The organism is Bradyrhizobium sp. URHA0013 (assembly GCF_000518345.1).
Classification (GTDB): Bacteria; Pseudomonadota; Alphaproteobacteria; order Rhizobiales; family Xanthobacteraceae; genus Bradyrhizobium.
This window is the reverse complement of sequence record NZ_JADK01000016.1, coordinates 1-57,671: the sequence shown is the minus strand read 5'-3', so window position 1 is coordinate 57,671 and position 57,671 is coordinate 1. Positions and strand designations below refer to the sequence as shown.

Sequence of the window (57,671 nt, the reverse complement as noted above, 5' to 3'; positions counted from 1 at the left end):
GAGAAGGCCGAGCAGGCCACCACCAACGTCTACCGCATCGCCAAGGACGGCAAGATCAGCGCTGTGCTCACCGACCTCGTCAATCCAAACGGCCTCGCCTTCTCGCCGGACGAGAAGAAGCTCTACGTCGTCGAGTGGAAAGGTACGCCCAACCGCAGCATCTGGAGCTACAATGTCGGTGACGACGGTTCGCTCAGCGGCAAGACCAAGCTGATCGACGCCGCCGACCAGGCCTCGCTCGACGGCTTTCGCGTCGACCGCGACGGCAATCTCTGGTGCGGCTGGGGCTCCAACGGTGCGCTGCAATCCGAGCCGACCGAAATCGCCGGCCGCAAGGTGTTTCAGCTCAAGGGCAAGTCGGAGGATCTCGATGGCGTGATGGTGTTCAACGCGGACGCCAAGCCGCTAGCCTTTATCAAGCTGCCCGAACGCTGCGCCAATCTCTGCTTCGGCGGACCGAAGAACAATCGCTTGTATATGGCCAGCAGCCACTCGGTGTATGCGCTGTATGTGGAAGCGCACGGGGCGGTATAGGTTTTGTGGGGCGATAGTTGGCGCCTCAATTTCGATGTCGTCCCGGCGAAGGCCGGGACCCATAACCACAGGGCGGAGTTTCGCGAAGATTCGTAATTAAGAGATTCCACGGTACGAATGCCGTGCTTCATCGATCAATCACGCGGTATGGGTCCCGGCCTTCGCCGGGACGACGCTGGGCCTACACCCCGGCCTCCGCCATCCCCGCCGCCCACAGCGCGAACGCATAGACGATCGCGACTTCATCGAGCCGATTGAAGCGTCCCGAGGCGCCGCCATGGCCGGCGCCCATGTTGGTGCGGAGCAGGACCGGGCCGCCGCCGTTCATGGTCGCGCGCAGGCGCGCGATCCATTTGGCGGGCTCCCAATAGGTGACACGCGGATCGGTCAACCCGCCCATCGCCAGGATCGCCGGATAGTCTTTCGCCGCGACATTGTCGTAGGGCGAATAGGACAGGATGGTGCGGAAATCCTTCTCGCTCTCGATCGGGTTGCCCCATTCCGGCCATTCCGGCGGCGTCAGCGGCAGCGTGTCGTCGAGCATGGTGTTGAGCACATCGACGAACGGCACTTCGGCGACGATGCCGGCGAACAATTCGCCGGCGCGGTTCGCCACCGCGCCCATCAGCATGCCGCCGGCCGAGCCGCCGTGGCCGATGATGCGCTTTGCGCTGGTGTACTTCGTATCGATCAGTGCGCGGGCGCTGGCAGAGAAGTCGTCGAACGAATTCGTCTTCTTCTCGCGCTTGCCGTCGAGGTACCAGCCCCAGCCCTTATCGGCGCCGCCGCGGATATGGGCGATGGCATAGACGAAGCCGCGATCGACCAGCGACAGCCGGTTGGCGCTGAACGAGGCCGGCATCGCCATGCCGTAGGAGCCGTAGCCGTAGAGCAGCAGCGGCGCCGCGCCGTCGAGCGTGAGCCCGCGGCGATGGAGGATCGAGACCGGCACCTCGGCGCCGTCCTGCGCCTTCGCCATGATGCGCGTCGTAACGTAGTCGGCCGCATCGTGGCCGGACGGAATCTCCTGCCGCTTGCGCAGGGTGCGCGTGCGCTTGACCATGTCGTAATCGTAGACTTCCGACGGCGTCGTCATCGACGAATAGGCGAAACGCAAATTCGTCGTCTCGAACTCGTAGGAGCCCATCGTGTCGAGCGAATAGGCCGCCTCGTCGAACGCGATGGCGTGCTCGTCCTTGGTCGCGAGGTCGCGGATCACGATCGACGGCAACGCATTGGCGCGCTCCAGCCGCACCATGTGGCCGGCATAGAGATCGAGGTCGATGATGTAGATGCCGGGACGATACGGGATCAGATCGCGCCAGTTCTTGCGCTCGGGTGATGCGAGCGGCGCGGTGACGATCTTGAAGTCGATGGCGTCGTCGGCGTTGGTGAGGATGAAGAGTTCGTCGCCCCGGTCGGCGAGCGAGTATTGCACGCCTTCCTCGCGAGCCGCGACGAGGCGCGGCGGTGCGTCGGGATGGGCGAGGTCGATCAGCCGCTGCTCGGAGGTCTCGTGGTCGCCGCCCGCGATCACGCAGAAGCGGCCGCTGGTGCTCTCCTGCAGATGGGTGAACCAGCCTGAATCTTGCTCTTCGTAGACCAGCGTGTCGTCGGCCTGCCCAGTGCCGAGCTTGTGCCGCCACACCTGCATCGGGCGGTGATTGTCGTCGAGCTTCACGTAGAAGAACGACGTGGCGTCCTTGCTCCAGACCACGCCGCCGTCGGTCTCCTCGACGACGTCGTCGAAGTCCTTGCCGGTCGCCCAGTCGCGCACGCGGATGGAGAAATATTCCGAGCCCTTGGTGTCGGCGCTCCAGGCCTGCAGCCTGTGGTCGTTCGAGTGCCGGCTGCCGCCGAATTTGAAATAGGTGTGGTCCTTGGCGAGCGCATCGCCGTCGAGCACGATGTGGCCCTCGCCGCCATCGCGCGGCATGCGGCCGAACAGCTCGTGCTGGCCGCCTTCGCGGAACTTGCGGAAATAGGCGAAGGGACCATCCGGCGACGGCACGCTGGAATCGTCCTCCTTGATCCGCCCCCGCATCTCGCGCACCAGCGTCTTCTGGAGGGCTGCGGTATGGCCGAGCAGGCTCTCGGTGTAGCTATTTTCTGCGTCGAGATATTTGCGGATGTCGGGATCGAGCACCGCGGGGTCACGCAGCACCTCCTGCCATTTCTCGTCCTTCAGCCAGGCATAGTCGTCGGTCACGGTGACCCCGTGCCGCGTGAAGGAATGCGGCCGGCGCGGGGCGACGGGGGGCTGGGAAGGTGTTTTGGCCTGTGTCACTCGATCCTCACTCAGATGCGTGTTTCACCTTATATCGCCCCGATTCCTCGAATTGCCAGCGCCACTGCGGCAAGGACTGCGCCAGTCGCCGGGTTGTTGATCGGTCCCTTCTATGCTTTAGGCTTCCTAATCCCCGCCGCCGGTCCAGCCTGATGCTGTTCAATTCCTACCCGTTCATCCTGCTGTTCCTGCCGGCCGCGCTGGCTGGCTATTTCTGGCTCGGGCGGCGCAGCAATCTGGCCCCGGTGATCTGGCTGGCGGTGGCCTCGCTCACCTTCTACGCCATCGGCAATTGGCAGTTCGTGGCCCTGTTGTTGATATCGATCGCCTTCAACTATGGCATAGGCCACCTCCTCATCGTGGCGAAGCTTGCTCCGTCGCAACGAAAGGCGGCACTTGCTCTCGGCGTCGCCGGCGATCTCCTGGTGCTTGGCATCTTCAAATATGCCGGCTTCGTCGTCGAGAACATCAATGTGCTGGCCGGCACGCATTTTGCGGTCCACATCCTGCTGCCGGTCGGCATCTCCTTCTACACCTTTACTCAGATCGCGTTCCTGGTCGACGCCTGGCGCGGGCAGGTCGCGGCCTATGCGTTGCCGCATTACGCGCTGTTCGTGACCTACTTTCCGCATCTGATCGCGGGACCGATCCTCCACCACAAGGACATGATCCCGCAATTCGAACGGGAGGAAACCAAGCAGCCGCACGCGCATCTGATCCTGTGCGGAATCATCATCTTCGCCATCGGGCTGTTCAAGAAAACGTGCCTCGCCGACGGCATCCAGCCGCTGGTCGCACTCGCCTTCGATGCGCGCGCGCCGAGCTTCGACCAGGCCTGGCTTGGCGCGCTCGCCTACACCTTCCAGCTCTATTTCGACTTTTCCGGCTATTCCGACATGGCGATCGGGATATCGCTGATGTTCGGCATCTTCCTGCCGGTCAATTTCAACTCGCCCTACAAGGCCACCAGCATCGTCGAGTTCTGGCGGCGCTGGCACATGACGCTGTCGCACTTCCTGCGCGACTATCTTTACATCCCGCTCGGCGGCAACAGGCGCGGCCGCGTGCTGCGCTACGTCAACTTGCTGCTGACGATGCTGCTCGGCGGGCTCTGGCATGGCGCGGCCTGGACGTTTGTCATTTGGGGCGCGCTGCATGGCGCCTATCTCTGCGTCAATCACGCTTTCAATGCGCTGGTGCCGGATGTTCCAAAATTGCTCGCGCGCCCAGTTCGCGTTGCCGGGGCCGTGCTGACATTCCTCGCCGTCGTTGTCGCCTGGGTCTTCTTCCGCGCCGAACGGGTCGATTGGGCCATGCGGATTCTGAATGCGATGGCCGATCCCTCGAACATCGTGTTCGGGCGCGAGGAGATTGCGGCGTCGGTGATGGTCGCAATTTATGCCACGCTGGTGTGGCTGGCACCGAACACGCAAGGAATCATGGGGTACGACCACGCCAATCGCAGGGTCGGTGACGGCCTGATGGCCGGACGGATGCGCCCGCTGGTCCTGTATGGTGCGTCGCTGGTGCTTGCGTTCGGGATTTTGGGCATCCAGAGCCACAGCGAATTCATCTATTTCCGGTTCTGATGCAAGGCGCGTTCACACATCCAGGGCGTCTTCTCCTCGCGAGCATCGCGTGTGTGCTGGGGGCGGCTGCGCTCACCTATGTCATCGATCCCCTGCAACTGTTTCGCCCCTCGCGCCTCGTCGCGCCGTTCTATTCCGATGACACGCGCGTGCAGAATGCCGGGCTGATCCGCAGCCAGCCATTCGACACCGCCTTCATGGGCACCTCGCTCGCGATCCATTTCCGCCAGAGCGATATCGACCATGCGCTGGGCGTGCACTCGCTCAAGCTGGCGATGACCGGCTCCAATTCGCGCCAGCAGGGGTTTGTGCTGGAGCAGGCAATCGACCGCGGCGCAAAGCGCGTGATCTGGGCGATGGACGATTTCATCTTTGTCGATGCGGCCGACATCGAGACCGATCCTTATCTCTCCGCCGATCTCTATCGCGGGACGGCAAAAGGCATCGCGTCCTACCTGTTCAGCGCGGCTATGGCGAAGGAATCCCTGTTTGCGCTGCTGCGGTCGGTTCCGCCGCTGCGGCAGCCGCTGACCCGGGCCGCGCCTTATCTGCCGATCAAGTTCGCGCTGCCTGATGTCGATGACATCTATGCGTTGCCGCGCGATATCGACGTGGCGCGCGCCTACAATGCGAAAAGGACGCTCGCGGCCTTCGCCTATATCACCGATCCCGTACGCAGCCGCTTTCTCGGCGAAGGCTATCGTTACGACGCGATGGTGCGGCATTTCGAGCATGACGCCGTCGGCCTGATCGCGCGCCATCCGGACGTGACCTTCGACATCTACTTCCCGCCCTATTCGATCCTGCAATTCGTCGCGATGCGCGACGCTTCGCCCGCGACGCTGAAGATCGTCACCGATCTCACGGCCGTCATTGCGCAGCGCCTGACGCAGCTCCCCAATGTGCGCCTGTACGATTTCCGGGCGATCAAGGACGTGACGCACGATTTCGACAATTACGGCGACGTCATCCACCATTCGCCGGTCATCGATGCGAAGGTGCTGTCGTGGCTGGCGCGTGGGGAATATCGGGTCGATCCGGAGGCGCCGCTTGCGTCGCTGGAGGCGTTGAAGGCGCAGGTCGAGGCGTATCGCTTGCCGCGGTGAAGCGTTGGCCTCTGCCAATATGAGGCCACAGCGTAGCCAAACAGTCCGCCGTCGTCCCGGCGAAGGCCGGGACCCATAACCCCAGGGAGGAGTTTGGCGAAGATTCGCAGTTAAAGCTCTTTCCGCGGTACGGACACCGTGCGTCACGGATGGATCACGCGGTATGGGTCCCGGCCTTCGCCGGGACGACAGCGGAGTTTCCGGCTTGCGCCTACACCGCCACCTCTTCGCCGAGATAGGCAACCGCTGCCTCGAGCCCGCCTTTGCCGTGCGGGATCTTCAGCGCGTTCAGCCCGACCTCGATCACCCCCAACGTGCCGAGCAGCATCGGGGCGTTGACGTGGCCCATATGGGCGATGCGGAAGGCTTGTCCCGAGAGATCGCCGATGCCGGTGCCGAGCACCACACCGCACTTCTCCTTGCAATAGCGTTGCAGGATTGCCGGATCGTGGCCGTTGCTCATGGTCACCGTGGTCACGGTGTTGGAGCGTTCGCTGGCTTCCGCGACGTTGAAGCCGAGCACCTGGCCTTCAGACCACGCGCCGACGGCGCGGCGTGCGGCTTCGCCGAGCAGGCTGTGGCGGCGGAAGGCGTTCTCCAGTCCCTCCTCGTGCAGCAGGTCGATCGCCTGGCGCAGCGCGAACAGCAGATGGACCGGCGCGGTGCCGGCATATTTGCGATAATGCTCGCTGCCCTCGCGCTCGCTCCAGCTCCAATAGGGCGTGCTCATGTTGGCGGTCTTCTGGACCTCGAGCGCACGCGCGTTGGCCGCGACGAAGCCGAGGCCGGGCGGCGTCATCAGGCCCTTTTGCGAGCCCGACATCGCAACGTCGATGCCCCATTTGTCCATCTCGAATGGCATGCAGCCGAGCGAGGCCACAGTGTCGACCATGTACAGCGCCGGATGGCCGCTCGCCTTGATCGCCTTGCCGATCGCCTCGATGTCGTTCTGCACGCCGGACGCCGTGTCGACCTGGACGACGACGACGGCCTTGATGGTGTGATCCTTGTCGCGGCGCAGGCGCTCCTCGACTTCGTGCGGCCGCACCGCGCGGCGCCAGTCGCCCTTGAGCACCTCGACCTCGGCACCCATCAGCGCTGCGGCATGGCCCCAGCCGATTGCAAACCGTCCGCTTTCGAGCACCAGCACCTTGTCGCCGCGCGACAGCACGTTGCTCAATGCTGCTTCCCAGGCGCCGTGACCGTTGGCGATGTAGATGTAGGACTTGCCCTTGGTCGCAAACAGTTTCGAGATGTCGCTGAGCAGGCTCTCGGTCAGATCGGTCATCTGTTTGGAGTAGATGTCGATCGCCGGACGATGCATCGCCCGCAGCACCTCGTCGGGCATATTGGTGGGCCCGGGGATGGCCAGAAATTCCCGGCCCGCGCGAACGGTCATTGCTGTTGGTCCTTGTTGCCTGAGAACAGGATGGTGGGTCGCTGATTCACACTTTTACGCGGCGCTGCGGTGCAAGAAAAGGCCGGAAAACGCAGGTCTGACGTGGGTTATCTCTTAGTCTCGCGGCAGCCCGCATCTTCAGCTTCCTCCACCGAGCAGAACCAGCGCGTGCCCTTGCTGATCTTCATCTTGATCTGCGCATACCAGCGGCTGGTCGGCCGGTGATAGATGCACTCGCCGGCGGAGTTGACATTGCCCTTGATGGTGCAGTCCGGCGAGGGCGCGACCGGGCCCGAAGCCGAAGCGAGCAGGATCGCATGCGCGCCGTCGGGCGGCTTGGTGGCGCCGAGGATGGTGGTCTTCTTGTTGCGCTCGCGCCAGTCCCAGGGCGCGATGAAGGCGCCCTGCCACATCCCGGCCTTGGCCTCCCGCGCGGCCTTCTCGTCCACCTCGTAGTCGTGCGACATGCGGGTATAGGCCAGCGCCCAGCCTGCGCGCACCAGCCATTTCTGGATATCCTCGCCGCCGACATCGCAGCGCGCCACGGTGCGGCCGCGCCGGTCGATCGACCTCGCATGGCAGACCCAGTTCTTGCCGTCGGCGTATTTGGCAAGCTCGTCGCGGGCCGCGATGCCGCAGGTCCAGCGCTCGCCCTTGTTGTTGAGGCAGAGCTGGTCCACCGCAGGCGCGTCGATGCCGCCGAGCCTGATCCGCGTGTTGCCGATCATCACGGCGTCGCCGGCGCGAACCTTAGCGGTGCCGGTGATGTCGGCGGCCTCAGCCGGCGACGGCAAGCCGGGCAAGGAGAAGCCAAGCAATGACAGCGCAATCAGGAATTTTCGCAACATGCCGGTCCGCGTGTGATGAAAATTGCGATAGACCTCGCAATTGTGGTCGGCTTTTGTCCGCCCGGCCAGCATATGCCTGGCAGTTGGGCTTTCAACTTACTGTCATCGGGCGAAGTTTTGTAGGGCGGGTTAGCCGAAGGCGTAACCCACCTCTTTCGTCTCCACGGCGGCAGAAGTGGTGGGTTACGCTTCGCTAACCCGCCCTGCGAAACCTAGCCCCGCGCCATCGCCCGCTTGGCCACCGCCAGCCCCATCAGCACGAACGCCGACGTGACCTCAGGCCCGCCGACCAAAATCCGCGTCGGCGTCTTCATCTTGTTCCATTCATAAGCGCGGAACGGGCCACGGCGACCGCCTTCGCCGAGGCTCGCGACGATCACGTTCAGCGCCGGCGCAAAGGCGCGCGGGTCGGCGCCGAGATGGCCGAGCGCGATCAGGGCGAGCGCTGCGTCGAACACGTTCATCTCGGCGGCCATCAGCTCGCCCTTGACGTAGGAGAGCACGCGGTGGCGGATGAAATCGAAATCGCCGTCGGGATCGATGATCGCCTGCGCCCCCAGCGGCAGCGCCAGGAAGGCGGCGTAGCAGCGGCCGAAATAGGCGCTGTAGAGCTCCGGTAAATAATAGATGTGCGAGCGCGGATTGGCGAAGGCGCCGCTCGCCGCCAGCCGCTTCTGGAAGCCGATGATGCGATGAACGGTGGCAAGCCGCGCCGGCGTTTCCAATACTTTCCAGCGCGCGAGATTGCGGAAGCTGACCTCGAGAATGTCGAGATTGAGCGTCGGATCGAGATCATTGCCATAGGGCCGCTCGCCCTTGAGATTGTCGATCCAGGTCGCAACCCCGCCCTCATAGTCGATATTGTCGTTGATCGGCACGGTCACGCGCGGCTCGTTGACGCCCGCCTGTACCTGATAGCCCGCGTAGAAATCCAGCAGCGGCTGGTCGAGGATCGGATCAGTGCAGCCGGCTTGCGTCGCCGCGGAGATCGAGCACGCCGTGGTGTCGCAATCCGGCACGTAGACGCCGAAACCGAGGTCCTGCTTGATCTGGGCGAAGTAGCGCGAGAAGCGCGGATGCGGCGCGGGCGCGAGCGCGGTGATGACGTTGAACCGCGCGCCGTCGATGCCCTCGACCTCTTCGCGGCTGATGTTGACGCAGAAATCGACCATGTCGGCGACCGCGCGCTCCGCCGACATCTTGTCGGCGGACGAGGCCAAACCGGTCTCGACGTAGCTCAACAGCGCCTCGATGAAGAACGCGTCGTAATAGGCCGAGCGGTGGCGGATCTGCACCGGCTCCCACATCGGTTCGGCAACCCCTCGCCAGGGCGGATTGACGACAGCGCGCGCCGGTGACCGCGCGATGAAGACCCGGGCGAGGTTGAACAGCAGCGAGGAGTTCTTGTAGCCGCGCGCGTTGAGGCCCGTGAGCGCCATGGTCAGCTCGCGCCCGCGGAAATCGGGATCGCCGATCAGGTTGAACGCGGCGTAGGTCGGCAGAAAGCCATTTTTGCGGTACGAGCCCAGCAGATGCTGCGCGCAATCGCGGATCACGCCGTCGATCTGCGATGGTTGCGGCATGGCGCCGGTGAACATGGCCGGCGGCGGCTTGGGATGAGCCAGCGCGATGCTGTCGACGAGATCGGCAACGGGCTGGCCGACCGCCGTCCAATCAGGCTCGGCCTCGTCGCGGGCGCGCACCAGCGCCTCGCGCAGCCGGGCCAGTTTGCCTTCGTCGCGCAGCTCGGGCAGTCCGGCCCGGCGGAGCAGCACCCGCAGTGCGGGATTGCCAAGCGCCGTCTTGTAGAACTTGGCCAGATGCGGATCGCCGCTGGCCGCAACAGACAGTACGGGATCGCAGACGTCGTAAAGCGAGGGGCCGTCCTTCCGCGCCGTCAGCGCCCGGCAGGCGGCGCCGGCAAAATATTGAAAGCTCATGAAATAACCTGGTCGCGGGAATTGGCCGGGGGGCCGGCCGGCACGCTCCCAGCCGCGTGCCACCCCCTGCAAGTCGTTGAAAAAGCTACCCGGATTCGCAGGAAATACAAATGTGATGACAGTCACAGAAAAAGCCGGCACGAAGCCTGCATAATCGGGCTCCGGAAGGCTACGGGGACGCAAAAAAATCACATATTGGGCGATGCAAATTATCGCACGTTTCCAGAGACTTAGGTCAAATTTTCGGCGATCTATTGCGGGGGAGGCGATATCCGGTTAAGGCTTTGTTTGGTGCGGCGCCGCAAATTGCGCGCAATTCGGGGGCACACCCCCGGCCAATCCCTCAAACCCAAAGACGCTATCGCGCTACTCAAACAGTGTGCGCGTGCTTGGCTGGTCTTTGGCACTGACAGGAATGACGCGAGATGAATGTAACGCAGCTCGACATTTCCCGACGCACGATTGCGGTGGCCGCAGCCCTCATCGGCACGGTCTCGCTCGTGATCGGCGCCCATGCTGCCCTCAACATGCGGGCGTTCGATGCCGCCAAGGCCGTTTCGACCGACCAGGTCACCGGCTCGATCGGCCAGGCCTCGCGTCTCGCCCTCGTCATCGGCAATGGGCACTACCCCGACGCCAACGCGCCGCTGACGCAGTCGATCAACGACGCCCGCGCGCTGTCCTCGTCGCTGCGCAAGAACGGTTTTGACGTCGACATGGTGGAAGACGCGACCAAGGACGACATGGTCCGCGCCGTCAATCGCCTGAAGTCCCGGATCAAGCGCGACACCGTCGTCATGCTGTTCTTCGGCGGCTACGGCGTGCAGGCCGGCCGCGAGAGCTACATGCTGCCGGTCGATGCCGTGATCTGGAAGGAAAGCGATGTCCGCCGTCATGGCGTTTCCATCGAGGGCGTGCTCGACATGATGAAGGAGCAGGGCGCCAAGGCCAAGCTTGTCGTGGTCGACGCCTCCCGCCGCAATCCCTATGAGCGCCGCTTCCGCTCCTACAGCCACGGCCTCGCGCCGATCAGCGCGACCGACAATGCGCTGATCCTCTCCTCGGCTTCGCCCGGCAAGGTCGTCGACGACGGCAAGGGCGAGCACAGCGTGCTGGTCAGCGAGTTCCTCAACAACCTCAATGCCCAGGGCAGCGCCGAGAGCGTCTTCAACAAGACCCGCCTTGCGATCTCCCGCGCCAGCGAAGGCGACCAGGTCCCGACCGTCTCCTCCTCGCTGCTCGAGGACGTCCATTTCGGCGAAGCCGGCGGCTAGTTTTTCTTAGGTCTTGTAGGGTGGGCAAAGGCGCAACGCGCCGTGCCCACCATCTTTCCAACATTTCGATAGAAGACGCGGTCGATAGAAGACGTGGGCACGCTTCGCTTTGCACACCCTACGATCTGCGTGTTTAACGTACATCTGCCTCTCCACCGTCATTGCGAGCGCAGCGAAGCAATCCAGAATCTCCGCTGAAAGATTCTGGATCGCTTCGTCGCTTTGCTCCTCGCAATGACGATCGTGGCGATTACTTTGCCGCTTCCGTGGCCATCACCGTGCGCACCGGGTCGCCTTCGCGCAGCAGCGCGCCGGCGCGGGCGACGACGATATCGCCTTCGTTGAGGCCGTCGCGAATCTCGATATTGCCGCCCGACATCAGTCCGACCTCGACGCGCTTGGTCTCGACGCGGTTGCGGCGGATCACCTGCACGACGGTGCCGGCAGAGGAATACTGCACCGAGGTCAGCGGCACCGCGACGTTGCAGCTCTGGCCCGACTTGATCAGCGCGCGACCGCTCGCATTCAGCAACAGCCGCTTTTGCGCGGAGATGCCGATATAGACCATGCCCTGCTGGATGTTCGGCTCGACCGTCGGGCCGATGCGGCGCACCTTGCCGTCGATATCGCCGGCGCCGGCGATGCGCACGGTCGCCACCTGGTTGACCGCGAGCTTGCGCATATCGCTGGTCGCGACGAGAGCGACGAGATCGTACTCGCTGCGCGCCACGATCGTGAACAGCGCCTCGCCCTTGGCGGAGGCGAGGTTGCCGATCTGCGCGGTCGACGTCGCGATCACGCCTGCCACGGGGGCGGTGACCTGAAGCGTGCCGCCCTCGGGCAGTGCGAGCCGCGCCAGCACCTGGCCTGCGGTGGTGGTGTCGCCGGCTTCCGCCAGCACCTCCGTCACCTTCAGGCCGGGCCGCTCCGGCCGCACCGAGCTTGCCTCGCGCGCGATGATCGTGCCGGTGCCCTCGACGATGTCGGAGAAACAGGATTTTGCGACCTTCAACACCGTGACCGCCGGCCCCTTGGGCGCGTCGTCATCGGCGGCGGCAGCGGGCTGGGCCGACAGCAACAGCAGTCCGGCGAGCGCAACGAGATGTCTGGAAACAGAACGCGCAGGCAATGAACGCATGGGTCATTCCGGTTGGGGCCTTGACGGCCTCATCGTTAGCAGAAGCGATCGCTGCGAGCCAATGGCACATCAGGGCCGGCCGGATGAGAATGCCGCCGCAGCACGGGCGCCGCGATGCCGCCCGTTGATTTAGTCTTCGGGACCGGCGCCAAGGTTCGCTGTCTTCCACCGTCCCGGCGGCCATCCTTCGAGACGCCCGCCTGCGGCGCGCCCTCGGGATGAGGTCGTGCTTCGCGGCGCGATGTCAGGCCCTCATGGTGAGGAGCCCGCCAAAGCGGGCGTCTCGAACCATGCAGGCCGAACTCGTCCCGCAGAGGAGCGGTCTCACGGCAGGCTCAAGAACTCCACCCAGTTCGGCTTCTTGCCGGTGGCGTAGGATTTCAGCTTGGCGAGTGCCCCGCTGCTCTGGTCGATGGCATAGACCGTCATGCTGTCGGAGAGCTCGCCCACTGCGGCAAGGTAGCGCCCGCCGGGATCGATGTGGAAGCCGCGCGGCTGCTTCTCGGTCGGCACGCTGCCGATCGTGGTCAGCTTGCCACTTGTCGCATCGACCTTGTAGGCGGTGAGCGTGCTGGTGGTGCGCTCGGAGGCGTAGAGGAAGCGGCCGTCGGGGGTGATGTGGATGTCGGCGGCCCAGGGCTTTCCGGTAAATCCTTCCGGCAGCGCGCTGGTGCGCTGGATCTCGTCCCATGCGCCGCCCTTGGCCTCATAAGCGAACGCCGCGACGTCGCCGTTCAGCTCGTGGAGGAGATAGACGAACTTGCCGTTGGGGTGGAACACGAAATGCCGCGGCCCCGATTTCTCCGGCACCTTGTGAGCCGGCGGATCGCTCGGCGTGAGCGTGCCGGTCGTGGCGTCGAATGTGAAGGCCAGGATCTGGTCGGAGCCGAGATTGGTCGCGAACGCGAAGCGGTTGTCGGGCGAGGGCAGGAAAGCATGCGCGTTCAGCCCGGTCGGGATCACCTGCTTCGGCTCGCCTGCGACGCCGTTGGCGAGTAGCGGATTCAGCGCGACCTTGTTGCCGCCATAGGAGGCGCTGAACAGGAATTTGCCGCCGCGGTCGATGGCGATATTGGCCATGCTGTCGGCGAGTGGGCCGTTGCCGATATGGCTGAGCTGGCCCGTCTTGGGATCGATCGCAAAGCTCACCGCAACGAACGGTTGCGAGCGGACACCGGCGATCAGCACGCGATGATCGGGCGTGATCGCGAGCGGCGTCGAGGAGCCGGGCTTTTCGACGCCGGTGAAGGCGGCCGTCTGCACGGGCGTCATCTCGCCGTTCTCGGCCATCTTGAACACGCTGATGTCGTTACTGTCGGCGTTGCCGACATAGGCGAAGGTCTCGGCCATGCCGGCGCGGACTCCAGAAATGAGAGTGAGGAAAGCGAGCGTGGTGGCGATCGCGGCACGGGGTACGCCGGATCTGCTGCGTCGGGTCGATCTCACCATGGGGGTCCTCCTGGGATGCCGGTGCGGCATTTGTCCTTTTGCCGGCGAGGATAGCGGCAGCCGCCCCGCCGCACCAAACTCCAATTGGGATCGATCGATGCCGAAATGGTATCGGTGGGAGATCTACCGTATCGCCGCTGTGCGGGAGGGCAGATGGGGCCCGGGCGGGACGTGGGGCGGCCCGAGCACGGTCCACACGGTGACCGCGAGCAGCGCGCAGGTCAGGATCGTCCAGGCGACGAGTGGCTTCCGCATCAGGCCGTATCCGTCAGTCATATGAATGAGAATGCTCCCGGGGGCGGGCCTGGCTATCGTGCACTGCAAATCGCGGCGATCCTATGAACTCGTTCACAGCCGAACCGAACCAATGCCGCGCGAGCGCATTGAACCGGCATGCCCCGTGAAAACGATCTCGAAGGTAAGCCCGACATGGGCGGCAAGCATGGCGGTCAGGCCGGCCAGCCCAAGCTGCCGCCGCGCCCGCGTCAGGGCGAGCGCGACGAGGACGTCGTGGCAAAGCGCCACACCGGCCAAACCGATCCCAACTCCGCGCCGACCAAACCAAAATAGCACCTCGCCCGCGCCGCCCGCGCACTGGGAACGGCAGCCTCGCCTTGCCGTTACCCTGATCCCGCGGGCGGAGCAGATCGAAACGGAGGCTGGCACGTGTTTTGGATTTATTGGGACACCGCCTGGTCGCTCATCATCAGCGGCATCATGTTCGCGACCATCGTCGCGCATCCCGATGCCGAGTTCGTCGAGATCCACGCGGCCAAGCAGGTCAAGTGAGCCCGCGCCGGCCGGTTCAGCGGCGCATCATCGTATGCTGGGCCGAGCCGGGACATCAGAACTCAAAATCTCAAATCATGCTGCCCGGCATGAAGCAGCGGATCTTGGCGCGGCCGTTGACGTAATACGGCCAGACCATGGTGCGGCCGGCGCGGTTCGGCTCGGTGATGACGGTGTCGTCGGGCACCTCGATCCAGTCGCCCAGGAGTCGCACGCGATAATGTCCGTTGCTCGTGTCCCAGTCGACATCGTCCAGCGCGGTGCCGTCGGCGTCGGCGCAGCAGGGACCGCCGCCCTTGCTGTGCAGGCTCTCGAACCAGCCCTTGAGGGGAGAGTTTGCGTAGCGACCGTCGTCGCGGGCCTGCACGGATGGGCCGATCATGGCAGTAACCGCTACGAGAGTGACCATCCTGAATGCCGCGATCGCCATATCGCCTCGCTCGATTCGCGCGCGCACGAGCGCAGACGAGGAGCCGCCTGCGCGGCACGTGACGCAATGCTGGCTGGCGCCGCCGACCGGTTCCAGCCGTCTCAGCGGGGCGATAACCGCGAGGGTCGATGTTTGATCCTATTTTCAAGGGCGCGGACCTATCGAGTCCGCGCCCTGCTTCGGCTCTAACCCGGCAAGCGGTCAGTAGTCCCAGAACACCGGCACCCATCGGAAGGCCTCGCCGTCGGCAGCCACCCGGCCCACGGACGGGAACGGCAGGTGCGTGGCCACCAGCATTTCGCCGGTCTCGGCAAGCTGTCGCAACAGACGAACGCGAACGCGCGCGGCCTCCTCGGGGTCGTGCTCGAAACCGTTGTGCCAGTCGGGTTGCTCGAACCCGACGGCAAACACGGCGTCGCCGGCGAATGTCAGCGCGTCGTCGCCGGCCGCCATGCGAACCACGCTGTGTCCGGGGGTGTGACCGCCGGTGCGACGGGCGACGACGCCAGGCGCAATCTCTTGCTCGTCATCGAACAGCCGCAGCTGAGGGCCGTACTCCTTCAGGAACCGCTTGGCGGTCGATCGCAGCGCGTCCGGGAACCCTTCCGGCATGGCAGTGCGGGAGAAATCAGGCGCTTCCCAGAACTTGACCTCTGCGGCCGCGACGTGAATCCGCAGGTCCTTGCGCAGCTGCTGCTTCACGCCGTCGACCAGCAGCCCGCCAATGTGGTCCATGTGCAGATGGGTGAGCACCAGATCGGTCACCGCCGAAAGATCGATGCCCGCGGCCGCCAGTCGCCTGATCAACTGCCCGGCGCGCGGCAAGTTCAAGTTCGGGTCCGAGCCCAGCCCGGCGTCGATGAGGATGGTCTTGCCGCCGCTGCGGACCATGACGGCGTTCAGCGCCCAGTCGAAAGCATCCTGCGGCAGGAACATGTCGTGCAGCCAGGTCGCCCGCACCGCCGGGTCGGCGTTGTGCGCAAGCATCGTGGTCGGCAGCGGCAGCACGCCGTCGCTCACCACCAGCACGTCGATCTCGCCGATCTTCAGCGCGTAGCGCGACGGAACGAGCTCTTCGGGTCCCGATGACACGGGATACGAGGTGTTGTGCAGATTCATGTTGGTCTCCTGTTTCAAAGATAGGGGCTTCCGGCTGGTGGTTGAGCAGGCAGCGCCGCCGGGGGAGTGCGCAGCCGTGATCGCTTGGTGCGCTAGAGGCTGGTCACTCGTTCCGGATCGGCCGACGCGAGCGCCAGGGCGCGCTCCGCCTTCGGCGGATAGATCCAGACGGTGTTGATCTCACGCTTGGTCTTCTTGGCGACGTCGCCGACCAGCTCGATCTTGCGCTCCCATCCGCGTGTGAACAGCGCGCCGGCTTCGCCGAGGTCCAGGCAGGTGACGTAGGCCTTCTGGTGGTAGGGCCTGGTCGGAACGCCAAGCAATTCGGCCGCGGCATTGTTGCCGGCAAAGGCGCCCATTCGCGTGGCGTGCTGGCACGACATCAGTGCGTAATTGCCCTCGTCGTCGCAGGCGGCGCGTGCTGCGTCGCCGGCCGCGAAGACACCCTGAACGCCTGGCAGCTGCAAGCAGCGATCGACTAGCAACCGTCCGAAATTGTCGCGCTCGGCGGGAATCTGCCCGGTCAGCGGCGCTGCACGCATGCCCGCCGCCCAGATCACCGTCTCGGTTTCGATGTGCTCACCGCTGGACAAGGTGACGCCGGTCTCGTCGAGCGCGGCGACGCCGGCACCGAGCCGTGTCTCGACGCCAACCTTGCGCAAGGCTTCCTCGATGACGGGGCGGGCGCTTGCACCCATGTCGGGTGCGATCGCAGTGTTGCGATCGACGATGACGACGCGCGTCCTGGCATTGGGGCCCAGGATTTCGCGCAGCCGCACCGGTATTTCGGTGGCCGCCTCGATCCCGGTGAAGCCGCCGCCGGCGACGACGACCGTGTCGCGTCCGTTCACGGCAGGCCGCGCCGCGAGGCCATGCAGATGCTTGTCGAGCGCAACGGCATCGTTGAGCGAATCGACGCTGAAGCCGTGCTCGGCGAGGCCCGGAATGTTCGGACGGAATAGCCGGCTGCCGGTGGTCACAACCAGGCGGTCGTAGGACAGTGTCTTTCGCGGGCCCTTCGCGGGCGTGATCTGCACCGTTCGGGCCTCGGTGTTGATCGTCTCGGCGCTGCCCTGGATGTAGTCGACGTCGATCGCCTCGAGGACCTCGAGCAGCGGGGCCGTCAGGGTTTCCGGCTTCGGCTCGTAGAGCCGCGGACGGACCACCAGCGTCGGCTCCGGGGAGACGATCGCGATCTGCAGATCTTGCGGCGAGACGCCCCGGATGTCGCGCAGTCGCGCTGCGGAAAGGGCGGCGTACATGCCGGCGAAGCCGGCGCCGATGATGACGAGTCGCATGGATTTTCTCCTTGGTTGCTGTTCGAAAGACCGCGCGCGACCGCGCTGCTGCGTTCAGGGCAGCGGCCGGCGTCGGCGCGTGGGTGGGTTGGGTCGCTGGCTTAGGGCCCGATGCAGCGTGCCATCACCGATCTCGGCGGCTGGCCGTAGCCCAAGACGACGGGCTGAAGCTCACCTCGACTCCAGTCCTGATAGGGAAGCCCGGGGCCATTTCGGATCATGATGGAAACGGGCGGCTGTGCCGGGTGCATGTTGTAAGCCGGAATTTCCACTTCCTCGCCCGTCGCCGACGTGAAGCGAACGGCCAGCGAGAGTCCGTACAAGGTCGCGGTTGCGAGGCTCCGGCGGCGTGATGAGATCAACCGTCGACTGACGAAGTTTTTCCAGGTCATCTTTGGTCTCCCTCGATTGGTCTGGACATGGAGATGATGTAGCCGACCCGATTTGCCGTTGCCCCAGCGCGATTGCCGTCGCTGTCGAGAGATTGCTGCTAACGCACGCGCCGGCGCCAATCGCTCGGCGTCTCGCCCGTCAGCTTCTTGAATGCCGCGGCGAAGGCGGTCTGCGAGGAATAACCAAGCGCCGTGGCGACCGAGACGATCGATTCGTCGCTCTCCCGCAGCATATTCATGGCCTGCTCGAGCCGGTGCTGGCGAAGCCAGGCATGCGGCGACAGCCCGGTGCTCTCCTTGAAGGACCGGCAGAAATGAAAGCGCGACAAACCTGCATCGGACGCCAGCGCATCGAGCGAGACGTCCGCTTCGCTGTCGGAGCGCAATCGTTCGATCGCACGGAGCAGGACCTTCGGCGCCAGTCCGCCCATGGTCGGCTGGAACGTGGTTGGCGACCCTGCATGCGCAGCCAGAAGGCGCGTGGCCAGAAGATCCGTGAGCTGATGCCGGAATAGCGTATCAAGGACGCCATGGCTCTCTAGCGAATCCGCCGCGCTCAGGAGCAGTCGGGACGTGATCGTGTCGGGATGCGCCGTTCGCTCAATCAATTCGGCGGGCCCGGCGGTCCCGGCCTCGCCGGCGATGCGCTGCAGCGTTGCGTCGGGAAGGTAAAGCTGCACGACGTCGACGGGCTTCGGAATGTCCCATCGGGAGCTCGACCCTTCCGGAACGATGTTCACGACCCCCGGACGAAACGTGCCGATCGCGATCGATCTTCCCGAGCGCCGCTCCATGCGCTGCATCACGCCTTTATGCGCCATGATCACGTGGTGGCGCATGGGCTCGACGACGTCGTGCAGCGGATCATGCTTCCAGTGCGCGATACCGGCACCGGAGGAGTGCAGCGCCATGCGAAACGGCTGGGTCCTGAGCACGCGCGCCATCTCCCCGTCGGCGGCGCGCCGCTCGGACGTCGAGCGGTCGTCAGGCTGTGCGTCGGGTGCGGGCGGCAAGCCCTTGTGCGAGGGATTGCGCATGAGTGCAGTGTTCCCGGTCATGGTGTGGCTCCTGCTGATCAGCTCGGGCTTTCGATCAGTCGTCCGTATTTGTACGGAACGGCGCGTGTTCTATGCGCCGCGGTTGCGGTGCGTATTTCCTGAACCCGCCATGCTTTGCCCGATCCTGCTCCAAGCCGGCCCGCGCTTTCGCGAACGCACGGTGAGCGGCCGGGGAGGAGAAGTGCTTGTGAGAAAAGGGCGCAGGCCGCCACACGACCGCCACATCGATGTCGCGATCGGGCACGCTCGTGGCGTGGAACGGTTGGATTTCAAGACGGACAAGCCTTGCCCGGCTCGGCGACAAATCCTCCAAACGGAGGCGACGGCGATGACCGGGGCGCGCTAGGCCGCGGCCGCCTGTGCCGACAACAGCTGCTTCAGTTTCGCCGCCGGCACGGCCGGGCTGAACAGCCAGCCCTGCATCTGGCTGCATCCGAGCTGGAGCAGCACCGCGCGCTGCGCTTCCGTCTCGACGCCTTCGGCGGTCGTCGCCATGTGGCGGGCGGCGGCCATGTGCACCACCGCCTGCACGATCGGCGAGGAATCTTCAGACTGGCCGATGTCGCAGATGAAGCTGCGGTCGATCTTGATCTTGTCGAACGGGAAGCGATGCAAATAGCTCAGCGACGAATAGCCGGTGCCGAAATCGTCGAGCGCAATGCGCACGCCGAGCTCGCGCAGCTGCTGCAGGATCGTCAGCGCCTCCTGGTCGTCGCGGATCAGGACCGTCTCGGTGATCTCGAGCTCGAGCCGTCCGGGTGCGAGACCGGACTCGGCGAGCGCGGCTGCGACCTTCAGCGCCAGCGTCCGCGAGCGGAACTGCACCGGTGAAACATTGACCGCGATGTGGATGTCGCCGGGCCAGGAGGCGGCCTCGGTGCAGGCCTGCCTCAGCACCCATTCGCCGATCTCGCCGATCAATCCGGTTTCTTCCGCAACCGGGATGAAGTCGGCGGGCGAGACCATGCCGCGCTCCGGATGGTGCCAGCGCAGCAGCGCTTCGCAGCCGGTGACCACGTTGGCCGCAAGATCGACCAGCGGCTGGTAGTGCACCTCGAACTCGCCGCGGGCCAGCGCCTGGCGCAGATCGAACTCGAGCTGGCGGCGCAGCCGCGCCTTGGCGTCGTATGCGGGCGCGAAAACGCGGAAGGTGCGGCGGCCCTCGGATTTCGCCGCATACATCGCGAGATCCGCGCGCTTGAGCAAATCGTCGAGATTGTCGCCGTGGTCGGGCGCGATCGCGATGCCGATGCTGGCATCGGTCGGGATTTCCTGGCCATTGTAGTTTACGGGCGCGCGCAGCGCCTTCAGGATCTGCTCGGCCAGCGCCGTCAGCTCGGCCACGTCGCGGGTGCCGGCCTTGACGATTGCGAATTCGTCGCCACCCAACCGTGCCACCATGTCGTTGCCGCTGATGCAGGCGCGCAGGCGGTTCGCGACCTGGCGCAGCAGCTCGTCGCCGACCTCGTGTCCCAGCGAATCGTTGACGCCCTTGAACTCGTCGACGTCGATATAGAGGATCGCGAACGGCTTGCCCTGGGCAAGCTCCGCGACACGCCGCTCCAGATGGCCGCGCATCAGCACGCGGTTGGGCAGGTCGGTCAGCGCGTCGTAATGCGCCATATGCGCGATGCGCTCGTCGGCGCGAATGCGCTCGGTGACGTCGTCATGGGTCGCGAGCCAGCCGCCGGCGGCGCCGGGCTGGTTCTTGATCTCGATCAGGCGGCCATCGGAGGTCTCGACGATCGTGCTCTGCGTCTGCCCGGCATTGCCCAAAATGCCGTCGCAATAGGAATCGACGTCGCCGTGGAACGAACCCGTGTCGTGGCGGTGCTGGATCACCTGGCGGAAATACGCGCCGGGCTTCACCACGTCGGCCGATAGGCCATACATCTCGATGTAGCGCCGGTTGCAGACGATCAGCCGCTCGTCCTGGTCAAACATCAGGAGACCCTGCGTCATCGTGTTCATCGCGGTGTCGAGCTGGTGCTTCTCCACGGCGAGCCGGCGGGTCATCTGGCGGAAGATGAAATAGAGCGTGAGCACGAGTAGGCCGATCGACAGCACGGCTACGGCCACGAAGAATTTGGTTTGCGTGTGCCATGTCGCCAGCGTCGCATCCAGCGACCTGGTCGCAACCACGACCAGCGGCTCGCCGGTCAGGAGGCGTGCGGCGACGATGCGATCCTTGCCGTCGATCGGACTTGCGAGCTGGGTCGTGACGAAGGTGCGCTCGAACACCGCCATCTGCTCGGACGTTCCATTGCGGAAATTCTGCCCGATCATCGCGTCCACATGCGGAACGCGCGCGAGCAACTGGCCGTTCTGGTGGTGCATCGCGATCGAGGATTCCTCGCCGAGCCCGCTCGAGGCGAAGAAGGATTCGAGTTGGTCCGGCGCGATCGCGCGCGACACCAGCCCAAGGAATTCGCCGTGAGGACCGGAGACGCGGCGCGCGAACACGATCGCCGGTCCGCTGCCCAACCGTCCGGGCACGACCTCGACCTCCTCCTGCGAAGCCGGGTCGTTCTTGAGGCGATTGAAATAGCCGCGGTCGGCGACCGAGACATCGGCGACCGGCCAGCGCCGCGACGAGTTGATCAGCACGCCCTTGGCGTCGAACAAATTGGCGCCGGCAACGTCCGACCAGCCGCTGGCTCTGGCGCGCAGCACTTCGTGCACGGCGAGCGTGCCCATCTCGCTGCGGAAGACATCAGCGGACTCGATGCCGTGGCTTTCGAGCTCGGCGATGATGCTCTTCTGCAGCACCGCGAAGTCCTCGAACTCGCGGTCGAAATGGCGGGCAAGCAACCGGACCGCGCTCTCAAGGCTGTCGCGGCCGCTTTCGATTGCATTCTGCCGGAAGCGGTCGACGGTAAGCGCGGTGCCGATCGCCATTGCGGCCATCAGCACGAAGCCGCCTGCGATCAGCCATGTCAGCGGCGCGCCGCGCCAACGGCGCAGCAACGCGCGCATGCGCGCGCTCCATCGGATCGATGTGCCCATGCAGCCCTCCCGTGGGATGCAAGATGCGGCAAAACCGACAAGACCGCGTTACCAGTAAGGGTTAGGAAAACATGAATCGGAGCGTAATCAGAGGGTTGGTTCCATCGCTGTCTGAAGGCGCGGTGGGCCATGGTTCCCTCAGCGTCGGATTTCCCATCTCAACGCTTCCGCATTGGTCCTGGCGAACATCGCCGGCACGTCGAAGGTCCCGGTCTTGAGATCATAGCGGCAGCGCCAGTCGGCCAACCCCTTCACGGCGACGTTCTTCGGGTGCTTGTCCATTTCACCCGACAGCGAGATGACGAGGTAACGGTTGTCCGGCCAGTGCACGCCGAGGCCGCGATAAGCCTCTTCGGTGCCTTTCACGAGATTGGCCGAAATGTGGTAGTCGAGCTTCATCTTCCCGGTGTTCGGGCGGCTGTGGAAATAGGCCCAGGCCAAGTCGCTGAACGGCGTCTTCGTCGCGCTGACGAAGGCGCCTTTCTCGACATGGTAGAGATAGAGGTCCTGCTCGCCGGAGCCGGTCTTCTGCATCCGCACCAGCCATTGCGAGTCGGGCGTGAAGCGGAAGCCGGCGCCGTAACCCTGCTCGGGCTTCAGCTCCGTCATCTGTTCGCCACGCCTCGCCCAGGCCTGCCATTTGACGTCGAAATCGCCGCTATCCTTCATGTACTGCTCGATCCCAGTGGCGCCGTCGGGCGAGGTGAAGGCGAGATCGGCATTTCCGGTGAGGATGTAATCCGGCGGCGGGCCGGACGCGGCGAGCCCCGGAGTTGCGGCCAGCGTCGGGGCAAGCGCGAGCCCCACCACCAGCCCAAGTACCGGCAATTGTGCGGGACGGCAAAATGCGTTCACGGTGAAAATTCCTCGAGAAAAATACCGCGATGCGGCCTCGATCATTTGACGTCGGCGGGGGTGCGCCGGTTCATCCCCGGCGCCGGCTCATCATCCTATCGACCGTCTTGCTGCCGTGGCTAAAACGGCGCACCTTGCCGGCTCGATTGATTTGCAAGGTTCTTCCTGATCAAGGTTCGTTTCCGATGGTGACCGCATCCAAGGCCTTCATTGCATTCTGTCTGCTCGCGGTGGGCGGTACCGTGCTGGTGATCGGCCCCACCGAGCTGCGTCGCCTGCTGCCGATAGGGGCGAAGACCGACATCGCCGCCAAGCCGGAACCCAAGGTCGAGCCCAAGGTCGAGCCCAAGGTCGAATCCAAGCCGGAACTCAAGCCGGAAGAGCCCAAGCTCGCCGCGGTCGCGCCGCCGGCGCCAGCTGCATCTCCGGCGCCGGCCCCCGAACCGAAGGCGGGTGCATTGGCTGAAACCCAGAAGCAGGTCACGGCCGCGCTTGCCGATCTTGCACCGGTCAAGCCGCCGCCGGCGGTTGCCGATACCGGCCCCCGTTTCGACGTCGCGCGCGTCGATGACCACGGCGAGGCGGCGGTGATCGCGGGCCAGGCGACGCCGGGCGCCAAGGTCGAGCTGCTGCGCGACGGCAAGCCGATCGACACGGTGGTGGCGGATGCGTCGGGCCAATTCGTGATGACGCCGCCGCAGCTTCCCGCCGGTTCCTATGAGCTCACCCTGCGGGCGAAATCGCCTGACGGCACCGTCACGCAATCCGGCCGCAGCATGCCGGTGGTGATCGCCGAAGCCGCGCCGCCGCCCGCGCGCCCTGCACCGGCCGCGAGGCAAGAGACGAAGCAGGAAGCGAAGGCCGAGAAGCCCGACGACAAGTCGGATGTGGTGGCATCTTTATCGGACAGGCCTGCGGCCCGGCCGAGATTGATGGGCGCACCGAAACCAAAGGGCGGGTCGGGGGTCATGGCGCGGGCGCCCGCGGCCACGACCGTTGCATCGGCCTCGCCGGCGGAAATCGTCAGTGGTGCACCGGCGGAAACAGGCGGCAGCCGGGTGATCTCCCGCGGCGACAGCCTGTGGGCGCTCAGCCGGCTCGCTTACGGCGACGGCGCCCGCTTTGCCGTGATCTACAACGCCAACCGCGCCAAGATCCACAATCCCAATCTGATCTATCCCGGCCAGACCTTCGTGCTGCCGCAGAAGGCGGAGTGACGGCGCATCGGCTCTGCCCGGTGCGCGTTGCGACGCTTTGCCCTGTGCGCTTCCGGAACATTTGGTTCCCTCGCGCGTCGTTGTGATGTGACGCGATGCGCGCTTGGCGCCGGAGGAGGGCCAAGGTGGACAGGTCAGTGGTCATGTCGAGATCACGCTTGGCGCTCAGGCCAAGGCTGGGGCTGGCGCTATCAGGCGCAACCCTCGTGATTCTGGCGGTGCTGTTGCCAAGTCGCGCCGAGGCGCAGTTCGGCTTCCGCGGCGGCCCGCTCGGTGTTGCGCGCTTTGCCGTCGGCCACATGATCGGTATGTCTCGCTTGCGCCATGCCCGCATGGCGGTGCGGGGCAGCCGATACCGCTCCGCAGCGTTGAGGTCGCAAGATCCTCGCGGCGCAGAGCGCGGCCAGCCTGCGAATCCTTACGTCCTCCGTGCCGCAATGACGGCGCAAGCCGCGCTGTCGGGCTGGCACGGCGGCCGCCGTCCGCAAGGCTGGTGGCGCCACCCCGACGGCAGCTACGGCTGGGTCGGCCCGGTGTTCTGGCCGTTCGCGCATGACGACCTCACCACCGCGATCATCCTCGGCGATGCGACCAGCCTCTCGCCCTATGGCTATGGCGACATCTATGCCGCGATCTTCGCACCCTATGCGGCCACCGAGCTTGCCGCCTACACCGCGCCGCAAGGACGGCGCGGACGGCGAGTCCCGACCGCGGAGACTGTCTGCGATGCCAGCGACACCGGCGGCCTGCCGGTCGATCGCATTGCCGCTATCGTGCAGCCGAATGAATTGCAGCGCACTGCGCTCGACGAGCTCGCGACCGCGTGGGCATCCGCGCGCGACACCATCCGCGCCGCCTGTCCGGCGCAGGTCCCCGCGAGGGCGATGGAGCGCCTCGGCCTGATGCGCGAGCGCATCGAGGCCATGATCAAGGCGACGGACGCGGTCGCACCTTCGCTGGCAAAATTCGTCGATCTCCTCGACGACGACCAGAGAGCCAAGCTCGACGGCCTGGCCAAGGACCGCCGCGCCGCGCTTGCAGCGATGCAGCAAAAGAATCCCCAGGCGGCATCGGCCTGCCAGGCGGACAGCGATCCCCGCTACGACGAGAAGCTGCAGCGCCAATACGAGCAGCTCATTCAGCAGCAATGGCCCGCGGCCGAGATCGCCTCCACGCTCAAGCTCGACGACACCGCCCGCGCCCGCCTCGACGTGCTCCAGGACACCACGCTGCGCACCATGGAAACGCTGAGCGCCTGTCCGTCACAGGCCGCACCGACACCACAGGCCCGCCTCACCGCCGCGAAGGCGCGGCTGGAGACTATGCTGCAGGCGGTGAACGGCGTTAGTGACGCGCTCGACGATTTCGAGGCCGACTTAAGCGACGAGCAGAAGGCGGGGTTCGAGGCGATCGGGCCGAAGCGCGGCGTGTGATCACCCGCAGGCCCACTCGAACTTCATGTCCTTGAAGTCGAGCTGCGCGTTGCCGCTGCCGAAATTGTAGCCGCCGAAATATTCCTCGAACTCGATGTAGAACGGGCTCATCTCAGGCACCGCCTGGCAGGGCCGCATGGTGCCGCCGAGATGGTTGTGGGCGTGGTCCTTGCCCCAGTCGTGCGAGCGGAAATTCTCGGTGGTCGGGACGCCGCCGATAAAGTAGTAGTAGGACTGATAGTCGCTCGGCGGATTGCGCGGGAGGTGCGGGTCCTGCGGGGCCTTGCCGGCATTGGGATCGGTCGCGCGCGGCATCAAGGCGATCGCGAGGTTCTCCGCCAGGTCACCCCGCGGAGGGCCGGCGAACATCTTCTGCGCGAAGGGCGGGGCGGATTCGAAGAAAGCGCTGGCGCCGCCGACATCGAGCCAGCGCGGCCGCTCCGCCGTCGCAAGCGGAAGCGGCGCGGGCGGCGTCGCGAACGGGCCCTCGTACTCATACTTCGTCAGCAGCAGCGCGGCATATTCGTAATCAAGGATGTCGGTCATGCGCGAAAGCCGCGGATGCGCTGGTCGCGCCAGCACGGCCTCGCGAATCTCGGGATCGTCGGGTGTCCCGCCGTCATTGTGATCTGGTGCGGTAGCGAAGAACGACACCGCGACGATATCCTCGCCGTGTACGCGATAATCCTTCGGCAGCAGAAGTGTAAAACCGTGCATCAGCGGAAACCCGGTGACGGGATCAAGCGGCCATTGCTCGCTGCTGATGCCCGGCGGCAGGCCGTAGACCCAACCATGATCGCGTTCGCGATCGGCGGGCCGGTCCAGCATATGCAAATCATACGCACGCGACGGCAAGGCAAGCGCCACAGGTCGGCTCCATCCGGACTTTCGCCTCGACGCGGAGGCGATCGTTAGTCGCGAGGACGAGAGATGTGGTTCGTGGGATGATGCCATCCTGCCGGTGTTTTGCCCGACGAGTCAAACGGCTTCCGGCCAATTCCGTGCCCGCGTAACCCATTGATCTTGCAGGCCCCGGCTACTGTGCATGGGGTTGTTTTCGCAGTTTTTTGTTTGGGCTACCCGCGCCGCCTTGCCGCGGCGGCATCCAACACGTTCTCGACCTCCTCGCGCCACGACAGGATCTCCATCGCAAGCACCGGGTGGTTGAAGCCCTTGAGCACGAGATCGTCGAGTGCGCGGGCTTCGACCCAGGGCTCGACCATGCCGTAGACGCGGCGGCTGACGACGACCTGGCCGGCCTTGGCTTCGTCGCAGAGGCGGGAGGAGAGATTGGTGACGCTGCCGATCGCGGCATATTCGAGCCGCTGCTCGAAGCCGATCTGGCCGAGCGTGGCGTAGCCCATGGCGACGCCGACGCCGAAGCCGAGCGAGTGGCCGCGGTTCTTCCACTTCTCGGTCAATTGGCCAATCACATCGCGCATCTCGACCGCCATCTTCACCGCGCGCTTGGTATGGTCGGCAAATTGAATCGGCGCGTTGAACAGGATCATCACGCCATCGCCGGCAAAGCGGTCGAGCGTGCCTTCATAGCGGTGGATCAGCTCACCGAGCGCGGCGTGATATTCGCGCAGCACGTTCATCGCCTCTTCCGGCTCGGTCGCCTCCGTGAACGAGGTGAAGCCGCGCAAATCGCAGAACACGACGGTGACCTCGCGGCGGTGGCTGTCGAGCAGTGCGTCGTGGCCGTCGGACGAGGCGATCAGCTGCGCGACTTGCGGGGCGAGGAAACGTTCGAGCCGCTTGATGCGGCCGATCTCGCCGAGTTGTTTCTCGACCCGCTCTTCCAACGAGCGATTCCAGTTGCGCAGCTGCTCGGTCTGCTCCTGGAGCTTGGCGGCCTGCTGCTGCACGGTTTCGTGCGCCGCCGCGAGCTCGCGGCCCTTGTGGTCGACCTCGGTGAACAGCCGCGCATTGCGCATCGCCAGCACGGCCTGGTTGGCGAAGGTGCGCATCAGGCCGATGATGCTTGGAGCGAACTCGCCGCCGGCGCGGCGCAGCACCACCAGCGAGCCGAGCGTGCCCTGCTGATCCACCAGCGGCACCACCAGCACCGAATGGAAGCCGGCCGCGATCGCGACGTCGCGCAGCGGCTGCTCGGAGGCCTGGTCGAGATCTGAAATCGCGATCGGTTCGCCGCTCCCGGCCGCATCGCTCAGGATATCCTGGCCTTCGTCGATGGTGACATGGGCGCCGTCGGCGGATTTGTCGATGCCGTTGGCCTCGACCAGATTGAAGCGGCGCGCCTCGGCGTCATAGCCATAGATCAGCACGGCGTCGGCATGGGTGATCTCGATCGCGCGCGCAGCGATCGTCGGCAGCACGGCGTTGAGATCGAGCGAGGCGGCGACCGCGCGGCCGACCTCTTCCAGCACCTTGAGCTCGTTGATCGACTGCGCGAGATCGCGGGTGCGCTCCTCGACCTTGGTCTCCAGATCCGAATAGGTTTCCTGGATCTGGCTGGCCATGCGGTTGAACTGGCCGGCGAGATCTTCCAGCTCGTCCGCGGTGTGCACCTCGATGCGATGGCTGAAATCGCCCTCGCCGAGCTTGTGCGCGCCGTCGCGCAGCGCCGTGATCGGGATGATCATGCGGCGCGCCAGAAGCGTGCCGGCGAGGATCGCGACCAGCAGGCCCATGCCGATCAGCAGCCCAATGCGCACCAGCTGGTCGCGGATCGGCATCAAGGCCTGCGTGGTCGGCTGCTCGAACATCACGCTCCAGCCGAGCTTCGGCACGGTGCTCGCCGCGCTCATCACCGCATGGCCGTTGAAGTCGGTACCCGAATTGTCGGGCTCGTGGCCCGGTGCGACCGCGGCCGCGACCTGCGGCAGCTTCGACAAATCCTTGCCGACGTCGGGGCCCTTCGACGACGTCGCCAGCACGCGGCCGCGCGGATCGACCACATAGGCGAAGGCCGCCTTGCCGACCTGGGCGTCGGACAGGTACTCGGAGAGAAAGCTGAGGTCGAGCTCGGCCACGGTGACGCCGGCGTTGAAGCCGGAATGCGCCACCGAGATCGACATGAACGGCGTTCGGTCGGAGAACCAGGCCGGCGCGTAGCTGACGCCGCGGGCGACGGTGTCGGTGAAGCGCATGTCGCGGGAGAGGTCGGCGTTGCTGCCGGTCGTGGTCGACTGGCGCGAGACGCGCAGCACCTCGCGGCCGTCGCCGTTGAGCTGGAACAGCTGAGTGACGACCGAGACCTGGTGCAGCAGCTGGGCGTAGTCGGCGCGGCGCTTCTCGAGCGTGTCCTGGCTCGCCCGCGTCACCCAGCTGATCTGGCGCTCCAGCTCGGAGATCGACTGCTCGATCCGCCGCGCGGCAGCCTGCGCCTTGTCCTCGAGACCGTCGGTCAGCTGTGCCTTGGTGGCGCGGTAGGAGATCCAGCTCTCCATCGCGCCGTTGACGGCGAGCACGAACACGACGAGGCCGACGAGAGAGACGACGTATTTGGCGAACAGACCCTCGCGCAGAAACCGTGTCTTGTCGCTCGCTCCTGCCATCCCGATCCTCTCGCGCCGCCATCGGCGCCGGCGCTACGGGCCTGACGGACCCTGCGAGCCTTCTAGCACAATTTGGTCCAACGGACTGTGAAGGGACTGGTCGGGGCCGCCTGACCGGCCGGTGTGGTTACCCGCCTGGACGCTGGGCAGGCGGAAGCATGGTGAATTGTCGCAGTCTCATCCGTTTGGAGGAAGCCGCCGCCGGGCCAGCCGATGTAAGGGGATGGCTTGGCAAGGGAGGGCTGGGAGTCCAGCGCTTTGGTCCTGCAATCATCGGTTAAAGAGCTGCCGCAGCACGTCGTTCATCGGCTGGCTGTCCTGCTGCGCCGCCGGCGGGTCCTCCAGGGCGGGGGACGTTGGCGAAGCTTGCGGCATCAATGTGGATGGCGCTGCAGGCAGGCTGCGGCTGCGGCCGGCGGCAGTGCCGGTGCCCGTGGCAGTCCCAGTGCCGTTTCCCGCGCCACCGGAAAGTCCCTGCTGGATCAGATTGCCTATCGCCTCGCCCAAGGGGCCGCCGAGCGGGTTGTTCTGTCCGGGCTGCTGCGTTTGCGGATTGGCATTGCCGGTCGCATTGCCGCCACCCGGCGCGGTGGCTCCCCCGAGGCCAAGGCTTCCAAGAATATTGCCGAGCCCAGCCCCATCAGCGCCGAACAGGCCCTTGCCCATCTCGCGCAGCTTGGCATAGGCGGCGTCCGGATTGTCGAGCATGCCGGCCATGTCAGGATAGATCCGCGGCTGCGACCAGGTACCCTGGATCATCACGGGAATGCCGAAGCCGACCGGCTCGGCGACGCGGCCCTGGCCTTCGGTCGTCATCACCAGCTTCGGCTCGACGCGAAAGCCCATCATCTTGGTGTCGAGCGCGATCGTGCCGGCGCCGGTCACGCGGACCAGCGGTCCGGTCAAGCTGAGATCGGTGGTCACCGCCTGGCCCTTGTCGATCCGGAACGACGCCGAGAGCTGCGACAAATCCGTGCTCTGCTCCCGACCGTTGTCCTGGTTTGCCTGCCAGCCGGACAACGTGCCCGAGGTCAGCGAGCGGATCATCTGCGCGACGTTGATGCCGCGAATGGCGCCATCCTGGAAATTGACGAAGGCCGTGCCCTGCATGTTCGCCATCAGCGCGCGCTGGCTGGTGCCGGCGCTGCGCAGCGCGAGCTTGGCCTGCAGCTTGCCGTCGATCCGGTCGAATTCGGCGAGACCCTGGAGCAGCGGCAGCGCGCGCACGCCGGCGAGGTCGGAATGCATCGCAAAGCTCGGCGCGCCGCTGGTCGCATCCAGGATCAATTCGCCCGAGACCTGGCCGCCATAGGCGCCGAGATTGGCGGTGCCGGCCTTCAGCACGCCGCCGGCGAGTTTTGCATCAACCGCCAGCGGCGCGAGACGTGCATCGCCGATCACCGCCTCGTGCGCGGAGATCCTGATTTGCGCATCGACATAGTTGAGCCCGGACACGTCGATCGGCGCATCGCTCCAGGGTTGCCCGGACGCGCCTTCCGGCGATTTCGCCAGCGGGATCGCGAGCCGCTGGAAGTCGAGATCGACCTTGACCAGAGGCTTGCTCGCGATATCGACCGAGGCCCAGCCGTTGAACGCGCCATCGCCGAGCGTGCCATTCAGGCCGTTGATCATCACGACATCGCCGCTCAGCCGCATCTCGGCATGGCCCGCGAGCCGAGACTTCAGCACATCCGGCATGTCGATGGCGAAATCCACCGGAATGGTCGGGCGGTCGGCCGGCGGCGCCGGCGTGGTCGCCTTGATGTCGAACTTGGTCGGATGCTCGCCGACCCGTGCGGTGCCGGTGATGCTGATCTTGCGGTCGCGACCGACGATTGCATCGGCATTGACCGCGCCGATGCGGCTCTCGACGCGATCGCGCACCCGCGCGAATGCGATCTCGCCATCGGTGACCTTGATGCGGTCGATGGCGGCGCCGTCGGTATCAAGCGCGACCGGCTTCGACGTGCCGCCGGCATTCGGCAGGCGCTCGCGCAGCAGCGGCTGGTAGAGCACGGGATGGGTGACGACGAGCTCGCTGATCTTCGGGCGGCCCGACCAGACGCTCGAGAGCGACATGTCGGCCTGCACGCTGTCGATGGTCAGGCGGGTGATGCCGCTGCGGTCCTTGGGGTCGGCAAGCGTGAGGTCGTTCAGCGTCACGTTCAGCGTCGGCCACAGGCTGATTCTGATGGTGCCGTCGATCGACAAGCGATAGCCGGTCGCGCTCTCGACCCGCGAGGCAATCGTCGACGTCAGGAAGCCCGAGGGGATCCCGACCACCAGCAGGAGTGCGATCGCGATGACGATTGCGGCCACCGCCGCGCCGGCGAATTTCACGGCTCTCATGTCGACTTTCCAGCGGCGGACAACCGGCGTCGAATCCGGCAGATGGCCGTCATTTGCACGCGTCCTTTACGCCTGAGTTTATCCCGGGACGGGAAGCGGCTCCAAGCACGTAAAAATAGTCTGGGGGTGCTGCAAAGTTATGTGACTTATGGCACACTTCCCCGGCGTGGTTTTACGCGATCCTGATGTTGATGGTTACAAGCGATTTGCCAACGAAATTCACAAGGACATTGAAATGAGCAAGCAGGCCGAATTTGCGGTCATCCTCAAGATGAATGCGATGTTCGCCGATCTCGGCGTAGACGAGCTCCAGCGGCTGGCAAATCTCTGCCACACCCAGCATCTGGGGAACGGCGAGGTGCTATTCCAGAAGGGCGACGCGGGCGATGCGCTGTTCGGCGTGCGCCGAGGCCAGGTCCGCATCGAGACCGGTGCCTCCGACGGCAGCCGCCTGACGCTGAACTTCATGGGGCCGGGCGACCTGTTCGGCGAAGTTGCGGTGCTGGACGGCCAGAGCCGCACTGCGGACGCGACCGCTGGCGAAGCCAGCGAGCTGTTCGTGCTGCGGCGCGAAGACTTTCTCGCTTTCCTCGAACGCGAGCCGAAGGTCGGGATCAAGATCATCGCGCTGCTGTGCCAGCGCATCCGCTGGCAGAGCGAGCGCATGGAAGAGTCCATGCTCCAGCCGCTTCCGGTTCGTCTCGCGCGGCGCCTCTGCGCGCTCGCCGCCGATTTCGGCTCGGAGGTGCACATCTCGCAGGAGCAACTCGGCGTCTTCGTCGGCGCCGCCCGCGAGAGCGTCAACCGCCAGCTTCAGGCCTGGCGCAAGGAAGCGATCCTCGATCTCCAGCGCGGCCGCATCCTGCTGCGGAACATGACCAAGCTGACGGCGATCGCGCGGAACGAGTAGGGGGCCGTTAGGCTGGGTCGCTACAATCGGGGCGAAGGAGTTCGTCAGAAGAGTCCCAACTCGCAACCCACGCTTTAACGGCCTCGATCGGCACAGCACGACCGGTACGTCTGAATGCTTGGTAGCGAAGACGATCCTCCGCTATGTCGGGTTCGCGGATGGCGCTCGCTGAACTGCCTTGTGTACTTGACGCTTGTGCCATAGCTACTCCGCCGCGGGGTGCACGATGCTCTTCGGCGCTGGTGCCGCTCCCGCCGGCGCAGCTCCGTGGTGACCGGCGCCCTCCGCATCTTCGCTGTGCACGACCAGCCGCTTGGCGAAGCGCCAGATCAGCGCGCCGAGATCGTCCATCACCATGAACATCGCGGGCACGAACACCAGCGACAGGATGGTCGAGAAGATCAGGCCGCCGATCACCGCGAGCGCCATCGGCGAGCGGAACTCGCCGCCGGCGCCGACCGCGAGCGCGCTTGGCATCATGCCCGCGGCCATCGCGATCGTGGTCATCACGATCGGACGAGCGCGTTTCATGCCCGCGTCGATCATGGCTTCTTCGCGCGGTGTGCCGGCGTGAATGGACTCGATGGCGAATTCCACCAGCATGATCGCATTCTTGGTGACGATGCCCATCAGCATCAGGATGCCGATCCACACCGGCGTCGTGAGCTGCTTGCCGGTGATCAGCAGCGCCGCGATCGCGCCGCCGATCGAGAGCGGCAGCGAGAACAGGATGGTGATCGGCTGCAGGAAGGTGCCGAACAGCAGCACTAGCACGGCGTAGACCATCATCAGGCCCGCCGTGATCGCGGTGGCAAAGCCTTCGGACAGTTCGTTCAGGCTTTCGGCATCGCCGGAGGGCGAGACCTTCACGCCCTTCGGCCGGCTCTTCATGACCGGCAGGTCGTAGATCTTCTTGGTGGCGTCGCCGAGCGCGGCGGAGCCGACGAGATCGGCCGCGACGGTCGCCTGTCGCTCGCGATCGTAGCGGTTGATGCTGGTCGGACCCTGGTCGAGCTTGACGTCGGCGATGACGGAGAGCGGCACGCCGCCCTTCTCGCCGTGCTCGCCGAGCGGCACGCGCAACTGTTCGAGCGTCTTCAGATTGCCGCGCGCGGCATCCTCGAGCTGCACGCGGATCGGCACCAGACGGTCGCCGACGTCGAACTTGGCGAGCGCGGGGCCGACGTCGCCGATGGTGGCCACGCGGATGGTCTGCGACAGGCTTTCGGTCGACACGCCGAGCCGTGCGGCAAGATCGGCGCGCGGTTCGACGCGCAGCTCGGGCCGCTCCAGCGTGGTTTCCGAGATCACGTTGGAGATGGTGGGAATCCGCTTCATCTGCGTCGCGAGTTCGCTGGCGACGTTGTTGACGATGTTGGCGTCTGCGCCGGTCACGACCAGCGAGATGGCGCGCAGGCCGTTCTCGTCGAGGAACCAGAAGCGGATGTCTGGAATGTTCTCCAGCTCCTGGCTGATCGAGAATTCGAGCTCGCGCTGGGTGATGTCGCGGCTGTCCTTGGGCGTGTAGTTGATGATCAAAGCGGCGCGCCGGACTTCCTGGGTCCCGGGTGGAACGCGGCCGCCGTCGACGAAGATGCTTTTCACCTCGGGCCGCTTGCGCAGGCGCGCCACGATGTCCTCGGTGACTTTTTCGGTGTAGGCGAGCTGCGTGCCCGGCGGCAGCTCGAGCGCAACCAGCGAGCGCGAGCTGTCCTGCGCCGGGAGGAAACCCTGCGGCAGCAGCGTGATGCTCCAGATCGAGGCGGCGAAGACGCCGAAGCCGGCTAGCACCGTGATGAAATAGTGCTTCACCGACCAGGCCACGAGCCTGTGATAGGACCGCAGCACGCGGCCGGGCGGCGGCTCTTGGTGATTGCCATGTTTGAGGAAGTAGGCGGCGAGCACCGGCGTGACGAAGCGCGCCGCGAGCAGCGAAAAGAACACCTGCACCGAGACGGTGATGCCGAATTGCTTGAAGAACTGTCCGGCGATGCCCGACATGAAGCTCGCGGGTGCGAAGATCGCGATGATCGTCAGCGAGATCGCGATCACCGCGAGGCCAATCTCGTCGGCGGCTTCCAGGGCGGCACGATAGGGCGACTTGCCCATGTTCATGTGCCTGACGATGTTCTCGATCTCGACGATGGCGTCGTCGACCAGAATACCCGTCGACAGCGTGATGGCGAGGAAGCTGACGAGGTTGAGCGAGAAGCCGAGCAGGTCCATCGCCCAGAACGCCGGGAAGATCGACAACGGCAGCGAGATCGCGGCGATGATGGTGGCGCGCAGGTCGCGCAGGAACAATAACACGATGACGACGGCGAGGATGGCGCCTTCGAACAGGGTGGAGATCGCCGCGTGGTAATTGCCATTGGTATATTCGACCGAGGTGTCGATCACCTTCAGGTCGACGTCGGGATAGGTAGCCTTGAGCGTGTCGATGCGCTTCTGTACGGCCTCGGCGACCTTCACGTCGCTGGCACCCTTTGAGCGCTTGATGCCGAGCGCGACGATCGGCTCGCCGTTGAAGCGGGCGAAGGTGCGGCGGTCGGCGATGGTGTCGGTCACGGTGCCGAGATCGTCGAGCCGGACCTCGCCGCCGCCGAACAGCGGAATCATGGTGCCGGCAAGGTCGCTCAGCGTCTTGGCGCCGGCGAGGGTGCGGATCGCCTGGTCGTTCTTGCCGATCTCGGCGCGGCCGCCGGCGACGTCGACATTGGTGCCGCGCAGGCTCTGGCTGACATTGACGGCCGTCAGCCCCATCGACTGCAGGCGGTCGGGATCGAGCGAGACCAGGATCTCGCGCTCGACACCGCCGATGCGCTCGACCTGGGCGACGCCGCGCACGCCCTGCAGCGCGCGCTTGACCACGTCGTCGACGAAATAGGAGAGCTGCTCCGGCGTCTTGCCGGGCGAGATCGCGGCGTAGGTGACGATCGGCAGGCCGATGACGTCGACGCGCTGGATCAGCGGTTCGGTGACGTTCTGCGGCAGGTTGGAGCGCACGCGCGTCACCGCGTCCTTGACGTCGTTGAGCGCGCGGTCGGTGTTGGTTTCCAGCGCGAACTGGATGGTCGTCACCGACAGGCCGTCGGTGATCTGCGAGGTGATGTGCCTGACGCCTTCGACACCGGAGACGGCGTCTTCAACCGTCTTGGTGACCTGGGATTCGAGCTCGGCGGGTGCCGCGCCGAACTGCGATACCGCGACGGAGATCACGGGAATGTCGGCCGAGGGTAGCCGCGTCACCGCGAGCTTGGTGAAGGACACCCAGCCGAGGATCAGGAGGATGATGGAAAAAACGACCGACGGCAGCGGATTGCGAATCGACCATGCCGAGATATTGAGAGCCATCAGCGTACCCGCGTGCGATCGAGTTCATCGGCGAACATGGTCTTGATCTGGTCGCCGTCATGCAGCGAAGAGCCGGCGTCGGCGACGACGATTTCGCCGACGTTGAGGCCTTCCAGGATTTCCGTCGCGCTGTCCGACGACAGCCCGACCCGTACCTTGCGCGTCTCGACAATGTTGCCTTTGACGACCTGCACGGTGAGATGGTCGATCGCGGTCTTGGGAACCGCGACGCCGCAGCTTCGCTTGGCGTCGATCGAGGCGCGGGCGAACACGCCGACTTTCAGCGAGGGATTGTTGGTGACGCTGATGCGCACGCGGCCGAGCTGGGTGGCGCGATCGATTTCGGGCGCCACCAGCCTGACCCGCCCGATCAGATCGGGCGCGTCGTCGCGGCTGATGCGAACGGTCGCGCCGGAGCTGAGCTTGGCCATGTGCACCGCCGGGACCTGCGCGTCCAGCTCGATCTCGTTGTTGACGGCGATTCGGAACATCGGGCCAGCCTGCGGCGAGGCCGGCGCGCCGACGATGGTGCGGACCTCGGTGACGAGGCCCGGCGCAGAGGCCTTCAGGGAGACCGGACCTTGCGGGCCGGGCCGCTGCGGCTGGCCCGGGATCTGGGGCGGTGCGGTCAGGCGCGCCAGCTCCTGATTGTCGGTGACGAGGGTGCCCTCGGTGACGAAGAGGTCGGTGACCCTGGATCCCTCCTGGTCGGCGACGACCACGGCTTCGCGGCGCGGCACGAAGAAGCCGGTCACCCGAACCAAGTCCGAGAAGCAGGCATTGGTCGACTTGGTTACGATGACCAGGGCCTCGCTCGGCGTTTCCTTGGGCTCGGCGCGATGCCGGTGCTCGAACAGATAATAGCCGACGCCGAGCGCGACGACGAAGACCACCGTTCCGGCCGGCTTGAGATATTGGGAAAGGTTCATTGCCGGATCGTCCTGGCCTGGCTCACGGCCATCCGCGCGCGGCCCATGGAGAGCGTTTTCCTGAAATGAAGCAGCGTCCCGCAAGGCTGCGGGACGCGCGCTGGAAGCAAGACTTTACACCACATCACGACTTGTCACTTCAAAGGATTACGTCGTGCTCACTTCGATGCGGTGGTCTTGTTTTCCATGTTGACGACCTGCACGCGACGATTGACCTCGGCCATCGGCTGGGCCGGGTCCTTCAGCTTGCTCTTGCCGTAGCCGACCGTGACGAGGTCGGTCGCGGAGATGCTGTACTTGTCGACCAGGTAGCGCTTGATCGAATCCGCGCGGCGCTCCGACAGGTCCTGATTGTAGCTCTCGCCGCCGGCGGCGTCAGTGTGGCCGGCGACCACGAAGGTCGAGCCCTTCAGGTCGGGGCTGGTCAGCGCGCGGCCGAGCGCCTGGACCGAGGCAAGCGATTTCGCGCTGATATTGGCCGAGTTGTAGTCGAACGTGATTTCCAGATCGATGTTCGGCTTGTCCTTGGCCGCCGAGGCGATTTCTTCACGCTCGACCGACGAAAGGGAGCGTGTCGAGCGGCCGCGCACGGACTGGATCAGCTTGGACTCAGTCGCACTCGGTGCGGGATCGGCCTGCGGAGCGATCGAGAGGCCGCGCGTCAGCGGCTTTTTCGGCGGCGGCGCCAGCGCGCGGACGATCTCGTCCTCGGTGACGTTCTTGCTGTTGCCGTCGTCGGCCGCGAAGGCAAGCGGGATCGTCAGCGACAGCGCGGCGCCGACGGTGATGATGGACAGGATTGCGGTAAGTCCCTTTGCAGCCAATCTCATAGCCAGTCCCTCCTGCGCAGCCAGCTGGCGCGGTTCGAAAATCCTGCAGTAAGCCGCCCCGAAAAGGCGGGCGGCGGCATCCGTTCAATTAGTCTTCGCCGGGCCGTCGCGGGTTCGAGGCACATCGGCCCCGATTCAAAAAAATATCAACGCACTCCGTAGCTTGCGAATTCCTGAACAATGTTCGGGTCCATCGCCTTGGCATTGGCGATGTCGAGCGCACCTTCCTGCGCCGAGCCGTTGCGCTGCTTGGCGATCCCGCGTCCGAACAGCGAGGAGGTCAGGCGCGGATTGATCCTCAGGGCGGCCTCGAAATCGGCGATGGCGTTCTTCACCGCCCCCGATTTCAGATTGACGAGCCCCCGGCTGTCCAGCGCGTCGACGAAGTTCGGCCGCAGCCGCAGGGCCTCGTTGCAATCCTTCAGCGCGCCCTGGAGGTCGCCGACCACGGTGCGGGTCCAGCAACGATTGTTCAGAGCCTCGACGTCCTTTGGGTTGATCCGGAGCGTCTCGTCAAAATCCTTGATGGCCAGGCTGTAGGCGCCCTTGCTGGCATAGACCTGACCGCGCCGGTAAAGCGCGTTCACGTCATCCGGATTGGCCGCGATCTTGGCGGTCAGCCCCTTGATGGTGGGCTCCTCGGCCAGGACGGCCGCACTCGGGCCGCTCTCCATGCTCGGAGCGGTCGCCGGATCGGCCGGAATCACAGGCGGAGGCGGCGGTGGTGCCGGTGGCAAGGCAGCCTCGACCTGCGGCTTCGGTGACGGAGCGGGCGCGGCCACTGTGTCGGCCGGTTTCGGAGGCGGTGAAGGTGCGGGCGGGGCCGGCTGCGGGTTGTTGGCGACGACCGGCGGCGGCGCGGGAGGCGGAGTCGTTGTTGGGCGCGACCCACCGGCCCCTGGAATGAACGAGAAATCCTCGGCCAGTGAAGAGGAGATCCACGGCACCTGCTCGCCCCGGGAGGCACGGGTGACGCCCATCTTGGTGCGGTTCAGCGTCTCCTCGGCCATCAGGTCGGGGACGCGGATTTCCTTGAGGAGTTCCTGGACGAACAGGCTGTGCTCGCCGCCGGCGTCCGAGACCACCGAGGCCAGCGCCGCCGAATACATCACCAACGTGCCGTTCGGCGCGATGACGGGGGTCAGGCCGGCCGAGAAGCTGCGGAACCGGCGCTCGAACGGGTTGCGCCTGGAGGCGTCGACCAGCGCGATCTTGACGCCGGCGCCGCGGGTATTGAGCTCGCCGAGCACGGTTTCGAGGCTGATGCCGTCGCGCCGCACGTCGGATTCGGTCCAGATCTGCGCATCGATCGGCAGCAAATAGCTCTGCCGCGCGGACTGGATGCCGAAGCCGCTGAAGAACACCAGTGCCACCGACCCCGGCTTGATCTTGCCGTAGAGCTTGTCGAAAGCACGGCGCATGCCGTCACCGGTCAGGTTCTCACCGGTCTCGACGGAAAAGCCGTCGCGCTTGAGCTCGTCGGCGACGTCGCGCGCGTCGTTGAGCGGTTCCTTCAGGGGAGCGTCGGCGTCCGGGTATTTGGCGTTGCCGATGACCAGCGCAAAGCGATCGCCGGCCGCAAGTGACGGAGCGGTCGGGATGAGCGACACGAGCAAGGACAGAACGAAAAGCAGGCGAATTTTCATAATTAGCGCGATCCAGCCAAAAAGGCGCCGTTTCCAGCTTGCGCCGCGGCGACCTTAACTTACGCAATGTGCATTATCAAACCGGGGAAGGGGGGCGTCAACCGCTTGCGGATTCGGCGCGATCGCGACAATTGACCGCGACGCATGGGCATGTTGCGGGGGGAATAAACGGGCGGTCACGATTGCACGCGATGCATTCTGGTTGTCATTGCGGCTGCACGTTAGGGCAGCCATGGCGACAACAATGTGATTGGTCTCACATTGCGGACGGGCCTCCTTCGCAACCTGCGGTGTTTGACCTTTGCGGTGGACGATGGCTTGGTGCGGTCGATCGCCCTGAAGGTGCATCCACAAAAGAGCAAGATCAAAACCATGGGAAACGCCTACGAAATCTACGCCCTGCGCTACGCGACGATGTCGCCGCGCACGCCCAACATGAACTTCCTCGCGCCCGACCCGCATGACAGCGCGGCGCAGGACCTCGACTATTTCGTCTGGCTGATTCGCGGCAACGGCCGCGACATCCTGGTCGATACCGGCTTCAATGCCGAGGAAGCGTCCGCGCGGGCCCGCAAGCTGACGCTCAATCCGGTCGACGCGCTGGAGCGCTTTGGTGTCGCGGCGTCGAGCATTCGCGATATCATCGTGACGCATCTGCATTACGACCACGCCGGCAATCTGGACCGCTTCCCGAACGCGCGCTTCCATATCCAGGAGCGCGAGATGGCCTACGCGACGGGGCGCTGCATGTGCAACGGACTGCTGCGACATCCGTTCTCGGTCGAGCACGTCACGCAGATGGTCCGCCATGTCTATGGCGAGCGCGTCAATTTCTATTCCGGCGACGGCGAGGTCGCGCCCGGCGTCACCGTCCACCGCGTCGGCGGCCATTCCGACGGCCTGCAGGTGGTGAGGGTCGAGACCGCCCGCGGACCGGTGGTGCTGGCGTCCGATGCCGCGCATTACTACGCCAATCTTCAGCGCAGGAGCCCATTCCCGATCGTCTACAATGTCGGCGACATGGCGGCTGGATGGGAGACGATCGAGCGTCTCGCGGGCCATCCCGACCGGTTCATTCCCGGCCACGACCCGATCGTGACGGAAATCTATCCGCGCGCCAGCGACCAGGGCGATGTGTGGGCCCTGCATTTGCCGCCGTCGCGGTCGTTTGCAAAGTGATCAATACGCCTGCTTGGCGTCGGCCTCTTCGCTGGTCTGGATCAAATCGAGGCTCTGTTCGATCTTGCCGAGCAGCGTCGATAGCTGTTTGCGCTCCTGCGCGGAGAGGCAGGCGAGGATCTCGTCTTCCCGCCGCAGCAATTGCGGAAACAGCTCCTCGTAGAGCGTGCGGCCTTTCCTCGTCAGTCGCAGGCGGAATTCGCGGCGATCGGCTTCGTTCTCGACGCGCTCAATCAAACCCTGCTGCAGCAGCATGGTCACCGCGCGGCTGATGGTGGATTTGTGCGTGCGGGTGCATTGCGCGACGTACTGCGCGCTGCAGGCATCGTTGCGGAAGCCGAGCGTCGCGATCACGCGCCAGGCCGGGATGTCGAGGCCGTGACGTTCCTGATATTCGACCGAAAGCGCGGCGCTGACCTCCGCCGCGAGCCGGTTGAGGCGGAACGGTACGAACCTGAACAGGTCGAGCCGTGTTTTGGGGCGCGCCGAGGCCTCATCGGCCTCGCGTGTCTTCAGCGCGATGTCGCTGGTTGTCCTCGCCAAGGAGAGCGCTCCGAATTCCAGTTGACGGCCGGCCGGCTCCGGTCCAAAATAGTTGCACGTGAGACTATTAGCAGATCAGGCCTCTCCTGACCAGAGCCGAGGTGAGCGCATGGCGCAGGCCAATACGCATCAGGCCAAAACCCAGTTCGGCTATCGCCGCCACCCCGATCAGGATCGTCCCGGCCAGAGCGCGGCCGAGCATCCCGTGGTGATCGTCGGCGCGGGCCCGGTCGGGCTGTCGCTGGCGATCGACCTTGCCCAGCGCGGCCAGCACGTCGTCCTTCTGGATGATGCCGACCGCATTGGCGAGGGCTCTCGCGCGATCTGCTTCTCGAAACGGTCGCTGGAATATTGGGACCGGCTCGGCGTCGGCGACCGCATGGTCGACAAGGGCGTGGTCTGGAGCGTCGGCCGCATCTTCCACGGCGATCAGCAGCTCTACCAGTTCAATCTGCTGCCGGAGGACGGTCACAAGCGGCCGGCCTTCATCAATCTCCAGCAATATTACGCAGAGTCCTATCTGGTCGACCGCATCAGCGAGCTGCCCGAGATCAATCTGCGCTGGCGCAACAAGGTGACGGCGCTGGAGCGCCGCAACGATTCCGTCGCGCTGACGATCGAGACGCCGGAGGGCGCCTATCGCCTGCACGCGCAATATGTCGTCGCCTGCGACGGCGCGCGCTCGTCGCTGCGGCAGATGGTGGGCGCCGACTTCGCGGGACAGGTGTTCGAGGACCAGTTCCTGATCGCCGACGTCAAGATGACCGCGGAATTCCCGACCGAGCGCTGGTTCTGGTTCGATCCGCCGTTTCATGCCGGGCGGTCGGCGTTGCTGCACAGGCAGCCTGACGATGTCTGGCGCATCGACCTTCAGCTCAATCGCTATGCCGACCCCATCGTCGAGAAGAAGCCCGAGAACGTGCGGCCGCGGATTGCGCGCATGCTTGGCCACGACAAGTTCGAGTTCGAGTGGATCTCGCTCTACAAATTCCAGTGCCGGCGGATGGACCGCTTCGTCCATGGCCGCGTGATTTTTGCAGGCGATTCCGCACACCAGGTCTCGCCGTTCGGCGCGCGCGGCGCCAATTCGGGACTCGAGGACGCCGAAAACCTCTCCTGGAAGCTCGACCGCGTGCTGCGCGGCGCCTCACCCGCGAGCCTGCTCGAGAGTTATCATGTTGAGCGCAGCCTGGCGGCCGACGAGAACATCCGCGAATCCACCCGCTCGACCGACTTCATGGCGCCGAACTCGCATCAGGAAGCGCGGCTGCGCAAGGCGGTGCTGTCGCTGGCCAAGGAAACGGAGTTCGGCAAGCGCATGGTCAATGGCGGGCGGCTCTCGGTGCCGTGCAGCTATGACTCGCCGCTGTCATCGCCCGATGCGGATGCGTGGCGCGGTGGTCCGCTCCCGGGTTGTTCGATGCTCGATGCTCCCGTTACGCCGCGCGCGGGTGAGCAAGTCTATTTGACCGATGTGTTCCGCAAGGGTGGGACTGACTTCACCTTGCTGTCGTTCAGCAATGGCGCGGCGATCGAGGCGCCTGTTGGTGTGAAGGAGATCCGCATCGGCAGTGAGGACGGGCTCGCAGATCCGGCGGGGCTCACCGCAAAGCGCTATGATGCGGAACCCGGCTCAGCCTACCTGCTCAGGCCGGACGGCTACGTTGCGGCGCGCTTCCGCCACCCCACGCGCGCTGGCGTCGCGGCAACGCTGTTGCGGGCCCAAGGTCTGAATCAAGAACTTGCGTGAATTGAGGATTCGCATGCCGCTCTCCACCAGCTCCAACTTCGCGCGACCCGACGACGCCTTTCGTGCCATCGTGGAGGCGCATCGTGGCTTCACCGACGAGCAAAGCGCCGACTTCGACGCGGCGCTGGTGCTGATCCTCGCCAACCATATCGGCGATATCGACGTGCTGCGCGAGGCGATCGTCCTCGCGAAGCGCCGCATGATCGACGGCCAGCAGCAACAACAGCAACAACAATAACCCCGATACAAGGAACAACTGATGGCGAAGAACTTCGCATCCACCGGCGACCTCTCCGAGAAGAAGATCACCTTCTCCGAGATCGGCACCGATCTCTACGCCTTCACCGCGGAGGGCGATCCGAACACCGCGATCATCGTCGGCGACGACGGCTGCCTGGTGTTCGACGCGCAATCGACGCCGGCGATGGCCAACAAGGTGATCGAGCGCGTCCGTACCGTCACCGACAAGCCGATCAAATATGTCGTGCTGTCGCATTATCACGCCGTGCGCGTGCTCGGTGCCTCCGCCTACAAGGCGCAGGGCATCGTCGCCTCGCGGGAGACCTATCGCCTGATCGAGGAGCGTGGCCAGCAGGATTGGGATTCCGAGTATGGCCGCTTTCCGCGCCTGTTTCAGGACGCCCAAAGCATTCCCGGCCTGACCTGGCCGACGCTGACCTTCGAAGGCGAGATGTCGATCTATCTCGGCAAGCGCGAGGTGCGCCTGATGCAGCTTGGCGCCGGCCACACCTCGGGCGACATCGTCGCCTGGGTGCCCGATGCCGAGGTGATGTTCTCCGGTGACCTGATCGAATACCACTCGGCCTGCTATTGCGGCGACGCGCATTTGCGCGAATGGCCGCTGACGCTGAACGAGATCCGCAACTTCAATCCCAAGGCGATCGCGCCGGGCCGCGGCGATGCGCTGAAGGGTGTCGCCACGGTGCGCGAAGCCATCGCGATGACGCGCGACTTCGTCACCTCGCTCTACGGCGCCGCCGAAATCTCGGTCGCCAAGGGCCGCACGCTGAAGGAATCGATGGCCGCTACGCGCGAGGTCATGGATCCGAAATTTTCGAGCTTCGCCATCTACGAGCACTGTCTGCCGTTCAACGTGTCGCGTGCCTATGACGAGGCGTCGGGAATCGACGACCCCGTGATCTGGACCGACAAGCGCGACCAGGAGATGTGGGCCGCCCTGCAAGGAGGAGGATAGAAATGAACATCAATACCTCGCCCGATCAGATCATTCGCAGCACGGCCCAGGTCACGCCGGGCTACATGTCCGGCTTCGGCAACAGCTTTGAGACCGAGGCGTTGCCGGGCGCGCTGCCGATCGGGCGCAACTCGCCGCAGCGCTGTGCCTACGGCCTCTATGCCGAACAGCTTTCCGGCTCTCCCTTCACCGCGCCGCGCGGCAGCAACGAGCGCTCCTGGCTCTATCGTATTCGCCCGTCGGTGAAACATTCGGGCCGCTTCGAGAAGGTCGACGGCGGTCTGTGGCGCTCGGCACCGTGCCATGAAAACGATCTGCCGATCGCGCAATTGCGCTGGGATCCGGCGCCGATCCCGAAGGAGGACATGACATTCCTCCAGGGCGTGCAGACCATGACGACGGCCGGTGACGTCAACACCCAGGCTGGCATGGCCGCGCATGTTTATCTCATCACCAAGTCGATGGTGGACCAGCACTTCTACAATGCCGACGGCGAGCTGATGTTCGTGCTGCAGCAGGGCAATCTTCGCATCGTCACCGAGTTCGGTCGCATCGATGCCGAGCCCGGTGAGATCGCGGTGATCCCGCGCGGCGTCAAGTTCCGGGTGGAGATTCCGAACGGGCCGGCGCGCGGCTATCTCTGTGAAAACTACGGCGGCGCCTTCACGCTGCCGGAGCGCGGGCCGATCGGCGCCAATTGCCTTGCCAATGCCCGCGACTTCCTGACGCCGGTCGCTCACTACGAGGACAAGGATACGCCGACCGAGCTTTACGTGAAGTGGGGCGGATCGCTGTTCAAGACCACGCTGCCGCATTCGCCGATCGACGTCGTCGCCTGGCACGGCAATTACGCGCCGTACAAATATGATCTGCGTAGTTTCTCGCCGGTCGGCGCGATCGGCTTCGATCATCCCGATCCCTCGATCTTCACCGTGCTGACCTCGCCGTCGGAGACCGCAGGCACGGCGAACATCGACTTCGTGATCTTCCCCGAGCGCTGGATGGTAGCCGACAACACCTTCCGCCCGCCGTGGTATCACATGAACATCATGAGCGAGTTCATGGGCCTGATCTACGGCGTCTACGACGCCAAGCCGCAAGGATTCGTGCCGGGCGGCATGAGCCTGCACAATTGCATGCTGCCGCACGGCCCCGATCGCGATGCCTTCGAGCACGCCAGCAACGGCGAGCTGAAGCCGGTGAAGCTGACCGGCACCATGGCTTTCATGTTCGAGACCCGCTACGCGCAGCGCGTCACCGCGCACGCCGCGAATTCCGCGACATTGCAGGACGACTACGCGGATTGCTGGAAGGGTCTGGAAAAGCGGTTCGATCCGAGCAAGCCGTAGCCTTCTTACCCTCTCCCCTTGTGGGAGAGGGTGGCTCGCCGCATAGCGGCGAGACGGGTGAGGGGTCTCTCTCCCCAATGAGCCTCTCGCAGTATCAATTGTCGATACAACCCCTCATCCGGCGCTTCGCGCCACCTTCTCCCACAAGGGGAGAAGGAAAAAGGACTGGCGAAAAGTGACAACGCACCCCAACGACCCCAGCCTCCGCTCCTTCATCGACGTGGATACCGCCTCCGATTTCCCGATCCAGAACCTGCCTTACGGCGTGTTCTCGACCGCGGCCAATCCGACTCCCCGCGTCGGCGTGGCGATCGGCAACTACGTGCTCGATCTCTGGGAGCTCGAGCAGGATTCGCGGCTCGACGTCGGCCCGCTCGGCGTGTTCTCGACGCCGTCGCTCAATGCTTTCATGGCGTTGGGGCCAAAGGTCTGGACGAAGACGCGGGCGCGGATCAGCGAGCTCTTGCGCCACGATCATCCAGAACTGCGCGACAACGAGGAACTGCGCAAGCAGGCTCTGGTGCCGATGCGCGATGCGAAACTGCATCTGCCATTCGCAGTCTCCGGCTACACTGATTTCTATTCGTCGAAAGAACACGCCACCAATGTCGGCGTGATGTTCCGTGGCAAGGACAATGCGCTGCAGCCGAACTGGCTCCATATGCCGATCGCCTACAACGGCCGTGCCTCGACCGTCGTGGTCTCCGGCACCAGGGTGAAGCGCCCGCGCGGGCAGCTCAAGCCGCCGAATGTGGAGGCGCCGAGCTTCGGACCGTGCAAGCGGCTCGATTTCGAGCTGGAGATGGGCGTCGTGGTCGGGCAGCCCTCAGCCATGGGCGGGATGCTCACGGAGCAGCAGGCCGAGGAGATGATCTTCGGCTTCGTGCTGCTCAACGACTGGAGCGCGCGCGATATCCAGCAATGGGAATATGTGCCGCTCGGCCCGTTCCTCGCCAAGGCGTTCGCGACCTCGATCAGCCCGTGGGTGGTGACGCGCGAGGCGCTGGAGCCGTTTCGCCTGAGCGGGCCGGAGCAGGAGCCGGTGCCGCTCGACTACCTCAAGCAGGGCAAGCCGCAGAACTACGAGCTTGAGCTCGACGTCTCCTTGCGTGCCGCAGGAGCCAACGCGCCGGCCGGTGTCAGCCGTACCAATTTCAAGTACATGTACTGGTCCTCGGTGCAGCAGCTGATGCACCACGCCTCCTCCGGCTGCGCCATGAACGTCGGAGATCTCCTGGGCAGCGGCACCATTTCCGGCCCGGAGAAGAACCAGCGCGGCAGCCTGCTGGAGATCAGCTGGAACGGCACCGAGCCGGTCGAATTGCCCGGCGGCATCAAGCGGTCATTCCTGGAAGACGGCGACAGCCTCGTCATGCGCGGCTGGTGTCAGGGCGAGGGCTATCGCGTCGGCTTTGGCGAGGTCGAGGGGACGATTCTGCCGGCGGAGTAATGGCAGGGGAGTGATGGGACACTGTATCCACATCCTCCGTCATTGCGAGCGAAGCGAAGCAATCCAGGGTCTTTCCGCAGCGGCAGTCTGGATTGCTTCGTCGCAAGGGCTCCTCGCAATGACGTGGAGAGAGTTCACCGCTTCTCCGGCGGTACATCCTTGACCCGCGCGCAATGCGCCGCGACGTCCTCCAGGCTGTATTTCAGATGCACCCGCTTGTCCGACGGCGCCTGCTTCGTCGTGCACACGCCTGGTCGCCACTCCTGCGTTGGCCTGATCGGTCGCGGCGCAAAACCTCCGCCGCAGTTCGGGCAGACGTTGGAGAGCTTCGTCTCCACGCAGTCGGCGCAGAACGTGCATTCATAGGAGCAGATCCGCGCATCGGTTGCGTTCGGCGGCAGGTCGCGGTCGCAATATTCGCAGTTCGGTCGAAGCTGGAGGGCCATGGCTCAGTCTCCGCAGATTTGGCGGGGATCATCGCAGATCGGGCGCGCAGCGCGAATGCCGGATTTCCCTCGATTTCAGCCGGGTTTGATTTCCTTCAGCGGCAGACGCGTGCTTTCCTTCAGCCTGTCGAGCACGATCGATGAGCGCACATGCGCCACGCTCTGGTGCGGCATCAGCACGTCGTTGACGAGATTGGAGAGTCCCTTCAGGTCGCGCAACACGGCTTTCAGCACATAGTCGGCGTCGCCCGTGAGCGAATAGGCCTCCTGAATCTCGTCGATTCGATTGACCAGCGCTCGGAACCGTTTCGAATTGTCCGGCGAGTGCGTCGCCAGCGTCACCTGGATGAAGGCGACCACGCCGAAGCCCAGCGCCTCGCTGGAGAGATCGGCGTGATAGCCCGCGATCACCTTCTCCTCCTCCAGCCGCATCCGTCGCCGCGAGCATTGCGAGGCCGAGAGTCCCGCGAGGTCGGCCAGTTCCTGGTTGGTGAGGCGGCCGTCGTCCTGGAGCGCACCCAGGATCTTGAGGTCGAAGGCATCCACCAAAGTCATGCGCAATTGTCCCGTTTTATGCACAGATCGTGCGCAGGATAGCCAAATGACGTCCCATTTGCACGCCCATTGCAAGCGCCATGAAGGATAGTTCATGGCAGCAGCAATTTGGGAGAGCACCATGGGTCCGTTTCCGCACGATGCACCGCCGGCCACGATCAGCGCCGACAATCCGATGGGCACCGACGGGTTCGAATTCGTCGAATATGCGCATCCCGATCCGGAACAGCTGCACGCCCTGTTCAAGCTGATGGGCTATGCGCCCGTCGCGCGCCACAGAACGAAGAAGATCACGGTCTATCGCCAGGGCGACATCAATTATCTCGTCAACGAGGAGCCCGGCACCCACGGTCACGATTTCGTCGCCGCGCACGGCCCCTGTGCGCCGTCAATGGCGTTTCGCGTCGTCGATGCGAGGAAGGCCTACGACCGCGCGATCTTGCTCGGTGCCGAACCTGCCGATGTGTCTTCCGCGCAGAAGACGCTCGATGTCCCCGCGATCAAGGGCATCGGCGGCAGCCTGCTCTATTTCGTCGATAGCTACGGCGCCAAGGGTTCGGCCTATGATAACGAGTTCGAATGGCTCGGCGCGCGCGATCCGCGTCCCGCCGGTGCCGGCCTGTTCTATCTCGATCACCTCACCCACAACGTCCATCGCGGCCGCATGGACGTGTGGACCAGCTTCTACGAGAAGCTCTTCAATTTCCGCCAGATCCGCTTCTTCGATATCGAGGGCCGCGCCTCAGGCCTGTTCTCGCGCGCGCTGACGAGCCCTGACGGCAAGATCCGGATTCCGATCAACGAGGACGCCGGCGATTCCGGCCAGATCGAGGAATATCTGAATATCTATCGCGGCGAAGGCATCCAGCACATCGCCTGCGGCTGCCGCGATATCTACCGCACCATCGAGGACCTGCGCGAAGCGGGCCTGCCCTTCATGCCGGCGCCGCCCGAGACCTATTTCGAGCGGATCGACGCGCGGTTGCCGAAGCATGGCGAGGACGTCGCGCGCCTGCAGAAGAATGGCATCCTGATCGACGGCGAGGGTGTCGTCGACGGCGGCCAGACCAAGGTGCTGCTGCAGATATTCTCGGCCAACGCGATCGGCCCCATCTTCTTCGAGTTCATCCAGCGCAAGGGCGACGACGGCTTCGGCGAAGGCAATTTCAAGGCGCTGTTCGAATCGATCGAGGAGGACCAGATCCGGCGTGGGGTGCTGAAGGTGGATGCGGCGTAAGTCGCGCACTTTACGTACACTGCCACATCAAAACAGGTGTCGTCCCGGCCTAGTGCGCAATTGCGCACGGGGGCCGGGACCCATACCGCGTGATTTATCGATCTGATCGGTGAGGGTACCGAACTCCGAGTCTTCGCCAAACCACTCCCTGTGGTTATGGGTCCCGGCCTTCGCCGGGACGACAGCGGAGGTTGTTGTAACCGCGGGGGTCTAACGCCCCGCCTTCCACGCCTTCGTCACTGCGCCGATCTCCGCCCCTTCCGGCTCGCGCACCGCCGATGGCGTCCGTGAAAAGCGCGGCGCCGGCGCCGGCTGCTTGACGCCGTGGCGCTCGACGAACACCTGTCGGGCGACCATATGCGGATGCTCGGTCGCTTCCGACATGGTCAGCACCGGCGCAAAGCAGATGTCGGTGCCTTCCATGATCTTGCACCAGTCCTCGCGCGTCTTGCTCTTGAACACCGTCTTCAGTTTTTCCTTCAGCGCGGGCCAGGCCTTGCGGTCCATCTGCGCGTCGAAATCGGCGTCGGTCAGGCCGGCGTGCTCGCGCAGTAGCGCGTAGAATTGCGGCTCGATCGAGCCGATCGAGACGAAATGGCCGCAGGCGCATTCGTAGACGCCGTAGAAATGTGCGCCGCCGTCGAGGAAGTTCTCGTTGCGGCCTTCGGTCCAGCGTCCGAGCGTGGTCATGTCGAAGAAGAACGACATCAGCGATGCCGCGCCGTCGCACATCGCGGCATCGACGACCTGGCCCTTGCCTGACCGCGAGGCCTCCAAGAGCGCTGCAAGCACGCCGACGACGAGGTAGAGCGCGCCGCCGCCGAAATCGCCGACCAAATTGAGCGGCGGCACCGGCGCCTCCTTCGTGCCGATCGCGGCGAGCGCGCCGGTGATGGAGATGTAGTTGATGTCGTGGCCGGCGGCATTGGCGAGCGGGCCTTGCTGGCCCCAGCCAGTCATGCGGCCGTAAACCAGCTTTGGATTGCGCGCGAGCACGACGTCAGGCCCGAGGCCGAGCCGCTCCATGACGCCGGGACGGAAACCCTCGACCAGCGCGTCGGCATTCGCAAGCAGATCCAGCACCTCCGCGATCGCCGTCTTGTCCTTGAGGTCGAGCTCGACCACCTTGCGGCCGCGGCCTGCGACGGACTTCATGCTCTTCCTGGCGCCGACACGATCGAGCGTGACGACTTCGGCGCCCATGTCGGCCAGCAACATGCAGGCGAACGGGCCGGGTCCAATGCCGGCGAATTCGACGATGCGGAAACCTGCGAGCGGGCCGGAGGTGCGAACGGAGGAGGTGGGGGCTGATTTGTCGAGCACGTCGTTGTTTCCTCGGGTCGCGGGCAGATGCCGATTGTTCGGCAATCGCCTCGGACATTCCTCTGCGGGCGAGTTAATTGGCTGATTAACTTTTCTCGCCTTCACGCCAGCGAGGCAAGCGATTTTCATCCGCACGGCCAAATAAAACGGCGCGCACCGAAGTGCGCGCCGCGGAAGATTTGTGTTGAGGCGCTAAAGCGCGATCATCAGCGTGCGGCAGCCACCGCGCGCTGCGCCATCACCTTGATGAGGTTGGCGCGGTACTCCGCCGTGCCGTGGATGTCGGCCAGCAGATTGCTCGCCGAGATGCTCACGCCGTCGATCGCCGACGGTGACCAATTCGCCTTCAGCGCCGTTTCGATGGCCGCGACCCGCATCACGCCGCTTTGCGAGGCGCCGGTGGCGGCCACCCGAATCTCGCCCGACTTCGTCTGCGCGACGAACACGCCGGTCAGCGCGAAGCGAGACGCAGGGTGGCGCATCTTTTCGTAGCCTGCCTTCGCCGGAACCGGGAACGACACGGCGGTGATAAGCTCGCCGTCCTCCAGCGCCGTCGTGAACATGCCCTGGAAGAAGTCATCCGCCGTGATCGACCGCTTGTTGGTCTTCACGGTGGCGCCGAGCGCGAGCAGCGCGGCGGGAAAATCCGCCGCGGGATCGTTGTTGGCGATCGAGCCGCCGATCGTGCCGCGATAGCGCACGGCGGGGTCGCCGAGCACCGAGGTGAGATAGGCGATTGCGGGGATCGCCTTCTTCACATCGGCATTCTGCATGATGTCGAAATAGGTCGTGCCGGCCTTGATGGTCAGTACTTCGCCCGAGAGCTCGACGCCCTGAAGCTCCTTGATCTTGCCGAGGTCGATGACGTCGGACGGGCTGGCGAGGCGCTGCTTCATGACCGGCAGCAGCGTCTGGCCGCCGGCGAGGAACTTTGCTTCGCTGCTCTTGGAAAACAGGGCGACGGCTTCGTCAACCGAGGACGCGCGATGATAAACGGTCTGGTACATCTTCGTTCCTCCCTTAAGCCGCGTGGATCGTGCGCCACACCCTGTCAGGGGTTGCTGGCATTTCCAGATTGTTCTTGCCGATCGCGTCCGTGATCGCATTGATAACGGCCGCAGAGGCGCCGATCGCGCCGGCCTCACCGCAACCCTTGATGCCGAGCGGATTGCCCGGGCACAGCGTCGTGGTGTGGGAGAGGTTGAACGAGGGAACGTCGTCGGCGCGCGGCATGGCGTAGTCCATGAACGAGGCCGTGACTGGCTGTCCGCTGGCGTCGTAGATCGCGTGCTCGAGCAACGCTTGTCCGATGCCTTGCACAAGACCGCCATGGACCTGGCCTTCGACGATCATCGGGTTGATCAGCCGGCCGAAATCGTCGGCCGCGACGAAGTTGACGAAGGAGGTCTTGCCCGTACCGGGATCGACCTCGAGCTCGCAGATGTATGTGCCGGCCGGGAAGGTGAAGTTGGTCGGGTCGTAGAAGGCGCTCTCCTTCAGGCCCGGCTCCATCCCGTCAGGCAGATTGTGCGCGGTGTAGGCTGCGAGCGCGACCATCGGGAAGGCGATCGCCTTGTCGGTGCCGGCCACCTTGAACTCGCCGTTCTCGATGACGATGTCGCCTTCCGAGGCTTCCAGCGCATGCGCGGCGATTTTCTTGGCTTTGGATTCCATCTTCTCCATCGCCTTCAGGATCGCGGTGAGGCCGACGGCCGCGGAGCGCGAGCCGTAGGTGCCCATGCCGAACTGCACCTTGTCGGTGTCGCCATGGACGATCGAGACCTGGCTGATGGGAACGCCGAGACGCTCCGCAACGAGCTGGCAGAACGTGGTCTCGTGACCCTGGCCGTGGCTGTGTGATCCCGTCAGGACCTCGATGGTGCCGACCGGGTTGACGCGGACTTCGGCGGATTCCCAAAGACCGACGCCGGCGCCCAGGCTGCCGACGGCCTTCGACGGCGCGATGCCGCAGGCCTCGATGTAGCAGGACACGCCAATGCCGCGCAGCTTGCCGTCGGCCTTCGCCTTGGCTTTGCGCCCGGCAAAGCCGGCATAGTCGATCGCCTTCATCGCGGCGTCGAGCGAGGCGTTAAAGTCGCCGGTATCATAAGCCATGATCACCGGCGTCTGGTGCGGGAACTGGGTGATGAAGTTGGTCCGGCGCAGCGCGGCCGGATCGACCTTCAACTGCCGCGCCGCCGTCTCCATCAGACGTTCGATCAGATAGCTCGCCTCGGGGCGGCCGGCGCCGCGGTAGGCGTCGACTGGCGTCGTGTTGGTGTAGACCCCGACCACCTCGGCATGAATCGCCGGGATGTTGTACTGGCCCGACAGCAGCGTCGCGTAGAGATAGGTCGGCACCGACGACGAGAACAGCGACATGTAGGCGCCGAAATTGGCGAAGGTCTTCACCTTCAATCCGGTGATCTTGTTGTTGGCGTCGAACGCCATCTCGGCATGAGTGACATGGTCGCGGCCATGCGCATCGGTGAGGAAGGCCTCGGTGCGGTCGCCGGTCCATTTCACGGGACGGCCGACCTTTTTCGAGGCCCACAGCGCCACCATCTCTTCGGGATAGATGAAGATTTTCGAGCCGAAGCCGCCGCCGACATCGGGTGCGATCACGCGCAGCTTGTGCTCGGGGGCGATGTTGTAGAACGCCGACAGCACGAGGCGGGCGACGTGCGGATTCTGCGACGTCGTGTAGAGCGTGAAGTGCTCTTCCGCCGAATCGTAGTCGGCGATCGCGGCGCGCGGCTCCATTGCGTTCGGCGCGAGGCGGTTGTTGGTGACGTCGAGCTTCACCACGTTGGCGGCCTTGGCGAAGGCTGCATCGGTGGCGCCCTCGTCGCCGATCACCCAGTCATAGACCTGGTTGCCGGGAGCTTCGGGATGCAACTGCGGCGCGCCGGACTTGATCGCGGCGTGGACGTCGGCGACCGCTGGCAGCTCTTCGTAGTTCACGACCACGGCTTCGGCCGCGTCGCGTGCGAGATTTTTGGTCTCGGCGATCACGACCGCGACGGCCTGACCGACGAAGCGCACCGTCTCCGGCGCCATCGCCGGCCATGCGCCCATCTTCATCGGGCTGCCGTCCTTGGAGGTGATGGCCCAGCCACAGATGAGGTTGCCGACCTTGTCGTCGACGATCTCTTGTCCAGTCAGCACCGCGACCACGCCCGGCATCTTCAGCGCGGCGGAGGAATCGATTCCCTTCACCTTGGCATGCGCGTGCGGGCTGCGGATGAAATGGGCATGGGTCATGCCCTGCAATTTGATGTCGTCGACGTAGCGGCCCTTGCCGGTAATAAAACGCTTGTCTTCCTTGCGCACGACGCTCGCGCCAATGCCTTCAACACCCATGTCTGGTCCTCCCGACCGGAATTTGTCTTGACCGCGCTTTCCCTCGAAAGCAGCGGCAATGGTTCTTATATCGAGGCGCGCCGCTTACTCGGCTGCCTGCGAGACCTTCATGCGGCCTGCCGCGTCCAGCACGGCTTTGACGATGTTGTGGTAGCCGGTGCAGCGGCAGATATTGCCTTCGAGCTCGTGGCGGACGGTGGCCTCGTCGAGCTGGCCGCCATAGCGGTGCACGATATCGATCGCCGACATGATCATGCCCGGCGTGCAATAGCCGCACTGCAGGCCGTGATTGTCGCGGAAGGCCGCCTGCATGGGGTGCAGCTCGTCGCCCTTGGCGATGCCTTCGATCGTGGTGATGCTGGCGCCGTCGGCCTGTCCCGCCAGCATGGTGCAGGATTTGACCGCCTTGCCGTCCATATGGACGACGCAGGCGCCGCACTGGCTGGTGTCGCAGCCGACGTGGGTTCCGGTGAGGTTGAGGTGGTCGCGCAGCAGCTGAACCAGCAGCGTGCGGTCCTCGACGTCAACGGCAACAGCCTTGCCGTTCACCGTCAGTTTGACTGTAGACACGGTTGAAGTCCTCCCGGGGTCGATTTTGATTGTTTCTAATTAGAGACAGCGACCCGGAACTTTGCAACTACGATTTTGGTCGCCCGCGTCATGGAAAAGTCATTGATCCAGAATGCCCAACATTGGTTGGGGGGGCGAGTCGGCCAGATCGGGTGCGGCGCCGGGGCGCAGCTGGGATGCCAGCCTCTATATCCTTGCGCGGTTCGCCTTTTCAGTTCGCTGGGCTGATAGAGCCTGAACTCTGCGGGCCCACCGAATTTACCGCCCCTTATCGATTCTGCCTTAGTTTTGCGCAGCCAGGTCAGGGGCGGGGCGCCACCGGATCTCGGCTGAATGAAAATGGGGGTGGGAATGTCCGGGCGTATCGCGTCGTCGTCGAAGCGCACAATAATGCCGACCCTCAGGTTCCGCGCCAAGATCATTCTGGGCTTTGCCGCGGTGCTGGTGATCTCCGCCGGCAGCATGGCTTTCTCCTATTTTGGCTTCGAGCGGGTCTCGTCCGGGGTCGGGTCCTACCGCAGCAGCGTCACCGAGGCCGATCTCGCCCGTAATATCGACCGGGAGCTGCTCGCCTATCGCTCGGCCGTCAAATATTTCGTCGTCACCGGCAAGGAGGACGACGCCAAGACGGCGCTGGACGCGGAGACCGGCCTGAAGGGCGCCATCGACCAGGCGGTCAAGAGCGCCAAGAAGCCGGCGCGGCAGGAAAGTCTGGGCAAGCTCTCCAAGGAGTTTTCCAACTTCTCCGCGACCTTCGCAAAAGTCCTCCAGGCCAAGCGTGACAGCACGCTGCTGGTGCAGAACCAGCTCACGCGCAACGCCAACCTCCTGAAATACAAGCTCGACGACATCGGCAACAATGCCTCCGATTCCGAGGCGCAGGCGATCGAGTTCGGAACCAAGCAGGTCAACGCCCAATTCCAGACCGCGAACGCGGCGGCGACCAATTTCGTGCTGACGTCCGACCAGACGATTGCTACCAGCGCGCTGGCGCGGCTGAAATTCGTCGAGAACTCCCTCAACGCAGTCTATTCGATGGACGACAAGATCGTCGCCGGCCTGAAGGATGCCAGAGGATTGCTCGGCGCCTATCGGGAATCGCTGGAAAAACTGATCGCCAACGCCAAGATGATCGACGATCTCGTCACCGAGATGAGCGGTTCGGCCGGCGCGATCCTTCAGGGTGCTACCGCCATGAAGGCGGACCTCGTTGCCGAACAGCAGCGGCTGGAGTCCGAATCGGAAGCGACCATCGGGAAGACCGAGCAACTGGTGCTGATGCTGGCCGTCGGCGGCACGCTGCTCGGCGCGATCCTCGCTTTCCTGCTCGGCACCGGCATTTCGCGCCCGATGATCGCGATGTGCAAGGCGATGCGCGAGCTTGCTTCGGGCAATTTCGACGTCGTGCTGCCGGGCCTGGGGCGCAAGGACGAGATCGGCGAGATGGCCGGCGCGGTCGAGGAATTCAAAGTGCAGGCCGTGGCCAAGGCCGAGCGCGATGCCGCCGCCAACGAGGCCCAGAACAAGGAAGCGAGCGCTGCTCGCCGTTCCGAGCTGATTCGTTTCGCCGACGATTTCGAGAGCGCGGTCGGCGCCATCGTCTCCAACGTCTCGGCTTCTGCCGTGCAGCTGGAATCGGCGGCCTCGACGCTGACCCGCACCGCCGAGACCACCCAGAGCCTGTCGAGCCAGGTCGCCGACGTCTCCGAGCAGGCCTCCAGCAACATGCAGTCGGTCGCGACCGCGACCGAAGAGCTCTCGGCCTCGGTCGAGGAGATCGGCCGCCAGGTGCGCGATTCCAGCCGCATTGCCGAAGCCGCCGTGGTGCAGGCAAAAGAGACCGATAACCGCATCGGCAAGCTCTCGCATGCCGCCCAGCAGATCGGCGAAGTGGTCAAGCTCATCACGGCAATCGCCGAGCAGACCAATCTTCTGGCGCTCAACGCGACCATCGAGGCGGCGCGCGCCGGTGAAGCCGGCCGCGGCTTTGCAGTGGTCGCCAGCGAAGTGAAGTCGCTCGCGAGCCAGACCGCGAAGGCCACCGACGAGATCTCCTCGCACATCACGGGCATGCAAGGCGCGACCGCCGAATCGGTTGCGGCGATCAAGGAGATCGGCGCGACCATCGGCCAGATCTCGTCGATCTCGACGTCGATTGCGAGCGCAGTGGAGCAGCAAGGCGCAGCGACGCAGGAAATCGCGCGCAGCGTCCAGACCGTCGCACAGGGTACTCAGACCGCTGCCACCGACATCGGCCAGGTCAACCGCGGCGCCGCCGAAACCGGCTCGGCCTCGGAAGAGGTGCTGCACTCGGCCAAGACGCTGTCGTCCGAAAGCACCCGCCTGCGCGCCGAGCTCGACCGCTTCATGGGCAATATCCGGGCGGCGTAGCGGCATTCCCGCCAATGTCGTCCTGGCGAAAGCCAGGACGACGAGACCCTGCGTCACCTAACCGCCGGTTGCGGCGCCACAAATTTACCGCCGCTTATCCTTTGCCATTTACCGTGCTCACGCGTCAGGAAGCGGGCTGCTTCCGGGCTGCGCTTGGTTTTCCGCGAATGGAATGGGGTGGGGAATGCCCGTCAAGTCGAAGCCGACCACATCGAAGCTGCTCACCTTGCGTTTTCGCGCAAAAATCATTCTCGGCTTCGTGGCGGTGCTCGCCATACTCGCCGTCAGCATGGCTTTCGCGTATTTCGGCTTCGAGCGGATCCAGGCCGCCGTGGCCTCCTACCGCTCCAGCGTCGCCGAAGCGGACCTTGCGCGGACGGTCGATCGCGAGCTGATCGCCTACCAGGGGTTGGCGCGGGCCTACACGCTGACCGGCGCGGCGGATGATGAGACCGCCGCCAAAGCGGCCGAAGAGAATTTGAGGGCCGCGATCGCCAAGTCTGCGGCGGCCACCACGGGCGCCGCGCGCCGCGAACAGGTCGGCCGGCTCGAGGCCGACTTCAAGAGCTTTACCAAGGTGTTCGGCGAGATCATCACGTTGACGCGCGAGAACGGCAAGATCGCGACGGATGAGCTCAACAGCGTCGGCAACAAGATCCGCTTCAAGTTCGACGATCTTGCCGATACCGCGGCATTGGCGGGCCTGAACTCGGTTCAGGGCACGGCCAAGGACATCACATCGCAATACCTTGCGGTTTCCACTTCGGTCAGCGCCTTCGTCGCCAAGCCGGAGCCGAAGACCGCCGACGGCGTGACCGCCCGCATCAAATTCCTGGAGACCTTGCTGGTCTCGATATATGCCAACGACCAGAAAATCACCGACCGCGTCACCGAGATCAGCAATCTCCTCAAGCAGTACCGCACCTCCTTTTCGAAGCTGACCGAGAACGTGAAGGTCATCGTCAAGCTGAACGGCGACATGACGAAAACGGCTGCGTCCATTCTCAAGCTCTCGGGTGAGCTGCGGTCGGAGCTGACGGCAGATCAGCAGCGCATCGAGGTGAGCGCCAATGCCACCATCAGCGAGACCGAGCGGACGATGCTGATGATGGCGCTGGGCGGCCTCGCCATTGGCGCCGCGTTGGCCTGGATGCTGGGCAATGGCATTTCGCGTCCGATGATCGCGATGTGCAAGGCGATGCGCGAGCTTGCCTCGGGCAATTTTGACGTCGTGCTGCCGGGCCTCGGGCGCAGGGACGAGATCGGCGAGATGGCCGGCGCGGTCGAAGAATTCAAAGTGCAGGCCGTGGCCAAGGCCGAGCGCGACGCCGCCGCCAACGAACTCCAGAACAGGGAGCAGGCCGCAAGCCGTCGTTCCGAGCTGATTCGTTTCGCCGACGATTTCGAGAGCGCGGTCGGTGCCATCGTCTCCAACGTCTCGGCCTCAGCCGTGCAGCTGGAATCGGCGGCCTCGACTCTGACCCGCACTGCCGAGACCACGCAGAGCCTGTCGAGCCAGGTCGCCGACGTCTCCGAGCAGGCCTCCAGCAACATGCAGTCGGTCGCGACCGCGACCGAAGAGCTCTCGGCCTCGGT

Annotated in this window: 47 protein-coding genes (1 of these 47 running past the window's edge); 19 read left to right on the top strand and 28 right to left on the bottom strand. The window is 64.8% G+C overall.

Features of this window, described 5'->3' with window-relative positions:
* Positions 1–534: the final stretch of an SMP-30/gluconolactonase/LRE family protein gene (locus N551_RS0119740; RefSeq protein WP_027568365.1), read on the top strand. The gene continues 558 nt to the left of window position 1, outside the view; only the last 534 of its 1,092 coding nucleotides appear in the window; the start codon falls outside the window, past its left edge; it ends in the stop codon at positions 532–534.
* 181 nt (positions 535–715) lie between these two features.
* On the opposite strand, the gene N551_RS0119735 is transcribed toward N551_RS0119740, so the two are convergent.
* On the bottom strand, positions 716–2,821 hold the full coding sequence (locus N551_RS0119735; RefSeq protein WP_027568364.1) for a S9 family peptidase: 2,106 nt from the start codon (positions 2,819–2,821) through the stop codon (positions 716–718).
* Between the two features lie 152 nt (positions 2,822–2,973).
* On the opposite strand from N551_RS0119735, the gene N551_RS0119730 reads away from it, so the two are divergent.
* Positions 2,974–4,410 carry an MBOAT family protein gene (locus N551_RS0119730; RefSeq protein ID WP_027568363.1) on the top strand — a complete coding sequence of 479 codons (1,437 nt, stop codon included), beginning with the start codon at positions 2,974–2,976 and terminating at the stop codon, positions 4,408–4,410.
* Complete coding sequence (locus N551_RS0119725; protein ID WP_027568362.1) at positions 4,410–5,516, top strand: hypothetical protein; 1,107 nt, start codon at positions 4,410–4,412, stop codon at positions 5,514–5,516. Before N551_RS0119730 ends, N551_RS0119725 begins: the two co-directional genes overlap by 1 nt.
* A 211-nt stretch (positions 5,517–5,727) precedes the next feature.
* On the opposite strand, the gene N551_RS0119720 is transcribed toward N551_RS0119725, so the two are convergent.
* From N551_RS0119720 to N551_RS0119710, 3 genes are all read right to left on the bottom strand, one after another.
* Entirely contained in the window at positions 5,728–6,915 is a 1,188-nt protein-coding gene (locus N551_RS0119720; protein ID WP_027568361.1) for an alanine--glyoxylate aminotransferase family protein, read from the bottom strand.
* 107 nt (positions 6,916–7,022) lie between these two features.
* Entirely contained in the window at positions 7,023–7,763 is a 741-nt protein-coding gene (locus tag N551_RS0119715; RefSeq protein ID WP_027568360.1) for a thermonuclease family protein, read from the bottom strand.
* Between the two features lie 212 nt (positions 7,764–7,975).
* Positions 7,976–9,703 (bottom strand): hypothetical protein, encoded by a 1,728-nt coding sequence (locus tag N551_RS0119710; protein ID WP_027568359.1) that lies wholly within the window; start codon positions 9,701–9,703, stop codon positions 7,976–7,978.
* A gap of 425 nt (positions 9,704–10,128) precedes the next feature.
* Between N551_RS0119710 and N551_RS0119705 the strand changes: the two genes are divergently transcribed.
* A complete protein-coding gene (locus N551_RS0119705; RefSeq protein ID WP_027568358.1) occupies positions 10,129–10,977 on the top strand; it encodes a caspase family protein in 849 nt (282 codons plus the stop codon).
* A gap of 250 nt (positions 10,978–11,227) precedes the next feature.
* Here the strand turns inward: N551_RS0119705 and N551_RS0119700 are convergent, their stop codons facing one another.
* The 3 genes from N551_RS0119700 to N551_RS39560 all read right to left on the bottom strand — a co-directional run bounded on the left by N551_RS0119700 (position 11,228) and on the right by N551_RS39560 (position 13,819).
* Positions 11,228–12,115, bottom strand: a complete 888-nt coding sequence (locus N551_RS0119700) for an efflux RND transporter periplasmic adaptor subunit (protein WP_027568357.1) — start codon at positions 12,113–12,115, stop codon at positions 11,228–11,230.
* 324 nt (positions 12,116–12,439) lie between these two features.
* A complete protein-coding gene (locus tag N551_RS0119695) occupies positions 12,440–13,564 on the bottom strand; it encodes a beta-propeller fold lactonase family protein (RefSeq protein ID WP_027568356.1) in 1,125 nt (374 codons plus the stop codon).
* Positions 13,565–13,687: 123 nt separating this feature from the next.
* Positions 13,688–13,819, bottom strand: coding sequence for a hypothetical protein (locus N551_RS39560; RefSeq protein WP_256379024.1), 132 nt, complete (start codon positions 13,817–13,819; stop codon positions 13,688–13,690).
* 138 nt (positions 13,820–13,957) lie between these two features.
* On the opposite strand from N551_RS39560, the gene N551_RS38205 reads away from it, so the two are divergent.
* Positions 13,958–14,134 (top strand): hypothetical protein, encoded by a 177-nt coding sequence (locus N551_RS38205; protein ID WP_155809827.1) that lies wholly within the window; start codon positions 13,958–13,960, stop codon positions 14,132–14,134.
* 96 nt (positions 14,135–14,230) lie between these two features.
* Positions 14,231–14,353: a hypothetical protein gene (locus tag N551_RS39555; RefSeq protein ID WP_256379023.1), complete on the top strand. Its 123-nt coding sequence runs from the start codon at positions 14,231–14,233 to the stop codon at positions 14,351–14,353.
* Positions 14,354–14,423: 70 nt separating this feature from the next.
* On the opposite strand, the gene N551_RS0119675 is transcribed toward N551_RS39555, so the two are convergent.
* The 5 genes from N551_RS0119675 to N551_RS0119655 form a co-directional block, all read right to left on the bottom strand.
* The gene (locus N551_RS0119675; protein WP_027568354.1) at positions 14,424–14,783 is read right to left on the bottom strand and encodes a hypothetical protein; all 360 of its coding nucleotides are present in this window, start codon (positions 14,781–14,783) and stop codon (positions 14,424–14,426) included.
* 201 nt (positions 14,784–14,984) lie between these two features.
* The gene (locus N551_RS0119670; RefSeq protein ID WP_035961625.1) at positions 14,985–15,902 is read right to left on the bottom strand and encodes an MBL fold metallo-hydrolase; all 918 of its coding nucleotides are present in this window, start codon (positions 15,900–15,902) and stop codon (positions 14,985–14,987) included.
* Between the two features lie 92 nt (positions 15,903–15,994).
* Entirely contained in the window at positions 15,995–17,200 is a 1,206-nt protein-coding gene (locus tag N551_RS0119665) for an NAD(P)/FAD-dependent oxidoreductase (protein WP_027568352.1), read from the bottom strand.
* A 101-nt stretch (positions 17,201–17,301) separates the two neighbouring features.
* A complete protein-coding gene (locus N551_RS0119660) occupies positions 17,302–17,592 on the bottom strand; it encodes a hypothetical protein (protein ID WP_027568351.1) in 291 nt (96 codons plus the stop codon).
* Positions 17,593–17,690: 98 nt separating this feature from the next.
* Positions 17,691–18,650 (bottom strand): AraC family transcriptional regulator, encoded by a 960-nt coding sequence (locus tag N551_RS0119655; RefSeq protein WP_197031170.1) that lies wholly within the window; start codon positions 18,648–18,650, stop codon positions 17,691–17,693.
* Here N551_RS0119655 and N551_RS0119650 point away from each other — a divergent pair.
* Positions 18,628–18,996: a hypothetical protein gene (locus N551_RS0119650; protein ID WP_027568349.1), complete on the top strand. Its 369-nt coding sequence runs from the start codon at positions 18,628–18,630 to the stop codon at positions 18,994–18,996. The genes N551_RS0119655 and N551_RS0119650 overlap by 23 nt on opposite strands.
* Here N551_RS0119650 and N551_RS0119645 read toward each other — a convergent pair.
* Together N551_RS0119645 and N551_RS0119640 are read right to left on the bottom strand one after the other, a co-directional pair.
* Positions 18,993–21,656, bottom strand: a complete 2,664-nt coding sequence (locus N551_RS0119645) for an EAL domain-containing protein (RefSeq protein ID WP_027568348.1) — start codon at positions 21,654–21,656, stop codon at positions 18,993–18,995. The two genes, N551_RS0119650 and N551_RS0119645, sit on opposite strands and share 4 nt — an antisense overlap.
* A 138-nt stretch (positions 21,657–21,794) precedes the next feature.
* Positions 21,795–22,511 (bottom strand): hypothetical protein, encoded by a 717-nt coding sequence (locus tag N551_RS0119640; RefSeq protein ID WP_027568347.1) that lies wholly within the window; start codon positions 22,509–22,511, stop codon positions 21,795–21,797.
* A 185-nt stretch (positions 22,512–22,696) separates the two neighbouring features.
* Here N551_RS0119640 and N551_RS0119635 point away from each other — a divergent pair, with 185 nt between their 5' ends.
* Both N551_RS0119635 and N551_RS0119630 read left to right on the top strand, forming a co-directional pair.
* Positions 22,697–23,728 carry a LysM peptidoglycan-binding domain-containing protein gene (locus N551_RS0119635; protein WP_027568346.1) on the top strand — a complete coding sequence of 344 codons (1,032 nt, stop codon included), beginning with the start codon at positions 22,697–22,699 and terminating at the stop codon, positions 23,726–23,728.
* A 143-nt stretch (positions 23,729–23,871) separates the two neighbouring features.
* Complete coding sequence (locus N551_RS0119630; protein ID WP_051462856.1) at positions 23,872–25,161, top strand: Spy/CpxP family protein refolding chaperone; 1,290 nt, start codon at positions 23,872–23,874, stop codon at positions 25,159–25,161.
* On the opposite strand, the gene N551_RS0119625 is transcribed toward N551_RS0119630, so the two are convergent.
* The 3 genes from N551_RS0119625 to N551_RS0119615 form a co-directional block, all read right to left on the bottom strand.
* Positions 25,162–25,989, bottom strand: coding sequence for a hypothetical protein (locus N551_RS0119625; RefSeq protein WP_245287822.1), 828 nt, complete (start codon positions 25,987–25,989; stop codon positions 25,162–25,164). It abuts the gene before it with no gap.
* Positions 25,990–26,237: 248 nt separating this feature from the next.
* Positions 26,238–28,685, bottom strand: a complete 2,448-nt coding sequence (locus N551_RS0119620) for an adenylate/guanylate cyclase domain-containing protein (RefSeq protein WP_027568343.1) — start codon at positions 28,683–28,685, stop codon at positions 26,238–26,240.
* A 270-nt stretch (positions 28,686–28,955) separates the two neighbouring features.
* On the bottom strand, positions 28,956–31,034 hold the full coding sequence (locus tag N551_RS0119615; protein ID WP_027568342.1) for an AsmA family protein: 2,079 nt from the start codon (positions 31,032–31,034) through the stop codon (positions 28,956–28,958).
* A 235-nt stretch (positions 31,035–31,269) separates the two neighbouring features.
* Between N551_RS0119615 and N551_RS0119610 the strand changes: the two genes are divergently transcribed.
* Positions 31,270–31,944 (top strand): Crp/Fnr family transcriptional regulator, encoded by a 675-nt coding sequence (locus N551_RS0119610; protein ID WP_027568341.1) that lies wholly within the window; start codon positions 31,270–31,272, stop codon positions 31,942–31,944.
* Between the two features lie 204 nt (positions 31,945–32,148).
* On the opposite strand, the gene N551_RS0119605 is transcribed toward N551_RS0119610, so the two are convergent.
* The 4 genes from N551_RS0119605 to N551_RS0119590 all read right to left on the bottom strand — a co-directional run bounded on the left by N551_RS0119605 (position 32,149) and on the right by N551_RS0119590 (position 38,703).
* Positions 32,149–35,298, bottom strand: a complete 3,150-nt coding sequence (locus tag N551_RS0119605) for an efflux RND transporter permease subunit (RefSeq protein ID WP_027568340.1) — start codon at positions 35,296–35,298, stop codon at positions 32,149–32,151.
* On the bottom strand, positions 35,298–36,227 hold the full coding sequence (locus tag N551_RS0119600; protein WP_027515083.1) for an efflux RND transporter periplasmic adaptor subunit: 930 nt from the start codon (positions 36,225–36,227) through the stop codon (positions 35,298–35,300). The genes N551_RS0119605 and N551_RS0119600 overlap by 1 nt, the downstream gene beginning before the upstream one ends.
* A gap of 158 nt (positions 36,228–36,385) precedes the next feature.
* A complete protein-coding gene (locus tag N551_RS0119595; protein WP_027568339.1) occupies positions 36,386–37,057 on the bottom strand; it encodes an OmpA family protein in 672 nt (223 codons plus the stop codon).
* Between the two features lie 146 nt (positions 37,058–37,203).
* Positions 37,204–38,703 (bottom strand): caspase family protein, encoded by a 1,500-nt coding sequence (locus tag N551_RS0119590; protein WP_027568338.1) that lies wholly within the window; start codon positions 38,701–38,703, stop codon positions 37,204–37,206.
* A gap of 372 nt (positions 38,704–39,075) precedes the next feature.
* On the opposite strand from N551_RS0119590, the gene N551_RS0119585 reads away from it, so the two are divergent.
* Entirely contained in the window at positions 39,076–39,882 is an 807-nt protein-coding gene (locus N551_RS0119585; protein ID WP_027568337.1) for an N-acyl homoserine lactonase family protein, read from the top strand.
* On the opposite strand, the gene N551_RS0119580 is transcribed toward N551_RS0119585, so the two are convergent.
* Positions 39,883–40,425 (bottom strand): MarR family winged helix-turn-helix transcriptional regulator, encoded by a 543-nt coding sequence (locus N551_RS0119580; RefSeq protein WP_027568336.1) that lies wholly within the window; start codon positions 40,423–40,425, stop codon positions 39,883–39,885.
* Positions 40,426–40,534: 109 nt separating this feature from the next.
* On the opposite strand from N551_RS0119580, the gene N551_RS0119575 reads away from it, so the two are divergent.
* From N551_RS0119575 to fahA, 5 genes are all read left to right on the top strand, one after another.
* Positions 40,535–42,175 carry an FAD-dependent oxidoreductase gene (locus N551_RS0119575; protein WP_027568335.1) on the top strand — a complete coding sequence of 547 codons (1,641 nt, stop codon included), beginning with the start codon at positions 40,535–40,537 and terminating at the stop codon, positions 42,173–42,175.
* 13 nt (positions 42,176–42,188) lie between these two features.
* Complete coding sequence (locus N551_RS0119570) at positions 42,189–42,413, top strand: DUF2783 domain-containing protein (RefSeq protein ID WP_027568334.1); 225 nt, start codon at positions 42,189–42,191, stop codon at positions 42,411–42,413.
* A 21-nt stretch (positions 42,414–42,434) separates the two neighbouring features.
* Positions 42,435–43,391 (top strand): MBL fold metallo-hydrolase, encoded by a 957-nt coding sequence (locus N551_RS0119565; RefSeq protein WP_027568333.1) that lies wholly within the window; start codon positions 42,435–42,437, stop codon positions 43,389–43,391.
* 2 nt (positions 43,392–43,393) lie between these two features.
* Positions 43,394–44,740 (top strand): homogentisate 1,2-dioxygenase, encoded by a 1,347-nt coding sequence (gene hmgA / locus N551_RS0119560; RefSeq protein ID WP_027568332.1) that lies wholly within the window; start codon positions 43,394–43,396, stop codon positions 44,738–44,740.
* A 175-nt stretch (positions 44,741–44,915) separates the two neighbouring features.
* The gene (gene fahA, locus N551_RS0119555) at positions 44,916–46,190 is read left to right on the top strand and encodes a fumarylacetoacetase (RefSeq protein ID WP_027568331.1); all 1,275 of its coding nucleotides are present in this window, start codon (positions 44,916–44,918) and stop codon (positions 46,188–46,190) included.
* 134 nt (positions 46,191–46,324) lie between these two features.
* On the opposite strand, the gene N551_RS0119550 is transcribed toward fahA, so the two are convergent.
* On the bottom strand, positions 46,325–46,636 hold the full coding sequence (locus N551_RS0119550) for a DUF1272 domain-containing protein (RefSeq protein ID WP_027568330.1): 312 nt from the start codon (positions 46,634–46,636) through the stop codon (positions 46,325–46,327).
* A gap of 75 nt (positions 46,637–46,711) precedes the next feature.
* Positions 46,712–47,191 carry an Lrp/AsnC family transcriptional regulator gene (locus tag N551_RS0119545; RefSeq protein ID WP_027568329.1) on the bottom strand — a complete coding sequence of 160 codons (480 nt, stop codon included), beginning with the start codon at positions 47,189–47,191 and terminating at the stop codon, positions 46,712–46,714.
* A gap of 121 nt (positions 47,192–47,312) precedes the next feature.
* On the opposite strand from N551_RS0119545, the gene hppD reads away from it, so the two are divergent.
* On the top strand, positions 47,313–48,428 hold the full coding sequence (gene hppD, locus N551_RS0119540; RefSeq protein ID WP_027568328.1) for a 4-hydroxyphenylpyruvate dioxygenase: 1,116 nt from the start codon (positions 47,313–47,315) through the stop codon (positions 48,426–48,428).
* A gap of 210 nt (positions 48,429–48,638) precedes the next feature.
* On the opposite strand, the gene N551_RS0119535 is transcribed toward hppD, so the two are convergent.
* The 4 genes from N551_RS0119535 to N551_RS0119520 all read right to left on the bottom strand — a co-directional run bounded on the left by N551_RS0119535 (position 48,639) and on the right by N551_RS0119520 (position 53,684).
* Positions 48,639–49,751, bottom strand: coding sequence for a CaiB/BaiF CoA-transferase family protein (locus tag N551_RS0119535; protein WP_027568327.1), 1,113 nt, complete (start codon positions 49,749–49,751; stop codon positions 48,639–48,641).
* 206 nt (positions 49,752–49,957) lie between these two features.
* A complete protein-coding gene (locus N551_RS0119530) occupies positions 49,958–50,758 on the bottom strand; it encodes a xanthine dehydrogenase family protein subunit M (protein WP_027568326.1) in 801 nt (266 codons plus the stop codon).
* Between the two features lie 13 nt (positions 50,759–50,771).
* The gene (locus tag N551_RS0119525; protein WP_027568325.1) at positions 50,772–53,114 is read right to left on the bottom strand and encodes a xanthine dehydrogenase family protein molybdopterin-binding subunit; all 2,343 of its coding nucleotides are present in this window, start codon (positions 53,112–53,114) and stop codon (positions 50,772–50,774) included.
* Positions 53,115–53,198: 84 nt separating this feature from the next.
* Positions 53,199–53,684: a (2Fe-2S)-binding protein gene (locus N551_RS0119520; RefSeq protein ID WP_007599059.1), complete on the bottom strand. Its 486-nt coding sequence runs from the start codon at positions 53,682–53,684 to the stop codon at positions 53,199–53,201.
* Positions 53,685–54,035: 351 nt separating this feature from the next.
* Here N551_RS0119520 and N551_RS0119515 point away from each other — a divergent pair, with 351 nt between their 5' ends.
* Positions 54,036–56,075, top strand: a complete 2,040-nt coding sequence (locus N551_RS0119515) for a methyl-accepting chemotaxis protein (RefSeq protein ID WP_027568324.1) — start codon at positions 54,036–54,038, stop codon at positions 56,073–56,075.
* Positions 56,076–56,259: 184 nt separating this feature from the next.
* A partial coding sequence (locus N551_RS0119510) for a HAMP domain-containing protein (protein WP_027568323.1) occupies positions 56,260–57,671 on the top strand: 1,412 nt, incomplete at its 3' end.

What these genes read in the sequence shown, in the direction of transcription:
- hppD (WP_027568328.1), top strand. Translation starts at nt 47,313, where the DNA reads ATGGGTCCGTTTCCGCACGATGCACCGCCGGCCACGATCAGCGCCGAC.
- N551_RS0119665 (WP_027568352.1), bottom strand. Translation starts at nt 17,200, where the DNA reads ATGCGACTCGTCATCATCGGCGCCGGCTTCGCCGGCATGTACGCCGCC.
- hmgA (WP_027568332.1), top strand. Translation starts at nt 43,394, where the DNA reads ATGAACATCAATACCTCGCCCGATCAGATCATTCGCAGCACGGCCCAG.
- N551_RS0119620 (WP_027568343.1), bottom strand. Translation starts at nt 28,685, where the DNA reads ATGGCAGGAGCGAGCGACAAGACACGGTTTCTGCGCGAGGGTCTGTTC.
- N551_RS0119570 (WP_027568334.1), top strand. Translation starts at nt 42,189, where the DNA reads ATGCCGCTCTCCACCAGCTCCAACTTCGCGCGACCCGACGACGCCTTT.
- N551_RS0119730 (WP_027568363.1), top strand. Translation starts at nt 2,974, where the DNA reads ATGCTGTTCAATTCCTACCCGTTCATCCTGCTGTTCCTGCCGGCCGCG.
- N551_RS0119515 (WP_027568324.1), top strand. Translation starts at nt 54,036, where the DNA reads ATGTCCGGGCGTATCGCGTCGTCGTCGAAGCGCACAATAATGCCGACC.
- N551_RS0119660 (WP_027568351.1), bottom strand. Translation starts at nt 17,592, where the DNA reads ATGACCTGGAAAAACTTCGTCAGTCGACGGTTGATCTCATCACGCCGC.
- N551_RS0119655 (WP_197031170.1), bottom strand. Translation starts at nt 18,650, where the DNA reads ATGACCGGGAACACTGCACTCATGCGCAATCCCTCGCACAAGGGCTTG.
- N551_RS0119610 (WP_027568341.1), top strand. Translation starts at nt 31,270, where the DNA reads ATGAGCAAGCAGGCCGAATTTGCGGTCATCCTCAAGATGAATGCGATG.
- N551_RS0119585 (WP_027568337.1), top strand. Translation starts at nt 39,076, where the DNA reads ATGGGAAACGCCTACGAAATCTACGCCCTGCGCTACGCGACGATGTCG.
- N551_RS0119590 (WP_027568338.1), bottom strand. Translation starts at nt 38,703, where the DNA reads ATGAAAATTCGCCTGCTTTTCGTTCTGTCCTTGCTCGTGTCGCTCATC.
- N551_RS0119600 (WP_027515083.1), bottom strand. Translation starts at nt 36,227, where the DNA reads ATGAACCTTTCCCAATATCTCAAGCCGGCCGGAACGGTGGTCTTCGTC.
- N551_RS0119645 (WP_027568348.1), bottom strand. Translation starts at nt 21,656, where the DNA reads ATGGGCACATCGATCCGATGGAGCGCGCGCATGCGCGCGTTGCTGCGC.
- N551_RS0119700 (WP_027568357.1), bottom strand. Translation starts at nt 12,115, where the DNA reads ATGCGTTCATTGCCTGCGCGTTCTGTTTCCAGACATCTCGTTGCGCTC.
- N551_RS0119595 (WP_027568339.1), bottom strand. Translation starts at nt 37,057, where the DNA reads ATGAGATTGGCTGCAAAGGGACTTACCGCAATCCTGTCCATCATCACC.
- N551_RS0119635 (WP_027568346.1), top strand. Translation starts at nt 22,697, where the DNA reads ATGGTGACCGCATCCAAGGCCTTCATTGCATTCTGTCTGCTCGCGGTG.
- N551_RS0119630 (WP_051462856.1), top strand. Translation starts at nt 23,872, where the DNA reads ATGTCGAGATCACGCTTGGCGCTCAGGCCAAGGCTGGGGCTGGCGCTA.
- N551_RS0119675 (WP_027568354.1), bottom strand. Translation starts at nt 14,783, where the DNA reads ATGGCGATCGCGGCATTCAGGATGGTCACTCTCGTAGCGGTTACTGCC.
- N551_RS0119530 (WP_027568326.1), bottom strand. Translation starts at nt 50,758, where the DNA reads ATGTACCAGACCGTTTATCATCGCGCGTCCTCGGTTGACGAAGCCGTC.
- N551_RS38205 (WP_155809827.1), top strand. Translation starts at nt 13,958, where the DNA reads ATGCCCCGTGAAAACGATCTCGAAGGTAAGCCCGACATGGGCGGCAAG.
- N551_RS0119695 (WP_027568356.1), bottom strand. Translation starts at nt 13,564, where the DNA reads ATGGTGAGATCGACCCGACGCAGCAGATCCGGCGTACCCCGTGCCGCG.
- N551_RS0119615 (WP_027568342.1), bottom strand. Translation starts at nt 31,034, where the DNA reads ATGAGAGCCGTGAAATTCGCCGGCGCGGCGGTGGCCGCAATCGTCATC.
- N551_RS0119705 (WP_027568358.1), top strand. Translation starts at nt 10,129, where the DNA reads ATGAATGTAACGCAGCTCGACATTTCCCGACGCACGATTGCGGTGGCC.
- N551_RS0119670 (WP_035961625.1), bottom strand. Translation starts at nt 15,902, where the DNA reads ATGAATCTGCACAACACCTCGTATCCCGTGTCATCGGGACCCGAAGAG.
- N551_RS0119550 (WP_027568330.1), bottom strand. Translation starts at nt 46,636, where the DNA reads ATGGCCCTCCAGCTTCGACCGAACTGCGAATATTGCGACCGCGACCTG.
- N551_RS0119525 (WP_027568325.1), bottom strand. Translation starts at nt 53,114, where the DNA reads ATGGGTGTTGAAGGCATTGGCGCGAGCGTCGTGCGCAAGGAAGACAAG.
- N551_RS0119720 (WP_027568361.1), bottom strand. Translation starts at nt 6,915, where the DNA reads ATGACCGTTCGCGCGGGCCGGGAATTTCTGGCCATCCCCGGGCCCACC.
- N551_RS0119565 (WP_027568333.1), top strand. Translation starts at nt 42,435, where the DNA reads ATGGCGAAGAACTTCGCATCCACCGGCGACCTCTCCGAGAAGAAGATC.
- N551_RS0119575 (WP_027568335.1), top strand. Translation starts at nt 40,535, where the DNA reads ATGGCGCAGGCCAATACGCATCAGGCCAAAACCCAGTTCGGCTATCGC.
- N551_RS0119605 (WP_027568340.1), bottom strand. Translation starts at nt 35,298, where the DNA reads ATGGCTCTCAATATCTCGGCATGGTCGATTCGCAATCCGCTGCCGTCG.
- N551_RS0119650 (WP_027568349.1), top strand. Translation starts at nt 18,628, where the DNA reads ATGAGTGCAGTGTTCCCGGTCATGGTGTGGCTCCTGCTGATCAGCTCG.
- N551_RS0119545 (WP_027568329.1), bottom strand. Translation starts at nt 47,191, where the DNA reads ATGACTTTGGTGGATGCCTTCGACCTCAAGATCCTGGGTGCGCTCCAG.
- N551_RS0119715 (WP_027568360.1), bottom strand. Translation starts at nt 7,763, where the DNA reads ATGTTGCGAAAATTCCTGATTGCGCTGTCATTGCTTGGCTTCTCCTTG.
- N551_RS0119710 (WP_027568359.1), bottom strand. Translation starts at nt 9,703, where the DNA reads ATGAGCTTTCAATATTTTGCCGGCGCCGCCTGCCGGGCGCTGACGGCG.
- N551_RS0119625 (WP_245287822.1), bottom strand. Translation starts at nt 25,989, where the DNA reads ATGCTGGACCGGCCCGCCGATCGCGAACGCGATCATGGTTGGGTCTAC.
- N551_RS39560 (WP_256379024.1), bottom strand. Translation starts at nt 13,819, where the DNA reads ATGCGGAAGCCACTCGTCGCCTGGACGATCCTGACCTGCGCGCTGCTC.
- N551_RS0119725 (WP_027568362.1), top strand. Translation starts at nt 4,410, where the DNA reads ATGCAAGGCGCGTTCACACATCCAGGGCGTCTTCTCCTCGCGAGCATC.